The organism is Plantibacter flavus (genome assembly GCF_002024505.1).
Taxonomy (GTDB): Bacteria; Actinomycetota; Actinomycetes; order Actinomycetales; family Microbacteriaceae; genus Plantibacter; species Plantibacter flavus_A.
On the sequence record NZ_CP019402.1, the window covers coordinates 3,582,488 to 3,638,168 of the forward strand.

The following is a 55,681-nucleotide window of genomic DNA, read 5'->3' on the forward strand; positions in this document are numbered from 1 at the left end:
ACCCCGTCCGGGAGTTGCGTCGTGACTAGTGCGCCGTGCGGGTCGCCGTCGTCTCGAGCAGCTCGTCCGCCTTCGCCCCACGGAAGAACCGGGTGCAGTAGAGCATCGCGGCCGCGAGGAAGGCGAACACGCCGAGCGAGACCACACCCCACACGCCGCTGTCGGTCGGCACGCTCTCGTTGATCCCGGTGCGCATGATCGGGGCGACGAAGCCGCCGAGGTTACCGAGCGAGTTGATGAGGCCGATGCCCGCCGCCGCAGCCGTTCCGGTGAGGAACGCCGTCGGGTAGGCCCACGTGATCGGCCCGACCGAGAGGAAGCTCGCCACCGCGATGGTGATGAACAGGATGCCGAGGATCGGCTGGTTGTTCGCGCCCGCCCAGGCCGAGGCCAGGATGAACACGCCGGTGGAGATGTAGAACCACGTGCCCCAGGTGCGGCGCCGGACGACCGTGTTCGCGTTCCGTCCCACGTAGTAGCAGGCGAACAGACCCACGAGCCACGGGATGGCCGCCACGAGACCGACCTGCCAACCGACGTCCTGACCGATGAGGTTCGACACCTGCTGCGGGAGGTAGAACGTCGTGCCGTACACCGCGATCTGCAGGCAGAAGTAGATGATGGTGAAGTACCACACCTTCCAACTCGTCATCGCCTTCGCGATACCGGTCGGGCCGTCCGACTGCCGGACGGTGTCCTCGCGTTCCATCGCGGCCGTCAACGAGTCCTTCTCCTGTTGGTCCAGCCACTTCGCCTGTTGCGGCGAGTTGGTGAGGAAGTAGAGCGCGGCGAAACCGGCGAGGACCGCGAGCATGCCCTCGGCGAAGAACATCACCTGCCAGCCGTGCCACGGGGTCAGGGCGTCACCGAAGCTGATGAGGCCACCGCTCAGCGGCGCGCCGAGCATCTGCGAGAAGGGCTGTGCCAGGTAGAAGATCGAGAACATCTGGACGCGGACCTTGTTCGGGAACCACTCCGACAGGAACATGATGACGCCGGGGAAGAGCCCGGCCTCGGTCACGCCGAGCAGGAAGCGCAGGACGATGAACATCGTGTCGTTCGTCGTGAAGGCGAACAGGGCGGCGACGATGCCCCAGGTCACTGCGATGCGGGCGAGCCAGAACCGGGCGCCGAACTTCTTCAGCAGCAGGTTGCTCGGGATCTCGAAGATCGCGTAGCCGATGAAGAAGATGCCGGCACCGAGGGCGAAGGCACCGTTCGAGATGCCGCGGTCGACGCTGAGCGCCTCCTCGGCGAAGCCGACGTTCGTGCGATCCAGGAACGCGACGAAGTACAGGATGACGAGCATCGGCATGAGGTGCTTCGACGCCTTGCGGATCGCCGACTTCAGCGCCGGATCGTTGGTCGATCCGATCGCCGGCGGATTGGGTGTGGACAAGACACTCTCCTTTGAGATGACTGGTGCGGGTGGGTGCTACTGGCGCTACTGCTGCTGCTGGCGGTGGTCAGGAGACCATCGAGGGGATGATCATCCAGAGGCCGATGCCGACGAAGACGACGCCGAGACCGAGGAAGATCAACCGGGATTTGGTCCACTGACCGGTGAGGTGCTGCATGGTGCTGCTCCGTTCGCTCGTGGTGCGTGTGGTGGATCAGTGCATGTAGAGGCCGCCGTCGACGTTCAGCGTCTGACCGGTGACGAAGCCGGCGTCCTCACTGATGAGGTAGGCGATGGCGGCCGCGATGTCGCGCGGGGTGCCGATGCGCGGCAGGACGCCGTCGGCGGCCATGGCCGTCTTGCGCTCCTCGGTGAGGGTGCCGCCCATGATGTCGGTGTCGATGGGTCCGGGCGAGATGGCGTTGACCGTGATGCCGTCGTGGCCGAGCTCGCGGGCGACGCTGCGGGTGAAGCCGATCACGCCGGCCTTCGCCGCCGAGTAGGCCGTCTTGCTGAAGGTGCCGCCGCCGCGCTGGGCGGAGACGGACGACAGGCTGACGACACGACCGACGCCGTTCGACACCATCGACTCGACCGCACGGCGGGTCGTGTAGTGGACGCCGTTGAGGTTGATGTCGATGACGCGCTGCCACTCGTCGGCGCTCACCTCGAGGTAGGGCACCGGTGAGGCGACGCCCGCGAGGTTCACGAGGGCGACGAGCTGCGGGAGGGACGCTTCGAGTGCGTCGAACGCGGCACGAACCTGCGCCTCGTCGGCGACGTTCGCGCCGGCGCCGGCCGCCTGCACCCCGTGCTGCTCCGCGATCTCGGCGGCGACCGCCTGGGCCGCAGCCTCGTCGAGATCGATGATCCCGATGTTCCAGCCGAGTTCGGCGAGGTGATGGGCTGAGGCGCGACCGATGCCGCGCGGGGAGGCTGCGCCGGTGAGGACGACGGTCTTGGATTCGGGGAAGGTGGTGGCGGTCATGGCCGGCCTTTCTGCGTGGGAGTGGTGAAGTCGGTGTCCGATCGAGTCGGACGTTGCGTTCGGTCGGCGCCGCGCTCAGTTGATGGGTGCGGGGCCGAGCTCGTCCATGAGCCGCTTGATCGCGACGTACGCCTTGTTGCGGTAGGCGATCAGCTCGGGGGTGCGGTCGGCCGGGACGTCGAGGTAGCCGGCACCCGACTTGGTGCCGAACTTGCCGGCGTCGACGAGTTCCTTGAGGGAGTCCGGTGTGGCGAACCGCTCGGGCCACCGGGTCTGGAGCGAGGCGTAGCAGAACGAGTACACGTCGAGTCCGGCCATGTCGGCGATCGCGAAGGGACCGAAGACGGGGAGCCGGAAGCCGAAGGTGGTGCGGACGATCGTGTCGATGTCCTCGGGCGTCGCGACGCCCTCCTCGACGAGCTGCGTCGCCTCGTGGAACAGCGCGTACTGCAGGCGGTTCAGCACGAAGCCGGTGGCGTCCTTGACGCGGGCGGTCTCCTTGCCGGTCGCCGCGACGATCTCCTCGACGGTGGCGATCGCCGCATCGGCTGTGGTCTCGTGCGGGATGAGTTCGACGCCGGGGATGAACGGGGCAGGGTTCGAGAAGTGGACGCCGAGGAACCGCTCCGGGTTCGTGACGGCCTCGGCGAGTGAACCGATGAGGATGGTCGAGGTGTTCGAGCCGATGATGGCGTCGGGTGAGGCTGCGGCGCTGATGCGACGGAGGGTCTCGTGCTTGATCTCGATCTTCTCGGGGACGGCCTCCTCGATGAAGTCGGCTCCGGTGACCGCCTCCTCGATGGACGCGGCGGGCGAGACGTTGGCGAGGATCCGCTCCACGGCATCGGCCGGGAAGAGTCCGTCGGCGACGAACTGCTCGGCCTCGGCGATGAGGCGGTCGTAGTTCTTGCGCGCGATCTCCTCGGAGATGTCGGCGATGCGGACGGTGGCGCCGGACAGCGCGAGCACCTGGGCGATGCCGCCGCCCATGTACCCCGATCCGACGACGGCGATGGTGTGTGTGGTCATGATGAGGCTCTCCTGTGGTCGTCTGGATCAGGCCTGCGGCAGCAGGGTCCTGATGTACTTCTGGTTGGTGGAGCACATGCCGAGGCTGTCGCCGCCGTAGTGCTCGGCCAGGATGATGCCGTTGAAGCCGAGCTCGACGGCGTCGCGGAAGACCTGGCGGTAGTTGATGAGCCCGGCCTCCATGGTGGAGGGCACGGACGTCGCCCAGCTGCCGTCGGCCGCCTCGTCGCGGGTGTAGTTCTTCACGTGCATGTAGTTGGCGTAGGGCAGGGTCTTGGCGAACAGCTCGCGCCAGTCCTCCACCGGGCGGTGCAGGCGGATGAGGTTCGCGACGTCGGGGTTCAGGCCGACGTTGTCGAGCCCGACCTCCTCCACGAACCGGACCGCGCTGTCGGCGGTGCCGAGGTAGGTGTCCTCGTAGAGCTCGAGTGCGAGCGGCAGGCCGACTTCGGCCGCGTGCTTGCCGAGCTCACGGATGCGACTGACGGCGGCGTTCCAGACCTCGGGGTCGTCGGGGTCCTTCGGGCCCTGCGCGGTCCAGAACCACAGCGCCTTGCGCTGCGCGTCGTTGAACGGTTGGTGCAGGCCGGTGGAGAAGACCTGCATCCCCCACTCCGCCGCGGCGTCGATCGTGCGGTGCGCGTACTCGAGGTTGCGCTCCTCGTGGCCCGGCATGATCACGCTCTGCCGCTGCAGGTGGACGGACGGGACGCCGACGCCGTGCGACTTCGCGATGGCGAGGAACTCGTCGCGACGGGACGGTTCGAGGTCGGCGGGCCGGACATGGCTGTCGGGCAGTTCGGCGAGGGTGAACCCGACGCCGGCGACCTGCGCGAAGAGGTCGTCCCAGGCTTCGGGTTCCGCGTCGTGCAGGGAGACGCCGTTGCGGTCGACGGGCGGGATGCCGTGCAGACAGGTGGCGATGGGCCAGGTGTCGGCGGTCCATCGGGGGGTCGACGCGGTCGCGGTCGTATCCGTCATGATGCTCCATTGCGCTCAGGGACTGCTCGGGGCTGGTGCTCCCGGTCAAAAAGATCCTATAGGAAATAGTAAAGCGTTTCCACGAATGCGCAAGGGCACTTCGACAGGCTCAGTGACCGGCGGAAGGGAAGCTCAGTGACCGGCGGAAGGGAGGGTCGGTAAATGGTGGAGCGGGAGGCGAGCTTCCGGGGACCGAGTGCACCCGGTCACGAGCACTCCGGTCACCGAGTCTGTCGAGGCGCGGCGTCGGGGCTCAGTCGCCGAGGATGTCCCAGTCCTCGTCGTCCGCGTCGGCGATGCCACCCGCGATGAAGGCCTCGCCGGCCTCGGTGGCGCGATCGCGCACACCGACCAGCAGCTCTTCGAACGAACCGGCCGACAGGAACCGCATCTGGTCGATCTCGCTCACCGGCGCGATGCCCGCCAGCTGCCAGGACGACTCCAGCGGGTCGTCGGCGAGCTCCACGACCGAGGCCCACTGCTGCTCACTGAACTCGCTGGCCACCGCGAGCGAACGCCGCACCGCCGCCTCGGTCTCATCCCGCAGCGGCTCCCAGCGCGCGTCCCACTCCAGGTCGTCGAGCGTTCGGATCTCAGCGCGTGGATACGGGTCGTCCGGCAGCCAGTCGGTCACCTCGAAGCGCTGACCGCCCTCGGCGATCACCGCGACGAAGCCCTCGCCGCCGTCGACCTCGACGATCTCCGCCACGGTCCCGGTGCGGAAGCGGTGCTCACCGCCTCCCGTCTCACGGCCGCGCTCGATGAGCACGACGCCGAACGCCGGGTCCTCGGCCTCGAGCAGGTGCGCCAACATGGTGAGGTAGCGCTCCTCGAAGAGCCGCAGGGCGAGCGGCATGTGTGGGAACAGCACGGAGCCGAGTGGGAACATCGGCAGCTCGAGAACCGGGAGGCCGGATGCCCACGGCTCGGCACTGAAGGAGTCGGTCATGTCAGTCCCCCTCCGCCTCGCGGGCCCGAACGACGATCGCCCGGCCGTTCGTCCACCCGAATCGTGCTGCGATCATAGCCGCCGGACACCGGAGGCCACTCAGGCGGCGAGGACGGCACGCAGCGCCTGATCGAACCGGATCGCGCGATCGACCTCGACCGCCGTCTCGTAGTCGGTTCCGCGCAGGGCGACGTGCAGTGGCCAGTCCACGTCGATGAACCCGACGCGCCGGTCGCCCACGAAGACGCCGAAGCGGTCTGCCGTGAGCTGCTCCACCCATGCACGGCGGAGTTCAGACGTCTCGCTACCGGTGGAGCCCATGGAACGACCTCTCTCGGCGGGTGCGACGACCGGGTCCGGACTACCGTCGAAGTATCTCGACTGTCTAGCTATCTCCGCCGTGCTTCATCATGACAGCACGGCCGTGGGATGGACAACTCCCCTATCCGTCAGACGAAACGAGCACGAGGCGGTGGCATCGTTGCGAGATCGTGCCGTGATGGTCCGCGGATCCTCAGGAACCGTCCGTAGGATGCTGATCGTGGGGTGGAAGTGGCCGTGGGGACGCAAGCGCATCGTCGATGCGCCGGTCGATGCCGGGTCCGACCCCTACCTCCAGTACCTCGAGTGGGTCCGCCTCGGCAAACCGTCGCTCGCGTCACCCGACGATCCACCGCTGCAGTTCGACCCGCGATTCGCGCCACGACTGGCCTCGGACGCCGTCAACTCCTCGCGCGCCGACGGCGTCTGAGTCTGCCGGTCTGAGCCCGCCGGTCCACGCACAGCACAGCGCCCGGCACCGAGGTGACGGGCGCTGCGAAGGTACTTACGCGGTGGCCTGCTCCGCGACCTCGGCGCGGCGCGGGAGCTTCCAGCCCGGACGCACGAAGTGGCAGGTGTAGCCCCACGGGATGCGCTCCAGGTAGTCCTGGTGCTCCGGCTCGGCCTCCCAGAACTCGGAGACCGGCTCGACCTCGGTGACGACCTTGCCGGGCCAGAGCCCTGAGGCGTCGACGTCGGCGATCGTGTCGCGTGCGACGCGCTCCTGCTCGGGCGAGGTGAAGAAGATCGCCGAGCGGTAGCTCAGGCCGACGTCGTTGCCCTGGCGGTTCTTCGTCGACGGGTCGTGGATCTGGAAGAAGAACTCCAACAGCTCGCGGAAGGACAGCTTGCTCGGGTCGAAGACGACCTCGAGGGCCTCCGCGTGGGTGCCATGGTTGCGGTAGGTCGCGTTGGCGACATCGCCACCGCTGTAGCCCACGCGCGTCGACTTCACGCCCGGCATCTTCCGGACGAGGTCTTCCATGCCCCAGAAGCATCCGCCGGCCAGCACCGCGCGCTCGGTCGTCGTGCTCTGCTCGTCTGCTGCACTCATCGTGACTCCTCCTTCGTGCCGAGCACCGTGCGGGGTCCCCGCGTGCTCCGGTCTTCGGCTCCATGGTATGCAACAGCGTCCGCTTCCGGACTGTTCCGGGCGGGGCTTGCACTCAGCGGTCGCACAGGTGCGAGGACGCGACAGCGAAGCTCAGACGGGCCGCTTGCGACGGAGCTGCTTGATCGACTCATGGATCTCGGGGGCCAGCACCACGACGCCGGACCGCTCCGACTGCTCGAGGGTGACCGCCTGCGCCTCGTCCGCCGCGGCGAACCAGGAGGCGATGGTCACGCCGTGGCCGGGCTGACGGACGATCTCGATCGGGTCGCCCGCCTGCACCGTCCCGCTCTTGACCACCTTGAGGTAGGCGCCGGGCCGTGCGGCGTCGGCGAAGCGCTTCACCCACCGTGGCTCACCCAGGCGCCGCTGGAAGGTGCCGCACGGGGTGCGCGGACAGGTCACCTCGACGACGAGGGTGTCGCCGATCCGCCAGCGCTCACCGATCTCGGCACCGTTCACGTCGAGCCCCTGCGTACGGAGGTTCTCCCCGAACAGCCCCGGCGTGATCTCCCGACCGAGCTCGCCCTCCCAGAACCGCGCGTCCTCCTCGGCGTAGGCGTAGAGCGCCTTCGTCAGGCCGCCGTGGTGTTTGCGATCGGCCTGCACGTCGCCGTACAGCCCCATCGGCCGCACGTGCAGCGGCTCGTCGACCGGGCGCTTGTCGATCGCGGTGACACCGATCGAACCGTCGTCCACCCGGAGGGCTTCGACGCGACAGAGGGCGAGGAGTTCAGACATGTGACCAGTCTGCCGTGTCGTCCGCGACCGTCCGGACGACGGGGCCGGTGCGGCTCAGGCGGAGTGGCTCAGTGGATCAGCTCAGGCGGACTCGCGGACGACGAGCGAGACACCCACCGAGCGTCGGACGGACGGCCCCGAGAGCGGGAGCGTGCCGGACATCATGCCGTCGAGCAACTCCAGGCTGTGCCGTGCGATGTCACCCTTGTCGACGGCGACGCTCGTCAGCTCAGGGGTGACGAAGCGACCGAGGTCGAGTCCGTCGATGCCGATGACGGCGACGTCCTCCGGCACGCCGACCCCGGCACGGGCGAGGCCCTTGAGCACGCCGACCGCCATGACGTCGTTGAAGACGAGTACGGCGTCGACGTCGGGCATCGCGGCGCGGCACCGCAGGGCGGCCGAGACCCCGCCCTGGTGGGTGTCCTCCGCCCAGGTCTCCGACGCCTCCGACCACGGCAGGCCGTGTTCCTCGAGGAACGCGCGGTACGCGAGACGCCGTCCGGACGGTTCCGCCGAAGCGTCGATCATGGCGATCGACCGGCGCCCGGTCGCGACGAAGTGGGCGAGCGCCTGTCGGATGCCGTCCTCGAAGTCGATGTCGACGCCCGCCACCTGCAGCGCGGGCTGGGCGTCGGACGGGTCCGCACCGGCCTCAAACTCCTCTGGCCGATGGTCGCCGAGGGAGACGAACGGGATGGTGGCGAAGGCGCCCTGGAGTGCTCCGTGGTCGGCGCCGTTGCGCCCGACGACCGCATCGACCTGCCGCGCGAGTTCGGCGAGCTGCGCACGTTCCGCGTCGGGGAGGTCCGGACCGCGATCCGCTGCGGCGGGTCGGTCGCCCGATGCGTTCGCCGCTCCCCCGACCTCGGCGACCAACACGGTCCATCCGCGCTCTGCGGCCTGCTGCACGAGGGCGGCCGCGAGCTCCGGGTAGTAGGGGTTCCTCAGGTCGTCGACGACCAGTCCGAGCGTCGTCGTCCGGCCGCTCACCAGGTGCTGCGCAGCGCGGTTCGGCCGGTAGTTGAGCGAGGCTGCGACCTCGACGACCCGTTGCCTGGTGGCGTCGCTGACGTCGCGCATCCCGTTGAGCGCTCGGGTCACGGTCTGGCGGGAGACACCGGCGACCCGGGCGACGTCGATGATCGTCGCTCGCGCTGGAGCGTGATCGTCGCGGGGCCTGGTCATGGTCACATCGTACTGATACGCTCACACCGTGAACGTTCACGGTGACGTTCACCACAGACCATCGCACCGCCGATCAACGTTGAGGAGCACTACCATATGGAACACGTCGCCTGGGGCATCATCGGACCCGGAACGATCGCCGAACGGTTCGCGACCGAGCTCCACGCGAGTCGCACCGGTCGACTCGCCGCCGTCGCCAGTCGTGACGCGTCGCGTGCTGAGGAGTTCGGCGAGCGCTTCGGGGACGGCACGGCTCCCGTCCGCGCGTACGGCTCCGTCGCCGAGTTGCTGGCCGACCCCGGCGTCGACGCGGTCTACATCGCGACCCCGCACACGGAACACGTCCGGCTGGTGATCGAAGCGGCGGAAGCGGGCAAGCACATCGTCAGCGAGAAGCCGCTCTCGGTCAACCGCGCCGGTGCGATGCTCGCGATCGAGGCCGCCCGTCGTGCCGGCGTGTACCTCGCCGAGGCGTTCATGTACCGCTTCCACCCGCAGACCGCCAAGCTCGTCGAACTCGTGTCGTCCGGCGCCATCGGCGAGGTCGAGCACATCGAGGCGTCGTTCGCGTTCGCCGCGAACCTCCCGGCCGAGCACCGACTCATGAACCCGGAGCTGGCGGGCGGCGGGATCCTCGACGTCGGTGGCTACCCGGTCTCCATCGCGAGGCTCGTCGCCGGTGCCGCCGTGGGTGCACCGTTCGCCGACCCGACGGAGGTCACCGGGAACGGCACCATCGGCTCGACCGGCGTCGACGAGTGGGCCAGCGCGTCGCTCGTGTTCCCGTCAGGCATCACGGCGCACGTCACGAGCGGCGTGCGCATGCAGGACGACAACCGCGTCGTCGTCACGGGTTCGACGGGCCAGATCATCGTGTCCGACCCGTGGTTGCCGTCGGTCGAGGACGGGTCGACGATCGAGGTCCGCACCATCTCGGGCACGGAGTCGATCCACATCCCCGGGGCGCCGCAGTACGCGATCCAGGCCGACGCGGTCGCTGCGTTCGCCGACGCCGGTCAGGCACCGCAGATGCGCTGGGCGGACTCGCTCGGCAACGCGGCGACCCTCGACCGCTGGCGCGAGGCGGTCGGCCTCGAGTACCCGTTCGAGTCGATCGACACCGACATCCCGACCGGTTCCGGCCGGCCGCTCGCCGTGCGCGCCGAACTCCCGATGCCGACCGGCCGCATCGCGGGCATCGACCACGACATCTCCCGGCTCGTGATGGGTGTCGACAACCAGCAGACCCTGTCGCACGCGTCGGCGATGTTCGACGACTTCTTCGAGCGCGGCGGCAACGCCTTCGACACGGCCTGGCTGTACGGCGACGGCCTGCAGGAGCAGCTGCTCGGACGCTGGCTCGCCAACCGTGGCCTCCGGAACGACGTCGTGGTGATCGGCAAGGGTGCGCACACGCCGTTCTGCGACCCGGAGTCGATCTCGCGTCAGCTGTTCGAGAGCCTCGACCGGCTGGGCACCGACCACCTCGACCTGTACCTGATGCACCGCGACAACGTCGAGGTCCCGGTGGGCGAGTTCGTCGACGTGCTGAACGAGCACGCCGAGGCCGGTCGCATCCGTGCGTTCGGTGGCTCCAACTGGTCGATCGAGCGGTTCGAGGAGGCGAACGCCTATGCGGCGGCGAACGGGAAGCGGGGCTTCGCGGCGCTGAGCAACCACTTCGGTCTCGCCCGCGCACTCGACGTGCCGTGGGCCGGGTGCGTGGAGGTGACGGACCCGACGAGCCGCGCGTGGCTCGAGGAGACGAAGACGCCGCTGCTGCCGTGGTCGTCGCAGGCACGCGGCTTCTTCACCGGGCGTGCCGAACCCGAGGACCTGTCGGACCCGGATCTCGTGCGCTGCTACTACAGCGACGACAACTTCGAGCGGTTGGCCCGCGCCCGTCAGCTCGGCTCCGAGCTGGGTGTCGCGCCGACCGCGATCGCCCTGGCCTACGTGCTGGCGCAGGACTTCCCGACCTTCGCCCTCATCGGGCCGCGGTCCATCGAGGAGACGCGTTCGTCGACCGACGCCCTGTCCCTGAAGCTGACCCCGGAGCAGGTCGCCTGGCTCGACCTCCGAGTCTGATCCGTCCCTTCGGGTGATGCCAGCGCGGTGCGCTGACGTCACCGCGGGGCATGGACGTGAGCGCGGGTCTCCAGAGACCCGCGCTCACGCGTGTGGGGCGCGCCCACGCCGAGTCGTTCCTCCTCGCGTCAGCGCACCGCGCTGGTCCGAGCGCGGGGTGAGGCCCGCTCAGGGGGACCCGATGCCAGCGCGGTGCGCTGGGCCTCGCCGCGGGTCATGTGCGTGAGCGCGGGTCTCCAGAGACCCGCGCTCACGCCTATGGGGCGCGCTCGCGTCAGCGCACCGCGCTGGCGCAACCACACCGCCACAGCGAGGGTCGGGTGGGCGTCACGTGAGGGGTTTGCGGGACCGGTCGCGCGCCAGGAGGACGCCGAGGAGCAGGATCAGGATCAGGACGACACCACGGGCGAGGCCCTGCCAGTAGAAGGACAGCCCGATGAGGTTCATCCCGTTCGTCAGCAGCGCGAAGATGAGCACACCGACGAGCGTCCCGAAGAGGTTCGGCCGCCCGGTCCGACTCAGCGTCGTCCCGATGAACACCGCCCCGATGGAGTCGAGCACGTAGAGCTGGCCGCTGTTGGCGACGAAGCCCTGGCTCCGCGAGGCCAGGATCAGCCCGGCGATGGCCGCGATCCCGGCGGCGAAGATGAACGCCGTCGCCATCGACGTCCCAGCCAACCGCCCGGAGATCCGGGTCGCCGTCGGCTGCTCCCCCGCCGCGGTCAGCACCCGACCCCAGCGACTCCGTTCGAGCGCAGCCCAGACGATGATCAGCACGAGCACGGCGACGACGATCGGTGCGGCGACGCCGAGCACGGTGCCGGCACCCAACCACGCGAACTCGTCCGGCACGCTGCTCCGCGACAGATAGATGGGCGACCCGCCGTCGGTCGCGACCTGCTGCACGCCACCACCGATGAACCAGACGCTCAGCGTCGCGAGGAACGGTCGGATGCGGAGCACCACGATGAGGAACGCGTTCACGGCCCCGACGAGCAGACCGACGACCAGACCGCCGACGATCGCCACCCATGCCACGTAGTCGTCGGCCAGGAGCGCCGACGCGGTGAGCGCCGCGAGGTCGATGGCGACACCGATCGAGAGGTCGATTCCACCGGCGCGGACGACGACCGTCATCGCGACGGCCGCGAGGAGGAGCAGCGCGTTCTGGTTGAGCACCCCGAGCAGGTTGTCGGCGGTCAGGAACGACGGCGACAGCACCGCGAACACGATGAGCAACGCCGCCAGCACGGCGGGGGCGAGCGCCTGCGGGACCGCGGCACCGAGGCCACGGACCGTCAGCCTCGAGAGCGGGCCGCCGGGACGCTGGTCATCACCGCCTCCCGGTCCAGCCGATCCGGCGTTCGGGACGGAGACGCCGGTGGTGGCGGAGGATTGCGTGCGCGTGTCGACACTCATCGCTTGACGCTCCGTTCGCGGATCGCGGCGACCGCGAGGACCAGCAGGATCAGCACACCCTTGGTGATGCCGATCCACTGGCTCGGGACGCCGAGCTGACTGAAGCCGTTGGTGAGGATCGCGACGAACACGGCACTGAACAGGGTCCCCGTGATCGTGACGACGAGCCGACGGGAGAACGCGATGGACAGGAATGTCGCGAGGAGGATGTCGATGAGCGACTGCTCGCCGATCCCCGGCAGGGCAGCGGACAACCGACTGGTCATGAGGACGCCCGCGATCCCGGCGAGGACCGCCGCGAGGACGTAGCTGACGACGATGTGGCGGTTGACGTCGATCCCGGCCACCCGTGCGGCCGTCGGATTCTGCCCGACCGCGGCGTTCTTCACGCCCCAGCTGGTCCGCCCGGTGGCGAAGGCGGCGACCGCGAAGACGACGAGCAGCACGACGACCGCGGCAGGGACACCGACGACATGTCCGCTCCGCAGCCAGACCAGCCCGGCGTCGGAGACGGGCACCTTGACGTTGTTCGTGATGACGATCGTGAGACTCGTGACGATGCTCATCATCGCGAGGGTGACGAGCAGCGGGCGGATCTCGGCGACGACGACGAGACCGTTCACGAGCCCGATGACCGCCGTGGCTCCGAGCCCGATGAGCAGCGCGAGCGGCAGACCGAGCTCGGCCTGCAGGAGCACCGCGACGAGCGCGCCGGAGAAGCCGAGGACGGCGCCGATGGAGAGGTCGATGCCGCCGCGGACGACGTCCTCACCACCCGTGACGACGACGATGGACAGGCCGAAGGCCGCGATCGCGTAGACCGCGGACTGGGTGAGGATCGTCGCGAGGTTGGCCGGGTCGAGGAAGCCGGGCGAGGCGACCGCGAAGACGACGACCTCGATGACGACGATCGCGTAGCCGATGAGTCCCAACCGGGAGACCGGACGACGCTTCGTCGTGGACTCCGCCGCAGCCGAGGGCGCAGCGGGTGGAGCGGAGAGCGCGGTCATGCGGAGGCTCCTCGGGTGGGTGGCGTGGCGCCTCCGGGGCCTGCCGACGGGGCAGACCTCTGGGGATCAGCCTGCGTAGACGACGTGGGCCCTTCGACAAGCTCAGGGACCGGGGCGGTTGATTTGTCAGGATCCGCATCGGTTGACGAGGTGGACCCGTCGACAAGCGGTTCTTGCCCTTCGACAAGCTCAGGGACCGGCGGGACCGAGGGGGCCGACGGCGTGGAGGCGACCTCGGCGGCGCCCGTCGACCAGGCGAGGATCGTGTCGGCGGTCGCCTGCGATCGGGGCAGCTCCGCCCGGATCGTCCCGCGGTACAGCACGAGGACGCGGTCGGCGAGCCCGATGAGTTCCTCGAGGTCGACGCTCACGAGCAGGACGCCGGCGCCCTGCGCGACGAGCGCGTCGATCTCCGCGTAGATCTGCTGACGCGACCCGATGTCGACGCCGGAGGTCGGCTGGTCGAGCACGAACACCGTCGACCCGGCCGCGAGCCACCGACCGAGCACGACCTTCTGCTGGTTGCCGCCGGAGAGGCTCCCGGCCACGGCGGTGTCGTTCGCGGGCCGGACGTCGAGTCTCGTGACGAGGTCTGCGGCGATCTCCCGCTCGCGTCGACCCCGCAGGATCCCGCCGAGCCCGGTGATGCGGTCGAGCGCGGCGAGCGTGAGGTTCTCGCGGACGGACTGGCGGTTCAGGATGCCGTCGCGGTGGCGGTTCGCCGGGACGTACGCCCCGCCCGCCCGGACGAAGGCGCGCGGCGAGCGGATCGTCGCCCGGCCGAGCCGCACGGTTCCGCCGTGCGCACGCAAGCCGGTGACCGCGTCGGCCAGCTCCTCGAGGCCCGAGCCGACGAGGCCCGTGACGCCCACGATCTCGCCCGGACGGACGGCGATCGAGACGCCGTGCAGGCGTTCGGGGATCGTCAGTCCGTCGATCGCGAGCACCGGTTCGGCGCCGGCGTCGGCGACGATCCGTTCGCGGTCGCCGAACTCCTCGACGCTCCGCCCCACCATGAGCTGGACGATGGCGTCGAGGGTCGCCTCGGGATCGGCGAGGTCGAGGGCACCGACGCGCTCACCGTTGCGGAGCACGACGACGCGGGACGCGATGTCGCGCACCTCCTGCAGGTAGTGGGAGATGTAGATGACGGCGACGCCCTGGCCCTGCAGGGTCCGGACGGTGCGGAACAGTCGCTCGACGTCGCCGGCGGCGAGCGGCGCGGTGGGTTCGTCGAGCACGAGGACCCGTGGGCGCGTGATCGTCGCGATCGCGAGCTGCAGGAGTTGCTGCTCGGCGACGCTCAGCTCGTCGACGAGGGTCTTGCCCGGTACGTCGAGCCCGACGAGGTCGAGCAGCTCGCGTTCGGCGCGGCGGTCGAGCTGCCGGCCGGTGAGGAACGCGGTGCGCGAGCCGAGGAACAGCTGCTCCGCGACCGTGAGTCGACCGGCCAGGTGGCGATCCTGGTGGATGACGCGGACACCGAGGCGTTCGGCGTCACCCGGGTTGCGGATGACGACCGGTTCGCCGTCGATCTCGATGGTGCCCTCGCTCGCCGTATAGAGGCCGGTGAGGATCTTGATGAGCGTCGACTTGCCCGCGCCGTTCTCACCGACGAGTGCGACGACCTCGCCGGGGTGCACCTCGAGGTCGACGTCGTCCAGCACCCGGACGCCGCCGAAGTCCTTCGCGATGCCACGCATGCTCACGGCGGGAGCCGAGGCTTCGGTCGTGGCGGCACCGGACCGACCGCCCAGCGAGCGCTGGGCGGCCTGACCGTCGATCGAGGTGTCGTGCGTCATTCCAGGCCGAGTCGCTTGCGCTCGTCGGCGACGTTCGCCTTGTCGATGAACACGGCGTCGAGGTAGGTGCTCAGCGGCACCTCGTCCTGCTTGCCACCGAGGTACAGGGCCACGTTGTTCGCGCTCGTCGTCCCGAACAGGGTCGGCTGCTGCGCGACCGTGAACTGGTACACCGAGTCGGGGTCCTGGATCAGGTCGAGCGCTCCGGGCTCGGCGTCGACGCCGTAGACCTTGATCTCATCGCGGCCCGCCGCGTCGATGGCCTGCGAGGCTCCGATCGCGGGGAGGTCCCAGCACGACCACACGGCCGAGATCTCGCCCTTGGGGTAGCGGGTGAGCGCGTCGTTCGTCTTCTGCTTGGCGTCCTCGATGGTGCCCTCGTAGATGTCCTGCAGCTCGGGCTCGATGATCTCGATGTTCGGGTAGTTCTTCAGCACGAGCTTGAACTCGTCGTAACGGATCTGGCAGGGGGTGACGTCGTAGAAGCCGTTGAAGACGAGCACCTTGCCCTTCCCGCCGATGTCCTCGGCGAGCGTGCGGGCGAGGGTGGAGCCGATCTGCCAGTTGTCGGAACCGATGTTGTTCACCGAGTTCTCGCTGGCGTGGTCGATCGTGAAGACCGGGATGCCGGCGTCCTTCGCCTGCTGCAGCGCCGGGGCGAGGGTGGTCGCGTCGCCGAGGATGACGACGATCGCGTCGACCTTCTGCGAGACGAGGTTCTCGACGTTGGCCAGGTGCTTGTCGTCCTGCGCGTCGGCCTGGGTGGCGACGACCTTGGCGCCGAGCTCCTCCAGGCGGTCCTGCACACCCTGGTAGGTGAGGCGGCCGAAGTCGCGGACGACGTCCTTGGCGGCGACGCCGACGGTCTTGCCCTCGAGCGAGGGGACGTCGACGTCGGAGGCGGCGGAGCTGGCAGCGGCGCCGCTCGTCGACTCGCTGGACGAGGACTGCTTGAGGGAACAGCCGGTGGCGAGGCCGGCCACGACGGCCAGGGTGACAAGAGACAGCGCGAGGCGCGATCGACGACGCATGGGGACTCCAGATGACTGTGGGGTGCGGGACGGTGCAGGGGGTGGTGGAGCGTGCCGGCGTCCGCTGTCGGTGCGGTCGGGGCGCACCGGGACGTCGGGTTGCAGCAACAGTAGGGAGTGATCGGACGGGCCGCGAGAGGGCGCTCAACCTGACGTAACACAAGGTGCCAGGTGTCGGCGGTGCGTGGAGGCAGGTCGGGGCGCGGCCCGCGGAAACGTCGGATGTATCATGGCGCGAGGCGGTGTTCCACGTGACCGTCTCGCTCGAGCAGGGGGTCGCATGGCAGTCACGGACGAGGCGATCGCGCGGATCCAGGCGATGATCGTCGCCGGCGACCTCACCCCCGGTCAGCGCCTCCCTCCGGAGAAGGAGCTCAGCGAGACCCTGGGACTCTCCCGCAGCTCCCTCCGCGAGGCGGTGAAGGCGTTGGAGCTCATCCGCGTGCTCGACGTCCGTCGCGGCGACGGCACCTACGTCACGACGCTGGAGCCGAGTCTGTTGCACGAGGCGATGTCGTTCGTCATCGACATGCACGCCGACGCCTCCCTCATCGAGATGTTCGAGGTGCGCCGCATCCTCGAACCCTCCGCGTCGGTGATGGCGATCCAGCACCTCGACGACGAGCGGATCGCCGAGCTGCGCAGCATGGTCGACGAGGTCGACGAGTCCACGACGGTCGAGGACCTCGTCGCGCACGACCTGCAGTTCCACGCCCGCGTGATCGAGCTGAGTGGCAACGCCTACCTCGCGAGTCTGCTCGCCGCCCTCGGCAGCAAGACGGTCCGGGCCCGCATCTGGCGCGGCCTCACCGAGGAGAAGGCCGTCGCCCGCACCCTCCAGGAGCACCACGCGATCGTCGACGCCCTCGAGAAGCGCGACACCGAACTCACCCGTGCGCTGGTCACGGTCCATGTGTCCGGCGTCGAAAGCTGGCTCCGCCGCTCGATGTGATCCCTCCCCTGCCCGCGAATTGTCACGTGCTGCTCATCCGGGCCGCTCGGACGAGCCGTTGGTGACCGTTCGCGGGCAGGTAGCGTGAGGGGATGGACGGCACGATCGACACCCGCGCGCTCATCGACCCCATCGACCGTGACGCCATGGCGAAAGCGCCCTCGTTCCATCGCGCGCCGTCCGCCCGGCTGTTCATCGGCCTGCTCGCGGCGATCGTCGTGGTCACCGTCGCCGGGTTCGTCCTGTTGGGAACGCTGCCCTCGCCCTCTCGAGGCGGCTCCGGCCCGACGCCGCTGCTCGGGATCGGGCTCCTCGCGGCCGCCGCCGTCGCGGTGTTCGCAGTCCTCTCCTGGCGTACGAGGCGCATCAAGCGCTTCCGCCTCTCCCGATTCGCCGCGGCCAACGGGATGACCTACACCGCAGACCTCAGCTACCCTCCGTTCCCCGGCATGATCTTCGGGATCGGATCGTCGCGGCAGTCGACCGACGTGCTGCGGGGTGGTCGTCCCCGCGCCGTGGAGTTCGGCAACTACCGGTACACGGTCCGTCACGGGAAGAGTTCGACGACCCACCACTGGGGATACGTCGCGGTGAAGCTCGACGTCCCCCTGCCGAACATCGTGCTCGATGCGATCGGCAACAACGGGTTCGGCTCGAACCTCCCGGCGGCGTTCCAACGGGCCCAGCGACTCTCCCTGGAAGGCGACTTCGACCGGCACTTCACGCTCTACTGCCCCGAAGGCTACGAACGCGACGCGCTCTATCTGTTCACGCCGGACATCATGGCGAGGTTCATCGACCACGCCGCCGAGCTCGACGTGGAGATCATCGACGACTGGCTGTTCCTGTACACGAAACGGGAGGTGTCGACCCTCGATCCCGACACCTGGGCCTGGCTGTTCGGCATCGTCGACGCGCTGATGACGAAGTTGGACCAGTGGGCTCGGTGGCGGGACGACCGCTTGCAGACGCAGACGTCCGGAGCTCCGGAGCACCCGCTTGCACCCGGCGCTCAGGCCGGCCCACCCGCGATCGGGCTGCTCACCCCGCCGCCGGGTGTCGCTTCATCCGGCCGCAGGTTGCGACGATCCGGGAGGTGGATCCCCGTCGCCTTCGTCCTCGGAACGCTGATCGTCTGGATCGTCACACGCATGAACTGACCCCTCCCCTGCCCGCGAACTGTCACGTGCTGCCAGTCCGGGCCGCCCCGACGAGCCGTTGGTGACAGTTCGCGGGCAGGAGTGGGGTGTTGAAGACGTCTGGCGATCGGGAGACGAGGACGGAACAGGCCGGTTGATGGGATGGCCAGGTGACCGACACCGGTCGCCCGTCAGAAAGGACCACCCATGCGCCGACCCACAGCCATCGGCTTCGCCGTCCCCGTCCTCGCCCTCATGCTCGGGCTCACCGCCTGCTCCGGATCCGCGGAGGCCCCGTCGAGCGGTGCATCGCCCTCGACCGCCGATTCGTACGCCGAGGCGTTCGACGACTACACGATCTCCCTCGCGGGCTGCCTGCGCGACCAGGGGTTCGACGTCCCGGACCCGGAACCCGGTACCGCGATCACCCTCGACGGTGGCGAGGCGATGAACACGGCCTACGACGCCTGCGCCGACGAACTCGGCCCGCCGCCGGTGAACCCCGACCAGCCCAGCAAGGCCGAGATCTCCGACGAGCTCCGGCTCCGCGCCCAGTGCCTGCGTGACCAGGGGTTCGACGTCCCGGACCCCGATGCGAACGGAGCGTGGGACCTGCCGGAGGACCTGTTCGATGAGGCCAGGGCCTGCGCCGTGCAGTGACCGGCACACCAGCCTGAGCGGCCGACCGATCCCGTGATCGGTCGGCCGTTCCATCGTTCCAGGTTCCCTCGTTCCGCGGTCAGGCTCCGGCCTGGTCGGCGTCGTGAGCCGGCAACAGCACCGTCGCCTCGAGCCCGCCCGCCGGCAGCGGTGCGAGCCGCAGCGACCCACCGTGCAGCTCGACGATGCGGGCACCCAGGGTCAGCCCGAGACCGTTCCCCCGATCGCGACCGGCAGCCCGCGCCATCCGCGCGTCCCGCCGGTCGAAGGGCTCCACGAACCGCGCCACCTCGGCCTCGTCGAGCAGCGGCCCCGAGTTGCTGACCACGACGACGGCGCGTCCCGGCGCCTGCGGGTCGGGTCCGACCCACACCGAGACCCAGCCGCCCGGACCGCTGTTGTAGCGCACGGCGTTCGACAGCAGGTTCGTCAACAGCTGTTGGAGGAGCACGCGGTTACCGCGCACGGATGCGCTCCGGACGGTCGACGAGATCGTGACCCCGGCGTCCGCGGCTTCCGGCGAGATGAGCTGCGACGCGTCGCGGGCCACCGCCGCCAGGTCGACGGGCGAGGTGACGAGTGGGCGGCGATCGAGCTGGTTCAGCTGCAGGAGGGCCTCGACGATCGCGATCCCCCGCTCGTTCGTCTCGTGCAGCCGCCGCAACGCGCGGTCGACGTCGCGGCCCTCCGGGTCGGCCTGGGCGACTTCGATGAGCATCTTCATCGTCGCGAGCGGCGTCCGCAGTTCGTGCGAGGCGTTGGCCGCGAACCGCTTCTGCGTCAGGAACGACTGCTCGAGGCGTGCGAGCATGTCGTCGAAGCGGTCGGCGAGCTCGCGGAACTCGTCGCGGCGACCCGTCATCGCGATGCGGTGGTCGAGCGAGCCCTCCGCCGCCGCGCGAACGGCCGCGTTGAGGTCCCGCAGCGGCCGCAGCACCCGTCCGGCCACGATCCAGCCGACGCCGGTGCCGATCACGGCCATCGCGAGGAGCGCGAGCATCGAGTAGTTGATGAGCGAATCGCGGATCTCACCGCGCGTGATGCCGGACAACTGCCTCGGATCGCTCGCCAGTGCGAGCGGGTAGTCGGGGAACCGCCAGATGATCACGTTGATGACGATGAGCGCGATGAGTCCCGTCACGACGGTGAAGGCCGCATAGGTCGCGGTGAGTTTGACGCGAGCGGTCATCCACGTCGGCCGGGCGTCGTCACCGCCGGCCGGAGCGGCGGTCATGCGCCCACCTCGTCGCCGTCGACCTCGTCGTCGGCGTCCGCGCCGCTCGTCTCAGCGGGGCCCTCACCCGGCGGGAGCACCCGGTAGCCGACGGCCGGCACGGTGTGGATGATCCACGGCTCGCCGAGCACCTTCCGGAGCGTGGACATCGTCACCCGCACGGCGTTCGTGAACGGGTCGGCGTGCTCGTCCCAGGCGCGCTCGAGGAGCTCTTCGGCACTCACGACGCCGCCCTTCGCCGCAAGCAGGATCTCCAGCACCGCGAACTGCTTCTTCGCCAGGCGCACGTACCGGCCGTTGCGGTACACCTCGCGGCGGAACGGGTCGAGCCGCACACCGGCGTATTCGAGGACGGGCGGGAGCGACGCCTTGGGTCGACGCGCCAGCGACCGGAGCCGGAGGACGAGCTCACGCAGCTCGAACGGCTTGGTCAGGTAGTCGTCGGCGCCGATCTCGAAGCCGCTCTCCTTGTCGTCGAGGTCGGCGGCCGCGGTGAGCATGAGCACCCGGCAGGGCAGTTCCTGGGCGATGATCCAGCGGCAGACGTCGTCGCCGTGCGTGCCCGGGAGATCGCGGTCGAGGACGACGACGTCGTAGGCGTTGACGGCGAGCCGCTCGAGCGCGGTGTCACCGTCGAACACGAGGTCCGCGGCAAGCCCCTCGTGCTGCAGGCCCTCGAGGATGCTCTCGGCGAGGTACTGCTCGTCCTCGGCGATCAGGACACGCATGGGACCTCCGGCGTTCGGGACGGATGACGCGTCGATGGCGTCACTCCGGCGCCCGCGATGGGCGTCGTGTCGATCGTAGGCGGCACCGTGTTTCGGAACCGTCTGGTGATCGTCCGACGCCCGCGCAACCGCCGTCGAGCTGGACTGGGGGCCCGGTCGTCGCGTGCCGAACACCGACGACCGCCGAGGAGGAACCATGCAGCACGACATCCAGCACCAGCAGCAGCCGCACCGCCGCGCGGGCCGACGGAGCACCGTCGCCCGCAGAGGCTCCGACCGAGCCGTCGTCATCCTCGCCGCCACGGCCGCCGCCCTCACCGCCGCGATCGCCCTGGTCGCGTGCACGGGCGTCGCGCCGACCATCACCCGCGGGATCACCGCGCTGGCCGAGCGGCCGTCCGGAGACGCGCATGCCGGAACCGCGACCACGACGGATGGCGCGTTCGGGGCCGACGACGGTGTGCTGGAGGAGAACCGGTACTCGGCCTACGACACCGACCTCCCGGCCATCGCAAACCTCGATGCGGACCTCCTGGAGGCCGTCCAGCAGGCGACCGACGCGGCGGCGCAGGACGACATCGCGCTGTACGTGAGCTCCGGCTGGCGGAGCACGGCGTACCAGCAGCACCTGCTCGACGAGGCGATCCTCCAGTACGGCAGTGAGGCGGCCGCCCGGCAGTACGTCGCCACGCCCGAGGGCTCCTCGCACACGCGCGGGGCGGCCGTCGACATCGGTGCGACGGACGCGGACTACTGGCTCATCGAGCACGGCGCCGACTACGGCCTCTGCCAGACCTACGCGAACGAGATCTGGCACTTCGAGTTGGCGACCGTGCCCGGCAACGAGTGCCCGGAACTCCTGCCCGACGCCGGGTGAGGTCGGTGCCGCGACCAGCTGCCATCGCAGGGCGTCCCGCTCCTACCCGACGGCCGGCGCCAGCCGACTGACGAACTCGTCGACGCGGAGACGGATGTCCCGGAACGCTTCGTCGAACGCCTCGTCCGTCGCAGGCGCGGCAGGGTCGGGGATCGACCAGTGCAGGTCGTCCCTCCCCTCGAGTTCCTCGTGCGCCCGGTTGCACACGGTGATGACGAAGTCGCCGTGCCGGAGGACCTCCGAGGTCGCGCGTGGGACCCTCGGACGGATCCGGACGCCATGGCGCGCCGCGGCCCGAACCGCGCCCGGGTTGACCTCGCTCGCCGGCCGACTACCCGCCGATGCGACGGGGACGGAGCTGCGGTCCTGCCAGAGCGCCTCCGCCATCTGCGACCGCGCCGAGTTCGCCGTGCAGACGAAGACGACCCGCGCCGGGGCGCTGATCGGTTCGGGCGCGAGGCGGTCGAACGCCCCCGGGACGAGCCGCACGTAGTTGCGGCGTCCATCGGACTCCGATCGCGAGCGCGAGAGGATCCCCGCTCGCTGGAGGACGCTGAGGTGGTGGGAGACGAGGTTCGACCCGATCCCGAGAGCGAGCTGGATCTCGGTCGGTGAGAGGTCACCGAGCGCCAGGAGGTCCACGATGCGCAGCCGCGCCGGCTCCGAGAGCGCGGCGAACTTGGACGCCCTTACCGCCAGCGACTCCACCGACACAACCCCCGTTGACTCAACCGTGATTGACTCAATAATAGGCTGAGACGTCCGTGAACACCCCTTGAGCGATCCGCTCGAACTCACGGTCGTCGAGAAGAGGAGCTACTCATGGGTCTCGGAACCGGAATCGCCCTGATCGTCATCGGCGCCATCCTCGCCTTCGCCGTGAACGTCGACGTCCCCGCTGTGGACCTCACGCTCATCGGGTACATCCTCATGGCCGCCGGCGCAGTGGTGTTCCTCATCTCGCTCGTGCTCGTGCTCCGCCGTCGACAGGTCTCCTCGACCACGCGCTCCGCCGTCGACCCCGGTAGCGGCGAGCGCGTCACCCGCCGCAGCACGACCGACAACGACGGCCCCGTCCTCTGACGACCGGACCGACCGCGCCACCCATGACCGACCCGGCTACCGCGCCGCCTCGCACCGGCGAGCTCCTCGACGGTCGGTACCGACTCGAGCGACCGATCGGTGCCGGCGGGATGGCGACCGTCCATCTGGCGACCGACGAGGTGCTCGGGCGCAAGGTGGCGGTCAAGCTGTTCCGCCCGGGCACGACCGATGCGACCGACGGCGCCAGGACCGCTTCGGAGACGCGCCTGCTGGCGTCGCTGAACCACCCCGCCCTCGTCACCCTGTTCGATGCCAGGGTCGTCGCCGGCGACGGTTCGTACCTCGTCATGGAGCACGTCGACGGTCCGACGCTGTCCCAACGCATCGCCCGGTCGCCGCTTCCGTCGTCCGAGGTCGCCGCGATGGCCGTCGACCTCGCAGAGGCGCTCCACACCGTGCACGCGGCGCGGGTCGTCCACCGCGACATCAAGCCGTCGAACGTGTTGCTGCGACCGACGATCCTGCCCCACCAGGAGTATCGCGCGAAGCTTGCTGACTTCGGCATCGCGTACCTCATCGACAGCACCCGGATGACCGCGCCTGGCTCGTTGATGGGCACGGTCGCCTATCTCAGCCCAGAGCTGGTCCGTGGTGCGGACCCGGCGACGCCAGCCGACGTGTACGCGTTGGGACTCGTGCTCCTCGAAGCGCTGACCGGTCGCCGCGCCTACCCGCAGACCACCACGCACGATTCCCTCATGGCGCGACTGAACGCGCCGCCGACGATCCCCGGCGAGCTCGGGTACCAGTGGAAGTCGCTCCTCACCGCGATGACGGCGTCCGAACCGGCCCAGCGCCCCACCGCCCTCGAGGTGGCGGTGGCCGTCCGTGGCATGGATCCCGCGCTGGACCCGGCGGATGCGACCGTCGCGACCTCGGCACCGCTGGTGACTGCAGACCCGGAACCCACGGCTGCGACCGAACGGCTCGACTCGACGACACCGCCCGCCACCGCACCGGAGGGATCGACGGGGCTCCTGACGGCGACGACACCGCTCGCGCCGACGGCGGACACGCCCGCCGAGACCGGGCCGACCGCGGTGCTCGACGGCGCCCGCCGCTCGGAGCGACGTCTCGACGGCGGTGCACGGCGCCAGGCCGCGATGCGCCAGCCGCGGCGCCTTCGACGCTGGCTGATCCTCGCGGCCGTGCTGCTGGTGATCACCGTCGCGGTCGTCTGGATCCTCGTGTCCCAGGCGCAGCCGCCCGCCCCGACGCTGCCCACCCTGCCCGAGCCGTTGTCGACGCATCTGGATGAACTCATGCGGGAGGTGACGCCATGACGCTCCGACGGAGGTCTGGACTCGGGTTGATCGCCACACCCCTCATCGTCGTCGCGCTGCTGAGCGGTTGCGCCGGGGCGCCAGCCGACCTCGAGCCCGCGACCGGTCAGCAGTTGCAGAGCAGCGTGCTCGGGGTGGCGAACGCGGCCGCCGCCGGCGACACGACAGGTGCGCTGAGCGCACTCGACGCACTCGAAGCGAAGCTGGCTGAGGCGGAGGCGTCCGGGGCTGTCTCGGCGGCCCGCGCGACGACCATCCGAGCCGCCATCTCGGCGGTGCGAGCCGATCTCACACCGGCCACCCCCACCCCGACCCCGACCCCGACCGCCGAGCCCAGCTCGGTCGATCCCGCCACCCCCGTCGAACCGGTGACGCCGACGGATGACGGGAACGGGGACGACTCCGGGAAGAATGGGGACAAGGGTAAGAACGGCGACAACGGCAACGGCAACGGCAACGGCAACGGCAACGGCAACGGCAACGGCAAGAAGGATAAATGAAGCGACGAGGAAGCACCGCAGCCGGGCCCGACGACGGATCGAACGAGCCCCAGACCGACGAGACGACGAAGCGGACCCGGGCGGCGGAGGACGGCGTCTCGACCGTGCAGCACAGCATCGTCGTCGACCTGCCGATCGCGGCCGTCTACAAGCAGTGGGTCGACTTCGAGTCGTACCCGGAGTTCTTGCCGGCTGTGCGCGAGGTGAAGCTGACCGGTGAGGTCTACAGTCGCTGGACCGTCGCGATCGGCAAGCTCTCGCGTCAGTTCCTGGCCGAGATCCTGGAGCAACTCCCGGAGGAGCGCCTGGTCTGGCGCACCATCGAGGGCGACGTCTGGTTCAGCGGCGACGCCGCGTTCGAGGCGATCGACAAGCAGCAGACCCGCGTGGACGTCACGGTGCACTGGAAGCCGGTCAACGCGATGGAACGCACCGCGGCCGCGCTCGGCCTCGCCGGACGGGTCGTGCGTGGGACCCTCCAGGCGTTCAAGACCTACATCGAGTCCACCGGAGGGCCCTCGGGCCACTCCCGCGTCAAGGTCGTCTCTCCGAGCGGGTAGATGACGGCCGCGAGCGTGACCGATCAGCTCATGAACGGCCGCAGGTCCGGATAGCCGGTGGTCTGCCAGGCCCCGTCCACGACGAGGTTGTCGCCCGAGATGTACGAGGCGTCGTCGCTCGCGAGGAACAGTGCGGCAGCGGCGATCTCCTCGGGGGCGGCGGCACGACGGAGCGGGATGCGCTCGTCGTACGCGGCCTGCACACCGGGGATGTCGGTCAGCGACTTCGTCAACGGCGTCGCGACGAGGCCCGGTGACACCGCGTTCACGCGGATCCCGTGCTCGCCGAGTTCGAGTGCCGCCTGCTTCGTGAGCATGACCGCGCCGGCCTTCGCCGCCGTGTATCCGACGCCGAAGTGCATCGGAACGAGCGAGTTGAGGGAGGCGATGTTGACGATCGCGCCGGCCTTGCCCTCGGCGAGGAACTGGCGTGCGGCGAGACGCGTGCCGTTGAAGGCGCTGTAGAGGTTCAGCCGGACCGTGAAGTCCCAGTCCTCGAAGGAGATGTCGGTGATCGTCCCGGCACGTGATCCACCGGCGACGTTGAAGAGCGCGTCGAGCGTGCCGAAACGTTCGACGGTCTCGGCGACCAGCGCGGAGAAGTCCGCCTCGTCGGTGACGTCGGTGCGCCGACCCCACACACGATCGCCGAAGGTCTCGGCGGCGCTCGCGATCAGCTCGGCGTTGATGTCCGCGACGACCACCGAGGCGCCCTCCACGATCAGCCGCTGGGTGATCGTCGCCCCGATGCCGGACACGCCCCCGGTGACGATCGCGACCTTGCCGGCGAACCGGCCCTGGATTGATGCATTCGACATGATGCCACTCCGTTCTGCTCACCGGCTCTGGCGAGCATCTCCAGCATACGCATCTATAAGTCACATGTCAGATAGTTCCAGATGGCCCTCAGCATGACGACGCCGGCCCCGGGACGAAGCGTCCCGGGGCCGGCGTCAGGTGGCGCTGAGGCCTACCGCGGCGACTGCTCGCGATCGGCGTCCGGCCCGACGCCGTCGCCACCCGAAGTCCTGTCGAGCGAGGGCGCCCCGCTGGTCGAGGCAGGCACCTTGCCGCGCGCCGCAGCCTCGAGCGACTCGGCCTCGTCTCCACCGACGGCCTCACCACGGGCGACCAGCCCGGCGACGTCGGACAGCGGGATCTGCTTGAGGAACAACGACAGCAGGAAGGCCGCGCCGATGAACGGCAACAGGTACCAGAACACCGGAGCCAGAGCGTCGGCGTAGGCGGTGACCACACCGTCGCGGATGCCTGGCGGGAGCTGGCTGAGCGTCTGCGGGTCGATCGTCGCCGCCGCGTTGGAGGCGTCCCCAGCGCTGGCTCCCGAACTCGCGAAGACGTCCTTGAGGTTCGCGGTGAGCCGCGTGGTGAAGATCGTGCCGAACACGGCGACACCGAGCGACGCACCGACCTCGCGGAAGTAGTTGTTCGTGCTGGTCGCGGTTCCGACCATCGACGCGTCCACTGAGTTCTGGGCGACGAGCACGACGACCTGCATGATCAGGCCGAGACCGGCGCCGAAGAAGAACAGGAAGACGCAGATCAGCCAGATCGGGGTGTCCGCCGTGAGCGTCGTGAACGCGACCATGGAGGCGGCGGTGATGAGCGTGCCGATGACCGGGAACATCCGGTAGCGACCGGTCCTGGTGATCAGGTTCCCCGAGACGATCGAGGTACCGATGAGGCCGACCATCATCGGGATCATGAGGAGGCCCGATGCGGCTGCCGAGGTGCCGGACGACATCTGGAGGAAGGTCGGCACGAAGCCGATCGCCGAGAACATGCCGAGCCCGAGGGTGAGGCCGATCGCGGTCGCGTTGATGAACGTCGGGTTCTTGAACAGCGACAGCGGGATGATCGGGTCCTTGGCGCGAGCCTCGGTGATGACGAAGAGCAGCGCGGCGAGCAGCATGCCGATGCCGAACATCCAGGTCTCGATGGCACCCCAACCGTGCGCGGCGTCGCCACCGAAGTCGGTGAAGAAGATGAGGCAGGTGGTGAACGCCGAGAGGAAGATCACGCCGAGGAGGTCGATCGGCGCGGTCGCCTTCTTGTTCGGCAGCTTCAGCGTGAAGAACGCGATCGCGAAGGCCGCGATGCCCACCGGGATGTTGATGTAGAACGCCCACTGCCAGGTCAGGTGGTCGACGAAGAAGCCACCGAGAAGCGGTCCACCGACAGCGGAGAGACCGAACACCGCGCCGAGCGGGCCGAGGTACTTGCCGCGCTCGGAGGCGGGCACGATGTCGGCGATGATCGCCTGCGACAGGATCATGAGGCCACCGCCACCGAGGCCCTGGACGGCACGCCAGACGATGAGCTGCGTGAAGTCGCCCGCGAACGCACAGCCGACGGAGGCGATCGTGAACAGGGCGATCGCGACGAGGAAGAGCCGACGACGGCCGAGGACGTCACCGAACTTGCCGTACACGGGCATGACGATGGTGGTCGCCAGGAGGTAGGCGGTGGTGAGCCAGACCTGGTGGTCGACGCCGCCCAGCTGTCCGACGATCGTCGGCATGGCGGTGGAGACGATCGTCTGGTCGAGGCTGGAGAGCAGCATGCCCGCGATGAGGGCGGCGAAGATGATCCAGATGCGGCGCTTGGTGAGCAGCATCGGGCCCTCGGTGGGTGCGGCGGTGGCGGCGGTCACTGGAGGTCCTTTCGGGGAGTGGGGTTCGTGTGGGGGTTCTGGGGCGCGGCGGCGGGAGGTCCAGCGTCGGGGTCGTCGGGCTCGAGGATGGTGCGATAGGTCGCCAGGCAGTCGCGGATGGAGCCGACGATGTCGAACTCGCCGCTCTGGCCGAGCTCGGCGACGCCGCTGCCGAAGACGCGCGCCATCGTGGTCTTGATCGCCATCCCGAAGAGGTCGGCGCAGGCGCGGGCACGCGGGTCGTCTGCCGGGACGCCTTCCCGCGTGGCGATGAGCTCGACGAGCAGTTGCTCCCGCTCACGGTTGAGGCCCATGAAGCGGACCAGCAGCTTGGGTTCGCGCTCGAGGGCGGCGTGGAAGTCGACGTGCTCGGCCAGACCGAACCCGGATCGCTCCGCATGACCGGCCGCGATGAGCATGAAGTCGTCGAGCACGGCGCGCCACCCCCGCGAGCCGAGGGCGAGGAACTCGGTGGCGAACCGCTCGGTCTCCTCGGTCTCGTCGACGCCGAGGACGGCGTCCTCCTTGCTCGGGAAGTAGTTGAAGAAGGTGCGACGCGAGACGCCGACCTCCTCGCAGAGTTCCTCGATCGTGAAGCCGCTGAGCCCCTGGGTGGCCGTGAGCCGACGCGACACGGTCGTCAGCCGCGCAGCGGTGGCGGCCATCCGGTCGGACAGCCGATTCGTCGAAGTTGCACTCTGCATCACGAAGTGCAGTATTGCACTCTCCGAGCCGGGGTGCAACTTGCGGCACGAGCCGCCCAGGCGGGCCTCACTAGAGTGAACGCATGGACCCTCGTCAGGCACGAACCCGCAGTGCCCTCCGCGACGCGATCCACACCCTTGCGGCGGCGAAGCGCATCGATCAGGTGACCGTGGCGGAGGTGTCCCGGGTGGCGGGGATCACCCGCGACACCTTCTACCGTCACGCCGCGACGCCCGTCCACCTGCTCGCCGACGTGCTCGGCGAGGAACTGGATGAGACGCTCCGCGCGCACGCCGATCTTCCGGCGCACAGCGACTCGACGCTGAGCGTCTTCGACGAGTCCGAGCGCGACCTCCTGCGTCACGTCGCCGAGCACGCGACGATCTACCGCAACGCCATGCACCCCCGGCTCATCGGACCCCTGCGCGATGCTCTCACCGAACGGATCGAGCAGGCGCTCGCGCACCACCTCGACCGACACCCGCACATCGCGCCACCCCGCGAGGACGGCATCACGCCCGAGCGACACGTTCGGATGCTGGTGGCCTACGCCGGTGCCGGCACGGTCGCAGCGATCGAGGAGTGGCTGCGATCCGGAGACCTCGACGACATCGACGCGGCGGCCCGCACGGTCATCGCCGCCTCCCCCGCCTGGTGGCTCGGCCGCTCCTGACCGCGGCGCCTCGGCCTGGGCCCCACGCCAGCGCGGTGCGCTGACGCGAGCGCGGGTCACCGACGTGGGCGCGCCCCTCCGGAGACCCGCGCTCACGTCCCCCGGGGTGCGCTCACGTCAGCGCACCGCGCTGACGCGAAGGCCTCATTCGCGACATATGTCGGTTTAGGCATATCTGCTCTGTGGATAGCCCGAGGGGCCTCCTCGACCGGCCGTAGCGTCGAGGAATGTCAACGACCTCCCTGCCTCGAACCACCTCCGCTCTCGCTCTCACGATGGGACTCCTCGCCCTCACCGCGTGCACTGAAGCCGAGCCGGCTCCCCCTCCGAGGAGCACTCCACCGGTCTTCGAGAACGAGGAACAGGCCCTGGCCGCGGTGACGGAGACGTATCAGGAGTTCATGCGGATCTCGAACACGATCCTCATCGAAGGGGGCGTCGAGGTTGAGCGAATCGACGTCATCGTCGGAGACGAGTTGGCTGAGTTCGAGCACGGCAGCCTCATCGAACTCGCTACTGCGGGAAAGACTCTTGTGGGTGCACCGACACTCGTCTCGACCCGCATCTCGGAGTGGTACTCCTCCCCAGACTCCCTCGGTGTCGTTGCGAAGGCGAAGTCTTGCATTGATCTCAGCTCAGTCGATGTCCTTGACGCTGCGGGCAACTCGACGGTGAGACCAGACCGCCCGCGGACCCGCACATGGGCTTACGACGTAGGTGTCGGTGGCGCGGGGCAGGCGGGCTTCGTCCTTCTCGACCACGACGTAGACGCCGAAGGAGAGTCATGCGAAATCTGAGATGCGCGTTGGCGACCGCGACGGCCCTACTCGTCGCGATCACGCTCGCACCCGCAAGCGCCGCGTTCGCCACCTCATGCGGTTCGGAGGGCCAGTTGGAAGGCGCTTGTGTCGGCAATGGGTCTATCGACATCGGTGGCAGCGTCGAACGCCCTGGCACCGGCGGTGGCTCCGGCGGCGGGACGGGCGGAGGGGGCGGCGGCGGTTCGGCCGAGTTGCCACCCGGGGTGACCGACGGGCCCAACGGTGAGCGGACGGTCTGCAGCCTCATGCGGCCGGACGAGTGCTACACCTTCACGCCCGGCGACCTCGGCACCGACCTCGGAGCAGCACCCGCCGCGCAGCCCGTCACGATCCGCGACGTCGCCAGCTTCGCCCCCGCCGCACCGACCGTCGCCACCGAACCCGCCACCTGGGGTGTCCGTGGGCTCCACACGAACGTCATCGCAGGTGCTTCCGGACACACCCGCACCGGCACGCTCCTCGGTCAGGTCGCGGAGGTGCACTTCATCCCCGTCGGTTTCACCTTCGACTACGGCGACGGCGACACGACCACCACCCGGACCGGTGGATCCTCGTGGGCTGCTCTCGGGCTCGCGGAGTTCTCCAAGACCCCCACCAGTCACCGCTACACGACGGTCGGAACCAAGACCATCACCGTCGAGGTCGAGTACGCCGCCGAGTACCGCATCGGCGACAGCGGCTGGCTCCCCGTCATCGGGACCCTGCCGATCCCGACCGAAGAACCCCACACGGTCCAGATCGTCCGCAACTCCACCATCGGCGTCGACAAACCCTGCCGACCCGGCACACCCGCCATCGGCTGCTGACCTCACACCCGCACCGGAGGAGATCGTCAGGAGCTCGTGAAGACCGCAAGCCGCGCAAGCTGCGGCTGGGCTCGCGATGCGGTGATCGTCACACGCAGCTCGGTCGTCTCGACGGTTTCGAACCGGAGGATCCGCTGAGCACCCACCGTCGCTGCCGAAGCGAGCACCCGCGGCACACCGGCGGCGTCCACCACCGAGACCTCGACCCCCTCGATCACTTGACCGTGCGCGATCGCCTCGCGCACGCTCACTCCGGACACCAGCTGGGGTCGATCCCAGCGGAGCCGCAGGGTCGGCAGCGGATCGTCGTCGGCCGGACGCCACGTCACCGGGTCCGACTGTGACCCGGTCCCCGTGATCGACGCGGCCGGCACGGGCGCGCTCGACATCGTGAGCAGGGCTGAGCCGGCGACATCGAGCCGTTCCAGGTCGTCGATGAGTCGGCCGAGACCGGCAAGGCTCTCGAGGTCGGGATCCGCGATCAAGCCCTCCCTGGTGGGCGGCAGGTTGAGCAGGAACGTCGCGTTCCCCCCGACACTGCGCTCGTAGATGTCGAAGAGTTCCTCGGCCGAGCGGACCACCCCGTCCTCGGAGGGGTGATGGAACCACCCCGGACGGATCGAGGTGTTGACCTCCGCCGGGTACCAGACGAGCGGCTCCCTGGTCGCGAGGATCGCAGCGCGGCTACCGAGGTCGTCCTCGTCGGACTGGACGGCCCGGGAGAACAGCCCGTCGTCGACCTGCTGCGAGCGGTCCGCGGTGCGCTCGGCATCTCGCAGCGACGCAGGGACCACACTCCACTCGTCAGCCCGCGTGGACCCGGCCTCGTTCCCGCACCAGCGCACGTCCGGCCCGCACACGCTGATCGCCGCGTTCGGCTGCAGCTCGCGCACGACCGCGTAGTAGCGGTCCCAGTCGTACAGCTGCTTCCTGCCGTTCGGCCCTTCACCGTTCGCGCCGTCGAACCAGACCGAGAACAGCTCGCCGTATCCGGTGAGGAGCTCGGTCAGCTGCGCGACGAAGAAGTCGTCGTACGCGTCACCCGAGCCGTAGCTCGGCTCGGCGCGGTCCCACGGCGACAGATAGACGCCGAACGCCAGCCCCGCCGCGCGACACGCTTCCGCGACCTCTGCGACGAGGTCGCCTCCACCGTCCCGCCACGGACTCGACGCCACCGAGTGGTCGCTGACGGCCGTCGGCCACAGCGCGAAGCCGTCGTGATGCTTGCAGGTGAGGATGAGCCCGCGCATGCCGGCGCTCTTCGCCGCCGCGACCCACTGCGCCGCATCGACGCCAGCCGGGTCGAACACGGCGGGCGACTCGGTGCCGTCGCCCCACTCCCGATCGGTCATGGTGTTGACCCCGAAGTGGATGAAGCCGTAGAACTCCATCCGCTGCCACGCGAGCTGCCGGGGCGACGGCACGACGGCGACCGCTTCCGCCAACCGCGCAGCGACCGTCTCCGCCGAGCCGCCGCTCATCGGAACTTCCGGTTGTAGAGGGCGAGCAGCGTGATCAACCCGGCGAGTCCGAGGAGCATCACCCCGAGGTTCAGCCACCCGACGGACTGGTTGGCGATGATCACCGCTGCGACGCAGATCACGAAGACGACCGCCGCGACGACGGCTCCCACACGTTCCTTGGTCATTCCTTCAGCCCTCCGGCTCCGACGTTCTGCAACAAGCGTTTCTGGATGATGATGTAGAGGATCACGACCGGGATGATGACGATCACCATGCCCGCGTACAACCGCCCGTAGTCGGCTGCCGCACGCTGTGCCTGGAACAGGTTGAGCAGTCCCACCTGCAGCGTCTTGTTCTCGCCCGGGATGAGCGACAGGGAGATGATGTAGTCGTTCCAGTAGCTCAGGAAGTTGAACAGGATCGCCGTGCTGATCGCCGGCATCGCCATGGGCAGCATGACCGTCCGCATCGTGCGGAACCGGGACGCACCGTCGAGCGTGGCGGCCTCCTCATAGGACACCGGGATGGTGCGGAAGTAGGCGAGCAGCAGGTAGATCGTGAACGGCAGCGACGTCGCCGCGTAGACGAGCCCCAGCACGAACAGGTTGTCGATGAAGAAGCCGCTCGGCATGAAGGTCCGCAGGGCCTTGTCCCACCCGAGCAGCATGAGGAAGATCGGGATGACGATGTAGTTCACGTTGATGAACAGACCGGCGAGCAGCAGTGTCTCGAGGATCGACTTGCCGCGGAACTCGAACCGCGCCAGCGCATAGGCGGCCGGCACGGCGATGATCAGCACGAAGCAGAGGCCGACGACCGTGACGAGCAGGGAGTTGAGCAGATACGGGCCCATGTTGGCGGCGACGAACGCGTCGACGAAGTTCTGCCAGTGCAGGCCCTCCGGGAGCGCCCAGGGGTTGCCGTAGAACTCGCCCTTGGTCTTGACCGATGCCATGACGACCCAGAGCACGGGCACCAGGATCATGAGCGAGATGAGGATCAGGACGAGGTTCGAGATCCACGACACCGGCCGACGACGACGGACGCGCTGACGGGAGGTCGGACCAGGCGGGACCGACGAGGACGGCGGCGTGACGATCGGGGGGACTGGGGCTGAGGTGGTCGTGGTCATCAGAATTGGAGGACCTCTCGCTTGGTCGCGCGGCTGATGATGAGCGCCGCGAGGAATGAGAACAGGAAGATCGCTGTCCCGATGGCCATGCCGTAGCCGTAACTCGAGTTCGTGTACGCCTGCTTGTACATGTAGTCGAGGAGGACCTCGGAGGCGCCGTCCGGACCGCCGCCGGTGAGTGCCCGGACGAGCACGAACGCGAGGTTGATCGAGCTGATGATGAAGAAGATGAGGGACGTGCGGAGCGTCTCCCAGACGAGCGGCAGCGTGATGTCGAAGAACTGCCGGAACGGGCCGGCACCGTCGAGCGCGGAGGCCTCGTAGATCTCGGCCGGGATGTTCGACATGCCCGACATGTAGAGCACGAGGTAGTAGCCGAGGGACTGCCAGACCATCGCGAAGGCGATGCTGTACATGATGATCTTCTGGTCGCCGAGCCAGACCTGCGACAACGAACCGAGGCCGAGGAAGTTCAACGAACCGTTGATGAGACCGTTCTGCTGGTCGTACACCGCGGAGAAGATCGCTGCGACGACGACGATGGACAGCACGCTCGGCAGGTAGAGGACGAACCGGTACAGGTTGCTCGCCCGCACCTTGCCCTGGGTCATGACCCCGGCGAGGACGAGCCCGCCGGCCATCGTCACGATGGAGACGACGACGAGCAGGAAGACGGTGTTCTGGAACGCCCGGACGAACTGCATGTCACCGGCGAGGGCGATGAAGTTGTCGAAGCCGGCGAACGTGGGGGTGCCGCCGACGCCGGTCCAGTTGTAGAGCGACATCCGGAAGACGTCGAAGGTCGGGACGACCATGAAGAGCACGTAGAGGATGATCGCGGGCGCGACGCACAGCAGCACGAAGCGGTTCTTCCCACGGGTGTTGAGGGAGACGGGGCGTCTGGCCACAGCGCGTCCTTTCTGCGAGGAGGGTGGTGCGCCCGTCCGACCAGGGGATCGGACGGGCGCACCGGTTCGGATCAGCCCGCGAGCTGGTCGGTGAGCTTGTTGCTCGCCTCGTTGACCTGGTTCTGCCAGTCCTCGAGGGTCATGGTGCCGGAGAGGACGCTGTTGGCCGCGTCGAAGAGCGTGGCCTTCAGGTCGACGCCGGGGACCGGCTTGGTCGCGGCGAAGGCACCGACGACGGCCTCGACGCCGGGCTCACTGTAGACGGCGTAGAAGTCCTTCGCCTCACCGGTCAGGCGCTCAGGGAGCCCCTGGATCGGCTGGATGGCGTTCGCCTTCGCGAAGATGTCTGCGGCCTCGTCCGAGTACAGGTACGCGATGAAGTCCTTCGCCGCGTCCTTGTGCGCCGCCTCCTTCGGGACCCACGCCGACTCGACGAACGTCGTCAGGTAGCGCGTGCCGTCGGCCTCGGGAGCGGGGACCGGGGTGAGCCCCCACTGGAACCCGTCGGTGCGCGGGGCCTCCTTCATCTCGTTCGCGATCCAGGAGCCGTTCGGCATGAAGAGCGTCGTGCCGTCGAGGATGGTCTGCTGGTTCTTCGTGAAGTCCTGCCCGTTCGCGTAGCCGACCGTGGTCGGGGCCGCGTAGCTGAGGAGCTTCGTCGTGAGCTCGAGCGCCTCGGTGGCCTCATCCGTCTTCCACACGTCCTGCTTGTAGGTGAGGACGTCGTTCAGGAACTCCGGTCCGCCCACTGCCGACAGCAGCGAGAAGAAGTAGGAGTCGAGGTAGCCCGCCGTCGGGTAGGTGAACAGCGAGATGCCCTCGGCCTTCGCGGTGTCGCCGAGCTCGAACATCTCGTCCCAGGTGGTGGGGACGGTCCATCCGTTGTCGGCGAACAGTTTCTGGTTGTACACGAGGCCGGTCGGCGACGCGTACATCGGCATCAGGTAGACCTTGTCGTCGCCGTAGGGATTGGTGTTGAGGTTGCCGACGATGCCGGGGGTCAGCTTGTCGCCGACCGTGACGTCCTCGCCGGGGATCTTCTCGTCGAGGACACCGGTGAGGTCTTCCAGGTTGTTGTCGCGGACGAAGGACTCGGTGAAGCCCTCCTTCGCACCGAGGCCGAGGAAGACGAGGTCCGGGTAGTCACCGGCCGCGACCTGCGGGGTGAGTTCGTCGGCGAGGGTCTTGCTCGTGGTGAGCTCGATCTTCACGTCGGGGTTGAGCTTCTCGTAGGCCGCGACCACCTCCTTGTACATCTCGGCGCCGTAGCCGCCTTCGAATGCGGCGATCTTCAGGGTGTCGGCGTCGTCGCCGCCCGTCCCGGAGTTGCCCGCACAGCCGGCGAGCATGCCGACCGTCGCGACGGCGGCGATGACGCCGAGGGTTCTGGTGCGCTTCATGACAAGGGTCCTTCCCAGTGCTGGTGGGTGGTGCAGGGGGTGGTGGGGGTGTGTTGTGGTGCGGGGATGGGCGAGGGTGCTGCGGTCCGTCATCGGTTCATGGCCGATGCGCGACGGGCCCGCAGGGTGAGTGCTGCTGCTCCGGCCAGCAGGAGGAGGATCCCCGCACCTGCCGGCACGAGGCCGTCGACTCCGGTGCTCGCAAGCGAACCGCCGTTGGAACCGGTACCGGTGGCGCCAGATCCACCGGTACCGGGGCTTCCTGCGCTGGGCGTGCCGGGCGTACCCGGTCCACCCGGCGTGACCGGGGTGCCGCCACCGGGCTCGAAGGCCTCGATCGCGGCGTTCAGCGCGACGACCGCAGCTTGCACGTCGGCGTTCGTCACGGCGGTGTTGCCGGTCGCGACGGTGTCGCGGTTGACGAGGGCCAGGACCGCCTCGGCCGAGGCGACCGCCGCGGTCAACGTCTCGGCACCGTCCGCCGCCGGAGCAGCGGCGCGCGCCGACTGAGCCGCGGCCGGCGTCGGGGCGAGGAGGGCCTTCGCCGTGCCGATCGACGCCGCGAGTTCGGTCGTGTCGACGATCTCGACCGTGACCCGCTTGGTCGCGTTCGAGCCGAACTCGAAGACGACCCCGGAGGTACCGAGCTCCTTGTCGGCGGCGAACGCGTTCGTGAGGGTGATCGTCGCGCCCTCCGCGGTGTCGGTGCGGATGTAGTCGGCACTGTCGAGGCTGCCGACGATGGCGCCGGAGGGCTGGACGTACCGGAGACCGGTGAGCGTGTCACCGTCGAGGTCGACCGTGAACGTGGGCAGGTTGTCGGGGTCCTCGGCCATCGCGGCGTTCTTGTCCATGACCGCTGCCGTCGGGGTCACCGTGGGGTCGGTTGCGGCTACCGCACTGTTGAAGACGCTGATGGTGGTCAGGGTCGGCGCGTAGATCTGGCCTGGCAGGAGACTCTCGAGCGACACCCGGAGCTTGGAGCTGGTGACGGATTCGAAGTCCTTCACGACCTTGCTCGCGCCGATCCCGGTCTGGGAGGAGAACGTCACCCAGGCCCCGGCCGCCGCGTCCCATCGCTGCAGGGAGAAGGCGTTGACGCGAGGATCGGTGCCCGAGTCGGTGAACTCCGAGAGGTCGACCTCGTCGAAGGTCGTGTCGGCACCGAAGTCGATGTCGATCGTCAGCGGATAGGTGGCGTCGTCGGCACCGGCCCAGCGCGTCGCCGGGTCGCCGTCGACGAGCTTGCCCGCGTTGAACTCGAAGTCGTTGTGCGGGTGCGTGCTGCTGGCGACGATCGGCTTGCCCTTGGCGAGGTCGACGCGCGTGTCCACGCCCTCGTTCTCGATCGGGTCAGTGTCGACCGGGTTCTCGACCTTCGTCCCGACCGCGGCCTCGTACAGCCCGATGTCGACGCCGTCACCGTAGTAGAGCTCGGTGCCGAAGAAGTCGTCCGAGCCGATGCGCTCGTTGTACCGGCCGGCATCGATCAGCGGCGAGGTCTCCTGCAGCTTGAACAGGGACGCGGAGTCGCGGATGGCGTCGACGCCGGCGTCCTTGGCGTAGTCGGCGGGGTTCCCGACGAACTGCGGGTCGCCGACGACGGCACGCTTGTCCACCGGCTGGTTGGCCGACTGCGCCCCGCTCGCCTCGAAGTAGGCGTTGTTCGAGAACACGCCCTTGTCGAGGCCGCCGGCCTTCCGTGCCCAGTTCGTGGAGGTGGTCGTCGAGGTGTTGTAGAAGATGTTGTTCGCGAAGTAGACGCGGTCCTTCAGCACCTCGTCGTGGAAGCTCTCGAGCTCCGCGCCGTCGTAGACGAAGACGTTGTTGAGGATGTACGTGGGCGAGTAGTTCGACGACAGCATGTTCTTGAAGATCACACCGTTGTCGTTGACGCTGAGGTTGTAGCGGGCTATCGAGTTGGAGCTGTTGCCCATGTAGGACATCCAGCCGCCCTGGTTGTCGTGCGAGTAGTTGTGCTCGTAGGCGACGTTGAAGTTGGTGAACTCGAGGTCCCACGGGGTCGCGTCGTACTCGTTGGCGGGGCCGCCGTAGATCTCGTTGAAGCGCATCACGCTGTCGGCGCCGGCCCACAGGTAGAGGCCTGCGGAGACCTGGTTGTAGCGCTCGAGCCAGCCGTTGGCCTCGTTGTACTCGGCGGTCAGGCGCTGGGTGTTCGCGAACTGGAACGGACCCTGGCCGGTGCTCTCGGCGTAGTTGTGACTGATCGTCACGTCGCGGCTGTAGAGGTCGCGGTCGCGGACCCAGAGCTGTTCCCAACCCTCGTGGTACTTGCCGGAGGCGTCCGTCTGGCCCTGCTGGTCGCCGAACCAGTTGAACGCGAACTGCACCGCGTGCAGCTCGACCTTCTCGAAGGTGTTGTCCTGGATGCTGATGTCCTCGAAGTGGTGGCCACCCGTCGGGTACGCCGTGTACTGCTGCGAACCGAACACCTGGAAGTTGACCCCGGCGTAGTGGATCTTCTGCCAGGAGCTCGGGCCGTCGATGTCGTGGGCGAAGACGTTCGATATCGAGATCCCGCGCATGATCGAGTCGGCGCCGGCCTCGAGCTTGTCGGCGTTGATCGAGACGGAGATGCCGTCGCGGACGTAGCTGCCCGTGGTGATGTCGGTGGCGAAGTCGTCGTCGTTCGACACCTCGAGGTTCGCGATGTGGACGTACTGCTGGTTGCGGAGGATCACCGCGCCGGTCAGTCCGACGGTCTCGGGGTTCTTGACACCGGGACTCGTGAAGGGGCTGGGGACCTGTCCGTTCGTCGCGATGTAGGGACGGCGCGCACCGGCGTCACCGTACGCGTCGATGACGATGGGCGCGGTCTCGGTGCCCGAACCCTTCGGCCACAGGGAGGTGTTCGACCAGGTCTCGCCGGCCTTCAGCAGCACGCGGTCGCCCGGCGCGAAGGTCTTCGCGTTGACCGGGGTGAAGCTCTTCCAGGCGGTGGCCGCCGACGTGCCGGTGGCCGTGTCGTCCCCGGCGGTGGCGTCGACGAAGTAGTCCGTGCCACCCGTCGTGTTCGGGGTGTCACCGGCCCAGCCTGTCGGCGCGGCCGCCGCCTGGACGGCGGTCCCCGCGGTGGTCGGTGCCGCGGACGCCGCCGGAGCGAAGGCCGTGGCGAAGAGGGCGGAGAGCCCGAGGACGGCGAGTCCTCGGAGGGCGGGGTGCTGGGCTGACCGGTTCCGACGTCTGCGTCGGGGTCCCGGGATCGCCGCGGGGGTGGCGGTGTTCATCAGTGCGTGTCCTCCATCGTGAGTTGGTGCAGGGCGTTGCTGTTCATCTGGCGTACTTGGGCCGCGACGCGTTCGGCGATGAGCGCGTCGAGGGCGGTGCTCTCGAGCTGGGCTCGGATCCGGTCGGCATAGGCGGTGAAGGCGGCGTCCTGGTCGACGGTGACGGCGTCCACGCGGTAGACGACGTGCTCACCCAGCTCCACCACGGGCGAGCTGAGCGCACCGGCAGGCAGGGTCGCGACCTCGGCGACGAGGCGCGGGTCGGGTGTGCGGGAGCCGCCGTCGAGGAGACCGGTCGCGCCGTCGAGGGTGGACGCGGAGACGGTGGTGTCCGGGTCGGTGCCTGAGACGGCGTCGACGCCCTCCGCGGCGAGTCGTGCCGCGAACTGCTCGGCGGTGGTCGAGGCGAGCGGCACCGCGATCCGGGTGAGCTGGTAGGTGGAGGCGTTGAGGGTCCAGTCCTCGGCGTGCGCGTCGAAGGCGTCCCGGACCTCCTCGTCGGAGACGTCGATGACCGGATCCGAGCCCGAGCTCAGTGCAGAGACGAGCCTGGTGCGGAGATCGGCGATCGTCCGGCCGTAGAACTCCTGTGCGCGGAAGGAGGTGAGTCCGTAGACGACCTCGCCTTCGTCGAGCTGCGCCGCGCGGGCGGTGTTGGTGTCGGCGAGGGCCTGTTCGAATCCGGCGAAGTCCGAGAACGGGACGAGTCCGCGCTCGTGCCCGAGGTCGAGCACCACGCGGTCGGCCGCGAGCTCGTCGAGGGCCGCCGTCCGGAGTCGATCGATGGCGGTCGCGTCGCCGAGCGGTGCTTCCCAGTCGACGGAAGCGGATCCGGTCTCGACGAGGACCTCGTTCTCGATGGCGGGTCGGACGCGCTCCATGTGGAAGAGCAGCTCGTCGCGGGTGACCGAGGCTCCGTCGATGGTCCCCAGCTCGGCGGGTGCCGCACCCGCGCCGCTGACGGCGACACCGACGACGACGGTTCCCGTGAGCACCAGGGCTCCGGCGGCGAGCAGCAGCCGCGAGCGGTGCCGACCACGTGAGATCGCACCACGGAGGCCGTGGGCGGGAGCGTCGGTGCTGGTCATCGGTGCGGCCTTTCCGTGGGAGTGGAGCGGGGTCGGCGGTGCTTGGCAGTCATGCTGGCAGAAAATGCTACGGATAACAATCGATGACTCGAAAGCGTTACAAATCGGCTGAATTGAGCCAAGTAAAGGCTTGGCATCCATAACATGCATGGCCCATAGTGGAAGTCCGTACGCCGATCCGAGGAGACGACCGCACCATGACGAAGTTCGCCGACACCGTCGGTCCAGCCGTTCCACTCGTGATCGACGACACCGTGCGGCGGGCTCCGGCCGCACTGCACTGGCGGGACGGCCGGCTCCTCCGCGATGGGGCGCCGCACTCCGTGCGGTCCGGATCGCTGCACTACTTCCGCGTCGTGCCGGAGCAGTGGCGCGATCGGATGCTGCGCTTCGTCGACCTCGGGCTCAACTCGATCGACACCTACATCCCGTGGAACTTCCACCAGCCACGCGCGGACGCGGCACCGAGCTTCTCCGGTTGGCGTGACGTCGGCCGGTTCATGGAGACGGCGGCCGATCTGGGGCTCGACGTCCTGCTGCGACCGGGCCCGTACATCTGTGCGGAGTGGTCGAACGGCGGCCTGCCCGCTTGGCTCACCGCCCGCGACATCGCGCTCCGCAGCTCGGACCCCGGATACCAGCGGCCGGTCGAGACGTGGTTCGAGGAGCTCATCCCCCGGCTCACGCCGTACCAGGCGGTCCACGGCGGCCCGGTCGTCGCCGTGCAGGTCGAGAACGAGTACGGCAGCTACGGCGACGACGCAGAGCACCCCGGGTGGCTCGCCGCGCTGCTGCGTCGCCTCGGCGTGCAGGAACTGCTGTACACCGCGGACGGGCCCACCGACGTGATGATCGACGGCGGTTCCATCCCCGGGATCATGATGGCGGCGACCCTCGGCTCGAAGCCGGACGAGGCGCGCGCCCTCCTGCGGAGTCGGCGCCCGGACGAGCCGTTCTTCGTCGCCGAGTTCTGGAACGGGTGGTTCGACCACTGGGGGCAGCCGCACCACGTGCGGGACGCGCGGAACGCCGCAACGGTGGCCCGCGACATCCTGGCCGACGGCGGGAGCATCAGCATCTACATGGCGCACGGCGGCACGAACTTCGGGCTCTGGTCCGGAGCCAACATCGTCGAGGGCGAACTGCGTCCGACCATCACGAGCTACGACTCCGACGCGCCGATCGCCGAGGACGGCCGGTTCACGGACAAGTTCTTCGCCCTGCGGGAGGTCCTCGGCGTCGCAGACGAACCGCTGCGATCCCCCGAGGTGCGGTTCTTGCCGGAGGGCAGCGTGCCCCTCCAGCGCGGCGTCGGGCTCCTGGACGCACTCGCTGAGCTCGGCGACCCCGTGAGCCCGCGGTCGTCCGCGCCGCCGTCGTTCGAGGACCTCGGCGTCGACGGCGGTCTCGTCTTCTACGAGGCGGATGCTCTGCTTCCCGATCGCCCGGTCGACCTCGTGTTCGACGGCGTCGCAGACCGCGCCCTCGTCTTCCTCGACGGGGCGTTCCAGGCCACGATCACCGGCTCGGGCACGGTCACCGTGACCGGTTCCGGCCTGGTGTCGAAGCTGACCGTGGTCGTCGAGAACCTCGGCCGCGTGAACTACGGTCCGCAGCTGGGCGCCGAAAAGGGCCTGCTGGGGCCCGTCCTCGTCGAACGCCGGCTCGTGCACGGCTGGCGGGCGCGACCGGTGGCCCTCGACCAGCTGGACCCGCTCCATCTCCGAGCGGTCGTCGACCGGACCGTCGACCCGACGACCGCCGCGAGCGGTGGGGGCGGCCTGTCGAGCGCGACCTTCGTCGTCGACGAGCCGCTCGACACGCACCTCCGACTGCCCGGCTCCACGAAGGGCTTCGTCTGGGTCAACGGGGCGCTCCTCGGCCGCTACTGGAACATCGGCCCGCAGCAGACGCTCTACGTGCCGGGGCCCCTCCTGCGGTCGGGCACGAACCGTATCGTCGTCCTCGAGCTCCACGAGGCCGGATCGACCGTCGAGTTCGTCGACCGTCCGGAACTCGGACCGACCGAGGAGTACGTCGAGGAGTTCTGAGCTGCGCCGTGCGGGCTACGCGCGTGTCGTCGGTGCCGCGGTGCTCTCGCGCACGATCAGCTCGGGCAGCATGACCACCGTCTCCCGCTCCGCGGCCGGCTCCTCGATGAGCGTGAGCAGATGCTCGACCGCCACACGACCCATCTCGCTGAATGGTTGCCGGATGGTCGTCAGCGGCGGTGAGGCGTATCGCGCCAGCGCGATGTCGTCCATGCCGATCACCGAGACGTCGCCGGGTACACTCCGACCGAGTTCGTCCAGGGCACGCAGGACGCCGAACGCCATCTCGTCACTCGAGACGAAGATCGCCGTCACGTCGGGCATTCGCCCGAGCAGCAGACCGTTGCGATAGCCGGACTCCGGGCTCCAGTCCCCGTAGAGCACAGGCGGTTCGTCGATGCCACGGTCGCGCAACGCCGCCTGCCAGCCGGTCGTCCGGCCTCCCGCGTCCTTCCAGGCCGTCGGCCCGCTCAGGTGCCAGACGGTCTCGTGTCCGAGGTCGAGCAGGTGCTCCGTCGCCATGCGGCCAGCGGCCTCCTGGTCCACCCGCACGATCTCGTCGGCGAAGGACTCGAGGCCGTCGATCACCACGGTCGGCAGGTCGGCCGTGACCCGGAGCAGGGAGACCTCGTCCCAGATCGGGACGGCGATGACGAGGCCGTCGACACCCTGGTTGCGGAGCCGGTCGATGGCGTCGGTGATGGACGCGGCGGACAGCGACGTCGTGCCGGCGGCGCTCACGAAGTAGTCGTGCTGGTGCGTCGCCCGCTGGATGCCGAGCATCATGGAGGAGCGGGCGTAGTAGTCGGTCTCGTGGGTGAGGACCCCGATGGTGCGGCTGCGGCCGGTGACGAGCGCGCGAGCGAGCCCGGTGCGCCGGTAGCCCGTCTGCTGGACGGCCGCCTCGACCTGGAGGCGGGTGACCTCGGTCACGTTGTCGAGGCCGCGGAGCACGCGGGAGACGGTCTGCGGGGAGACGCCGGCTATCGCGGCGACATCGGCCATCGTGGGCATCCGCGTCCGCTTCTCGCGACGCGATCGGCCCCCGCCGTTCGCCGTCGGTGTGGGCGCGTCGAGCGCGGTCGGTCCCCCGGGTGACGTCATTCCCACATGTTAGTCAATGGCACGGATAACACCTGAACCTCCACGCCGGTGCGCGCCGCGGCCGGCGCGGTGCGCTGACGCGAGCGCGCTCGAATCGGCGTGGCCGCGCCCCACAGCCGTGAGCGCGCCCCTCCGGAGACCCGCGCTGGCGTCATAGACCCGCGCTCACGTCAGCGCACCGCGCTGACGCAGCGGAGCCGGTCCATACGACGGCGTCAGATGAGCCCCTCGCGGCCGCCCGACACCCAGTTCGGGTCGGCGGCCCGTGGACCGCTCACCTGGTCGGCGTAGGTGTCGATCTCGGACCGGATCTCGTCCGTCAGCTCCACCCGGAACGCCTCGAGGTTCGCGTGCAGGTGCGCGACACTCCTGGTGCCGGGGATCGAGACGACCCGTGCGCCGAGCTGCTGCCCGCGGTCGTGCACCCAGGCGAGCGCGAGCGCCTCCGCGGTCGTCCCGATGCGGCGGGCGAGGCTCCGGAAGCGTGCCGCGAGTTCGAGGTTCGCCGCGAGGTGCTCGGGCTGGAAGCGCGGGAAGCTCGCTCGCGTCCCACCGAGCGGCACCGTCTCGGCTGTGAAGTCCTCGGTGAAGAGTCCGCGCGACAGCGGCGAGAACGCGACGACCGTCACGCCGAGCTCCGCCGCCGTCGGGACCACGTAGGTCTCGATGTCACGGCTGACGATGCTCCATTCCGACTGGATCGCGGCGATCGGGTGCACGGCGTGCGCGCGGCGGAGTTCGTCGCCCGTCGCTTCGGACAGACCGATGCGGAGGACCTTACCGGCGGTCACGAGCTCGGCGAGCGCCCCCACCGTCTCCTCGATCGGTACGTTCGGGTCGACGCGGTGCTGGTAGTAGAGGTCGAGGTGGTCCGTGCCGAGGCGGGTGAGCGTCCCGTCGATCTGCTCGTGGAGGTGAGCACGGTCGCCGCGGATCCCTCGCTTGCCGATGCCGCCACCGGTGACGATGCCGACCTTGGACGCGAGGAAGACGTCGTCACGGCGCCCGGTCAGGTACTGGCCGAGGAGCTCCTCGCTCCGGCCCTCGCCGTAGACGTTCGCGGTGTCGATGAGGTTCACGCCGCTCGCCAGGGTGGCGTCGAGGATGGTGGTGACCTCGGCGTCGGCGATCGCCCCGTAGGTACCGGCGATGGACATCGCACCGTACCCGATGGCGCCGACCTCCGCGGCGGTGTCGCCCGCGCCGATCGTGGTCGAGGGCAGTGCGGTCGTGGTCGGCTCCGTGGCCGGGGGTGCTTCGCTCATGGATTCACCGTACGGCTTCACGACAGGTTCGACGTCCGGTCCGTCACGCGGTGCAACGTCAGGCGCGCGATCCGGCTCGGGCGACGAGCGTCTGCAGGAGTGCGGCGGGTTCCTCAGGGTCGTCGATCGTGATCGCGAACTGCTTGCCGGAGGTGCTCGTGACGACGAGTCCGGGCCCGGAGCGCAGCACGACGGCCGAGCGACCGGGCATGATCCGGTAGCCCCAGCCGCCCCAGTCCATCGGGCGGATGTCGGTGGCCTCGACGACGTCGACCTGGTCGAGGGGGATGCGCTTCATGGGGATGCCGAAGAGCGAGACGACGCGGAGGCCGCGCCAGTCGACGCTGATCCGGAGGCGGATGAACGAAGCACACAGGAGGGTCGCGACGGCGAGGATCGACAGACCGAACATCGCGACACCCGACTCGCCGCGCAGCAGGATCGGCGTGTAGGCGACGGCGCCGATCGCGACGAGTGCGAGGGTGAGCCAGAGGAACAGCAGGGCCGTGACGCTCCGACTCCAGGCACCGACCTCGGTCTCGCCGAGGTCCATCGGCGCGGGCCGAGCGGCTGCCCCGGCGAGCAGCGGCTGAGCCGGCAGGATCATGGCGGGGATCACGCCCCAGAGCGAGCACGCGGCGAGGGGGACGACCCACCACCCGAGGACGGCACCGTCGACCGAGCCGGCCTGCAACGTGAGCCACGTCGGGATGACCCAGACGGAGGCGGCCGACCCGGCGGCGATACCGATGAAGAGGATGATCATGCGCTTGGTCCGCATGCCGGGCCGCGGGAGGGCGAGCAGGATGACGGCTGCGACAGCGGCGACGGATGCGATGATCAGCGTCACGAGGAAGACGCGCGCGGCGGGCATGGAGTCGTCCGGCGCCCCGACGCCCGACCAGTGCGAGGCGACGTCGGCCGGGATCGCATCGCCCCAGACGAGCTGCGTGAGTGCGATCGCGATCGCCGGGACGGCCATGGCGAGGCCGGCCAGGACGATTCGTCCGCGCGCTGGTGCCGCCGGTGGCGATGTGGTGGTGTCGTGCATGTGCTCCCCCTGAGCTGCTGAGGTGGTCTGATCGTCGGTGTCGCCGATCGACGTGGTCGTGCGGTGACGTCGGGGATCGTCAGGTGCGTTCGATCATCCGGCTGAGGTCGTTCGGGGTGATCCCGAACTTGCGCGCCTCGGTGACGAGTTGGGCGACGAGTTCGTTGACCCGGACGAGGCCCGGTGCTGCATCCTCGTTCACCCACGCGCCGCGGCCCTGTCGCATCCCGATGAGTCCGTCGTCGCGGAGCTCTCCGTAGGCGCGGAGGACCGTGTGCATGTTGATCTGCAGTGCGCGGGCGAGGTCGCGGGCGGGCGGGAGGCGCTCCCCCGGTGCCAGCGCGCCCGTCGCGATGCCGGAGCGCACCTGCACCGCGATCTGCTCGGCGAGCGAGACCGTGGAGGTGGGATCCACGCGGAACAACATGTTTGCAATAGTACTAGAACAATGCTGCCTGCGCCCGCGACATCTGTGGGGTTGAGGTCGGCGCGGTGCGCTGACGCGAGTGTGCGCCACTCGGCGCGGGCGCACCCCGCAACCGTGAGCGCGCCCCTCCGGAGACCCGCGCTCACGCGGCAGACCCGCGCTCACGTCAGCGCACCGCGCTGGCACAAGCCACAGCGGAGGGAGGGACCGGTCAGAGGGCGACGACGTGGACCGCGATGTCCGCGGCCGCGAGGCGCTCGAGCTCGTCTGGGTCGGCGGAGGAGTCGGTCACGAGGTCGTGGATCTGCCCCAACTCGGCCATGCGCGCGAGTGTGACCCGCCCGACCTTCGAGCCGTCGGCGACCACGATGACCCGCTGCGCGTGCCGCACCATCGCCAGGTTCGTCCGAGCCTCACGCTCGTCGTGCGTCGTCGCACCACCCTGCGCACTGATGCCGTCGGTCCCGAGGATCGCGGTACCCACGTTGATCGCACTGAAGGTGTTCTCGGCGAGCGCCCCCACCGCCTCGAACGACGTCGACCGCACCAGCCCGCCGGTCATGATCACCTGCAGGTTCGGCCGGGAGGCGATCTCGGTCGCCGTCGTGAGCGAGTTCGTCACGATCGTCAGCTCCGACCGGTTCGACAGCTCCTTCGCGACCGCCGCGGTCGTCGTGCCACCGCTCAGAGCGATGGCGTACGGCCCCGCGGGGATCATCTCCGCCACCCGCATCGCGATCCGCCGCTTCGCCTCACGGAACTGCGTGTCACGGAACCGGACCGGCACCTCGTCGCGTGCCTCGATCGCGCGAGCGCCACCGTGGGTGCGGAGGACGAGTCCGAGGTCGTCGAGGTCGGCCAGGTCGCGCCGGATCGTCGGCGCCGAGACCTGGAGCCGCTCGGTGAGCTCGTCGATCGAGACCACGACGTCGTCGACGGCGAGCAGTGCGAGGATGTCGCGCATCCGCTGGCTGCGCTTGCCCGACGGCGCGTGTCGAGACAGTTCGGCCGCCGTGGGTGCTCGCATCACTGCCTCCGTCCTCGGGTGCTTCATCGACCGACTCTCCAGAGCTCGACCGCCACACCCGCCGCACCCCGCACCAGATGCTCAGCGAAAGTGAGCATTTGAGTCGATTTCCGATCAAGTTCTTGCTCGGTTCGATCACTGTAGTCGATGATCACTCCATGACACGAGTGACTTTCATCGGGGCGGGCAGCGTCGTCTTCACCCGCCAACTCATCGCCGACCTCCTCCGCTACCGCGACCTCGCCGGCCTCGAGATCGTCCTGCACGACATCGACCCCGACCGCCTCGCCGTGGCCGAGGGCACCGCCCGCCACGTCGACGAACGCCTCGACGGCCGAGCGACGATCACGGCGGAGTCCGACCGTCGTCGCGCCCTCGCCGGCGCGGACTTCGTGATCAACATGGTCCAGGTCGGCGGCATCCGCGCGACCGTCTCCGACCTCGAGATCCCGGCAGCGCGCGGTCTCCTGCAGACCATCGGCGACACCACCGGCGTCGGCGGCGTCTTCCGCGCCCTCCGCACCTTCCCGCTGCTCTCGGCCCTCACCGCCGACATGCGGGAGATCTGCCCCGACGCCCACCTGCTGAACTACACCAACCCGATGGCGATGAACATCTGGTGGGCGTCGGTCGTCGCGCCCGACATCAGCGCGATCGGCCTCTGTCACAGCGTCTTCTGGACGGTCAACGACCTCTGCGAGCTCGTCGGCGTGCCGATCGAGGGCACGAGCTACCGCGCCGCCGGCGTCAACCACCAGTCGTGGCTGCTCGAGTGGACCCACGAGGGACGCGACCTCTACCCGGCCCTGCGCGACCGCATCCGTGAGGACCCGGAGCTCAGCCGCCGCGTGCGCGTCGAGATGTTCCGCCGCATCGGTTACTACCCCACCGAGACGAGCGAGCACTCGTCCGAGTACCTGTCGTGGTTCCTCCGCTCCCCCGAGCAGGTCGAGCGCTTCCGCCTGCGGCCGCTCGAGTACCTCGGCATCAGCGAGGAGAACGTCGCGGAGTTCGAGGCGACGAAGGCCGCTCTCGCGGCCGGGACCCCGTTGACGCTCGAGGACGAGGCGAGCGAGTACGCCCCGCAGCTCATCCACTCGCTCGTGACCGACACCCCGCGACTCATCCACGGCAACGTCGTCAACCGCGGCCTCATCGACAACCTGCCACAGGGCGCCGTCGTCGAGGTCCCCGTCCAGGTCGACGGGAACGGCATCGCCCCGCAGCCCATGGGCGCCCTGCCCGTGCAGTGCGCCGCGCTCAACCGCCCCTACGTCTCGGTCGCCGAACTGACGATCGAGGCCGCTCGCACCGGCGACCCGACCCTCATCCGGCAGGCGGTCCTCATGGACCCGAACGCCTCGTCCACCCTCACGCCCGAGCAGATCTGGGAGCTGTGCAACGACCTCGTCGCCGCGCACGGCGAGCTGCTGCCGGAGCCGCTGCGGGAGATCATCCCCGCCGACCGCATCTGACCGACCCGAAGCCCCGCAGCCCCGCACCGTTCCCGAACGATCGACACAGGAGACGACCACCGATGTTCCCACCCCGTTCCACGATCCACGCTTCCACCTCACCGCACGCCCGCCGCGCACGTCGCCTCATCACCGCGACCGCCGTCCTCGCCGTCGGAGCGCTCGCGCTCTCCGGATGCGCTGGCGGATCGTCCGGTGCCACGACGCTCGACAAGGACGCGAAGGTGAAGCTCACCTTCTGGACCGGGCAGGCCGACGCGGCCCAGCAGATCCTCACCGGTCTCGTCGACGACTTCGAGAAGCTGCACCCCAACGTGACCATCGACGTGTCCTCGGGCGCGCCGTCCACGGAGGACCTCCTGCAAAAGCTCTCCGCGAGCTTCGCGGGCGGCAACTACCCCGACGTCTCGTACGCCTTCGGTTCCTGGGCGAGCCGACTCGAGGCGTCCGGCCGCACCCTCGACATCACCGACCAGGTGGCGGAGCCAGACGTGAAGTGGGACGAGTTCTCCGAGGCGGCCCGGAAGACGGTGCAGCCGACCGGCGAGAAGACGATCGGCTTCCCCGCCGTGGTCGACAACATCTCGCTCCTGTACAACACGACCGTGTTCGACGCGGCCGGCGTCGACTACCCCACGGCCGACTGGACCTGGGACGACTTCCGCGAGGCGTCGAAGCAGCTCACCGACCCGTCGACGAACACCTACGGCTACGCGTACTCGGTGTCGGGCAGCGAGGAGACGACCTGGCAGTTCTGGCCGCACCTGTGGCAGAACGGCGGGTCGATCATCTCCGGCGACGCCAAGACGGCCGAGTTCGCCTCGGACGCGGGCGTCGACGCGCTGACCTTCCTCCGCGACATGGCGGTCGACGACAAGAGCGTCTACCTCGACCAGACCGACACGAAGTTCGGCGACCTGTTCGCCAGCGACCGCATCGGCATGATCACCTCCGGTCCGTGGCAGCTGTCGACCCTGCAGACGAAGGGCACCAAGTACGGCGTCACCGTCCTCCCCGGCACCGACGGCGACCACCAGACCGTCTCCGGGCCGGACGTCTGGGCGCTGTTCGACCACAAGGACAAGAACCGCGAGTACTGGGCGTACGAGTTCACGAAGTGGCTGACCGACTCGGAGCAGGACCTCAAGTGGAACGTCGCCTACGGCAACCTCCCGCTGCGGTCGAGCGAGATCGACACCCCCGAGTTCCAGGCGCAGGTGGCTCAGCTGCCCGGCCTCGACGTGATGGCCGAGAACGGCGTGAACGCGAAGCAGGCCCGCCCGACCGTGCCCGGCTACGTCGGCCTGTCGGAGGCCATCGGCAAGGCGATCTCCTCGGTGCTGCAGGGCCAGGGCGACCCGAAGCAAGCACTCGAGGATGCCGCGAAGGCCGCCGACGACGCCCTGGCGGAGGACTGATGTCCACGGTCACAGGACGCGACACGACCCCCAGGACGGAGCCGGAGCGACCCGAACGTCTCCCGGCTCCGTCTCGGCGCGGCAAGAACCGACTTCGCGACAACCTCACCGGGTGGGGCTTCGTCGCCCCGGCGATGCTCATCGTGCTGGGCCTGTCGATCTTCCCCGCGATCTGGGCGTTCTTCCTGTCACTCCAGAAGTGGGACGGGTTCAGCGAGCCGGAGCAGGTCGGACTGGAGAACTACGCCAGCATGATCGGCAACGACGAGCTGCAGGCGGCCGTCGTCCACACGGTCGTCTACACGCTCCTGTTCGTCCCGGCGTCGCTCGGACTCGGACTCTTCCTCGCCGTGGCCCTCAACCGCCGGATCCGCTTCATCGGCGTCTACCGCACGGCGATCTTCGTCCCCTTCGTCGCCTCCGCGGCCGCGACCGGCATCCTCACGACCTACCTCTTCAACCCGCAGTTCGGGCTCCTCAACACCGTGTTCCGGTTCCTCGGACTCCCGGCGCAGGGCTGGCTCGAGGACCAGGGGCAGGCGATGGTCGTCATCACGATCATGTCGCTCTGGGGGCAGGCGGCGTTCACGACCGTCATCTACCTGGCGGCCCTGCAGGACATCCCCTCCGAGCTGCTCGAGGCGGCGCGGATCGACGGCGCGAACGCCTGGCAGTCGTTCTGGCGCATCACCTTCCCGCAGCTCGGGCCGGTCACCGTGTTCGTCGCCATCTGGCAGTTCATCCAGGCGATCCAGCTGTTCGACCTCGTGTACACCACCACCAGGGGCGGCCCGCTCGGCGCCACCCAGACGATCGTGTTCTACCTCTGGGACGCGGCGTTCAAGCAGTTGCAGTTCGGGTACGGTTCCGCGGTCGCCTACGGGCTCTTCGTGGTGACGCTCATCGCCACGATCGGTGTCGTCCTGTACTCCCGCCGCTCCAACGTGGAGGCATTCTGATGACCGTCCTGACCACCCCACCACGCGGTGACGCCGCCACCGGCAAGCCGTCCGTGACCGCCCCGCCCGCTGAACGACGCACCCGTCGCCGCTTCAGCCCCTGGCACCTCGTGCTCGCGCCGATCGCGATCATCTTCGCGATCCCGTTCGTGCAGATGTTCATCACCTCGGTGACGCCGGAGTCGGAGATCAACACCTATCCGCCCCGCATCCTCCCCTCGCACATCACCTTCGACGGGTTCGCGAAGCTCTTCTCCGAGTCGAACATCCTGCTCTGGCTGGGCAACACGGTCATCGTGTCGACGGTCGCGGTCCTGTCCCACCTCGTGCTCTGCTCGCTCGCCGGCTACGGGTTCGCGCGCCTGAAGTTCCGCGGCAAGACGATGGGCTTCCTCATGATCGTCGCGACGATCATGATCCCGACGCAGCTGCTCATGATCCCGACCTACATCCTGTTCTCCCGGATCGGGCTCATCGACAGCCTTGGGGCGGCGATCGTGCCGTGGCTGGCGTCGGCGTTCGGCATCTTCCTCATGCGGCAGTTCTTCCTGTCGCTGCCGGCGGAGCTCGAGGAGGCCGCGCTCATCGACGGCTGCACCCGCCTGCAGGTGTTCTTCCGGGTGATCCTGCCGCTCGCGAAGCCCGCGCTGGCGACGCTCGCGATCTTCACCCTGCTGGGTTCGTGGAACGACCTCGTCTGGCCGCTCATCGCGATCAACAACGACCAGGCCTTCACGCTGCAGCTCGGCATCACGAACTTCCAGGGCGCGCGCCGCACCGACTGGGCGCTCCTCATGGCCGGCAACGTCGTCGCCACGCTCCCGCTGATCGTGTTCTTCCTCTTCGCCCAGAAGCAGTTCGTGGCGACCATGACCTTCTCAGGCCTCAAGGGGTAGGCACCGATCCCGGCGTGGCAGGATCGCCTCCATCGCCGCGAGAGCGCGTCACACGCTGAACCAACTCCGATACCTCGCAACTTCCCCTCATCACCTCGACCCACCCCAGGAGCAACCGTGTCCATCACCACCATCGTCGGTTCGGAAGCCACCGTCCGCGAGATCACCCAGCAGCCCGACGTCTGGCTCGAGGCGTCGACGGGGATCGCCGCCCGACGCGAGGAGATCGACGCGTTCCTCGCACCGCTCCTCGCCCGACCCGAGCTGCGGATCGTCCTGACCGGTGCGGGGACCTCTGCCTTCATCGGCGAGATCGCGGCACCCGCCCTGACCCGGACGCTCCGTCGCCGGATCGACGCCGTCGCGACCACCGACATCGTCTCCAACCCGCAGGAGTCGTTCGCCGAGGACGTCCCGCTGCTCCTCGTGTCGTTCGCCCGCTCCGGCAACAGCCCCGAGAGCGTGGCCGCGACGGAACTCGCCGACCAGTCACTCGCCGAGGTGCACCACCTGGTGATCACGTGCGACGAGACCGGCGAGCTGTACCGACGCCACCACGACCGCGCCTCGTCGCTCACCGTCCTCATGCCCCGGCGCTCCAACGACGAGGGCTTCGCGATGACGTCGAGCTTCAGCTCGATGCTGCTCTCGGTGCTCCTCATCCTCGGCGGCGCGGACGACGCCGCGGTGCAGGCGCTCGCGGCCGGCGCGACGACGATCCTCGACCACCGCGAGGTGGACATCCGCGCGCTCGCCAACGAGGGCTGCGAACGCGTCGTCTACATCGGCAGCGGCCCGCTCACCGGTCTGGCCCGGGAGTCGGCGCTCAAGCTGCTCGAGCTGACCGCCGGACGGATCGTCACCTACTACGACTCGGCGCTCGGGTTCCGTCACGGACCGAAGGCGGTCGTCGACGACAGCACACTCGTCGTCGTCTACCTGTCGTCCGATCCGTACACGCGGCGCTACGACCTCGACATCGTCGCCGAACTGCGCCAGACGCTCTCGCCGGAGCGCGTGATCGCGATCTCCTCCGAGCCCGTCGCCGACGCGACGGTGTACGACTGGGTGCTGCCCGAGCTCGCCGGCCTCGACGACGCGCAGCTCGCGATCGGCTACGTGCTCGTCGCGCAGCTGCTCGGCCTGTCCTACTCGCTGCAGCTCGGTGCGACCCCGGACAACCCGTTCCCGAGCGGCACGGTGAACCGCGTCGTGCAAGGGGTCCGGATCCACGAGTTCGACGGCGTCGACGACGCTCGGAGTGTCGCCGCTCGGCTGCAGGAGCAGTAGTCGTGGCGCGGTACCTCGGCGTCGACGGTGGCGGGTCGAAGACGGCCTTCGTGCTGCTCGACGACGCCGGACGGGTGCTCGCGGAAGCGAGGACGGCCAGCTGCTACTACTTCGACGAGGGGATCGAGCTGGTCGGTCGCATCCTCACCGAGGGTGTCTCGGAGGTGTGCCGGCAGGCGGATGTCACGACCGCCGACATCGATCAGGCCTTCTTCGGCCTTCCCGGGTACGGCGAGGTGAATTCCGACATCGCCCATCTCGATGCGCTGCCGCGCGACGTGCTCGGTCACGACCGGTTCTCCTGCGACAACGACATGGTGTGCGGCTGGGCCGGATCGCTCGGCGCCGTCGACGGCATCAACGTCATCAGCGGCACGGGCTCGATGACGTACGGCGAGCGCCGTGGCCGGGGCACCGGGTCGGCGGCTGGAGCGAGCTGTTCGGTGACGAGGGGTCGGCGTACTGGATCGCCGCCCGCGGCTTGAACGCCTTTACGCGGATGAGCGACGGCCGCCTGCCACGCGGTCCGCTCGCCGAGCTGGTGCGGGCGCGGGTCGGGATCACGAGCGACCTCGACGTGATCGACGTCGTCATGAACCGGTGGAAGGGTCAGCGGGGCCGCATCGCGGACCTCGCGAAGACGGTCGTCGCGGCCGCGGACCAGGGTGACGAGGTCGCCGAGCGCATCCTGGCCGACGCGAGCGGTGAGCTGGCGGAGATCGTCGAGGCGACGCGCGTGGAGCTCGGTTTCAGCGGCGACGAGGTCGTTCCGGTGTCGTACTCGGGCGGGGTGTTCTCGGCCGAGCCGGTGCGGTCGGGTTTCGAGCAGGCCATCGCGGCGCTGCCCTCACGGTACGAACTCCGGACCCCGCTCTTCGGTCCGGCGATCGGCGCCGCGCTGTACGCCGCGAAGCGCGCCGGGTCACCGCTCTCGCCCCAGGCGCTCGAGGTGTTGCGCTCCCGGCAGCCCGCTCCTCCACCCGCCGTCGCCTTAGGCCAGCGCGGTGCGCTGACGCGACCGCGGGCCTGACGCGCGAGCGCGGGTCTCCGGAGGGGCGCGCTCACGCGCGCGGGGCGCGGGCACGCCGGTTGCGCAGCGGCCACGCCGGGCACGCCACACTCGCGTCAGCGCACCGCGCTGGCGCGAGGACGGGCTACTTGGAAGCTTGACCCTCACGCGGCGTGAGGCTTTAGCGTCGTCACCATGACGATCACGATCCTCGACACCGCCACCGGCATGCGTTCCGTTCTCGACGCACCGGAAGCCGATCAACCCGCGCGACTCCGCGCCATGCTCGAGCCCGTCGCCGACATGTACCGGTACTTCCCGGGCGAGGTCGACCTGCTCGCCATGCACACGATGGGCTCGGGATTCCCGATCGATCGGAGCCGGGATCGGGTCGTCGACGCCCTCGACCGGCTCGTCGCGGCGGACGCCTGGGGACGGACCTCACGGGCGCTCGACGCGGCGGTCGCCACCCAGCTCGCGGCGGTGCCGACCCTCGTGGTCCCCGACATCACCGTCCTGCTCGTCCTCGGCGACCCGGACGACACCTACTTCATGGAGTCGATCCGCGGGTTCATCGGTAACGGCAGCGCGACCGGGTTCATCTCCCTCATCCTCTGGCCGACCGAAGAGAACCTCGCCCGCCTCGAGGCGGCCGCCGTCCACGAGCTCAACCACAACCTGCGGTACGCGCCGGGTGGGGTGGTGTGGGATCCGGCGACCGTCGTGGTCGGAGAGCAAGTGGTGTCGGAGGGGCTCGCGGACACGTTCGCCCGGCAGCTGCACGGGCCGTCCGGCTACACGCCGATCGGTGTCGCGCACCTCGACGACGACGCGGTGTTCGACCGGGTCGTCGAGGGTCTGGACGTCGGAGGGATGCAGCACTTCGTCTCGTGGGTGCACGGTGACGAAGCCGCGCTGCGATACGGGGGTGAGCCGGTCGGTCTACCGATGGGTGCCGGGTATGCAGCGGGCAACCGTCTCGTCGACGCCTACCTGTCGGCGACGGGGACGACCGCCGCGGAGGCGCTGCACGTTCCGAGCGCGACTATCATCGAGGTGGCACTCCGCGAGCTGGGCTGAGGCGGATCGCCCTCACTCCCAGACGGCGTTCTCGGGGTCCACGCCGTGGCTGTGTGCGTTCGCATCGATGACCCGTGAGAGCCACGCGGCGAGGCCGGTCTCGATCCGGTCGTAGGTGTCGGCCATGCCAGGCTCGGTGAGCGCGAGACGACCGATGATCACGTGCATGGACGGCGTGCAGTGGAAGTACTCGCCGAGGGCGACGCGATGCCGTTCGGCGAGGGTGTTCGCCGTCTCGCTCCCAGCGACGACACCGGCGCGCTTGGCCTCGGCGAGTTCGTCGACCAGGTCGCGCATGGGTCCGACCAGTGCGCGCCAGTCGTCCGACGTGCGGGTCGCGGACCGCTCGGCGTACTCGGCCCACTGTGCGGAGTCGCCCCAGCGGGCGCGGGCGGTCTCAGTCATCGTGGGGTTCCAGTCGTCGCCGAACACCGCCTGGCGCTCATCCTCGGGGACGAGCACGCCGACCTCGTCGGCTTCGAGCAGGCGGTCGACGGACCGGGCGACGGCTTCGAGTCGGTTGATGGTGTCGCCGAGTTCGCGCCGACGCCGTGTGAGCTCCGCCCGTCGTTCGGCGGCCGGAGCGCTGAGGAGGGTGGGGATGGGAGCGAGCGGGACAC

The 55,681-nt window shown here is 69.2% G+C and carries 52 protein-coding genes and 1 pseudogene (1 of these 53 only partly in view); 21 read left to right on the top strand and 32 right to left on the bottom strand.

Going from position 1 to position 55,681, the window contains the following annotated elements:
- Positions 1–25 precede the first annotated feature (25 nt).
- The 6 genes from BWO91_RS16465 to BWO91_RS16490 all read right to left on the bottom strand — a co-directional run bounded on the left by BWO91_RS16465 (position 26) and on the right by BWO91_RS16490 (position 5,667).
- Entirely contained in the window at positions 26–1,399 is a 1,374-nt protein-coding gene (locus tag BWO91_RS16465; protein WP_064295683.1) for an MFS transporter, read from the bottom strand.
- A 214-nt stretch (positions 1,400–1,613) separates the two neighbouring features.
- Positions 1,614–2,387 (bottom strand): SDR family NAD(P)-dependent oxidoreductase, encoded by a 774-nt coding sequence (locus tag BWO91_RS16470; RefSeq protein ID WP_079003324.1) that lies wholly within the window; start codon positions 2,385–2,387, stop codon positions 1,614–1,616.
- Between the two features lie 75 nt (positions 2,388–2,462).
- Positions 2,463–3,416 carry a 3-hydroxyacyl-CoA dehydrogenase family protein gene (locus BWO91_RS16475; protein ID WP_079003325.1) on the bottom strand — a complete coding sequence of 318 codons (954 nt, stop codon included), beginning with the start codon at positions 3,414–3,416 and terminating at the stop codon, positions 2,463–2,465.
- A gap of 27 nt (positions 3,417–3,443) precedes the next feature.
- On the bottom strand, positions 3,444–4,397 hold the full coding sequence (locus tag BWO91_RS16480; protein ID WP_079003326.1) for a sugar phosphate isomerase/epimerase family protein: 954 nt from the start codon (positions 4,395–4,397) through the stop codon (positions 3,444–3,446).
- Positions 4,398–4,650: 253 nt separating this feature from the next.
- Complete coding sequence (locus tag BWO91_RS16485; RefSeq protein WP_153303520.1) at positions 4,651–5,346, bottom strand: LON peptidase substrate-binding domain-containing protein; 696 nt, start codon at positions 5,344–5,346, stop codon at positions 4,651–4,653.
- 99 nt (positions 5,347–5,445) lie between these two features.
- Positions 5,446–5,667 carry a hypothetical protein gene (locus BWO91_RS16490; protein WP_064295679.1) on the bottom strand — a complete coding sequence of 74 codons (222 nt, stop codon included), beginning with the start codon at positions 5,665–5,667 and terminating at the stop codon, positions 5,446–5,448.
- 220 nt (positions 5,668–5,887) lie between these two features.
- On the opposite strand from BWO91_RS16490, the gene BWO91_RS16495 reads away from it, so the two are divergent.
- Positions 5,888–6,097 carry a hypothetical protein gene (locus BWO91_RS16495; RefSeq protein WP_124767435.1) on the top strand — a complete coding sequence of 70 codons (210 nt, stop codon included), beginning with the start codon at positions 5,888–5,890 and terminating at the stop codon, positions 6,095–6,097.
- Positions 6,098–6,172: 75 nt separating this feature from the next.
- Here BWO91_RS16495 and msrA read toward each other — a convergent pair whose 3' ends face one another.
- The 3 genes from msrA to BWO91_RS16510 all read right to left on the bottom strand — a co-directional run bounded on the left by msrA (position 6,173) and on the right by BWO91_RS16510 (position 8,707).
- The gene (msrA, locus tag BWO91_RS16500) at positions 6,173–6,721 is read right to left on the bottom strand and encodes a peptide-methionine (S)-S-oxide reductase MsrA (protein WP_064295677.1); all 549 of its coding nucleotides are present in this window, start codon (positions 6,719–6,721) and stop codon (positions 6,173–6,175) included.
- Positions 6,722–6,871: 150 nt separating this feature from the next.
- Positions 6,872–7,519, bottom strand: a complete 648-nt coding sequence (locus BWO91_RS16505; RefSeq protein ID WP_079003327.1) for an MOSC domain-containing protein — start codon at positions 7,517–7,519, stop codon at positions 6,872–6,874.
- Positions 7,520–7,600: 81 nt separating this feature from the next.
- Entirely contained in the window at positions 7,601–8,707 is a 1,107-nt protein-coding gene (locus tag BWO91_RS16510) for a LacI family DNA-binding transcriptional regulator (protein WP_079003328.1), read from the bottom strand.
- Between the two features lie 96 nt (positions 8,708–8,803).
- Here BWO91_RS16510 and BWO91_RS16515 point away from each other — a divergent pair, with 96 nt between their 5' ends.
- On the top strand, positions 8,804–10,795 hold the full coding sequence (locus tag BWO91_RS16515; RefSeq protein WP_079003329.1) for an aldo/keto reductase: 1,992 nt from the start codon (positions 8,804–8,806) through the stop codon (positions 10,793–10,795).
- 327 nt (positions 10,796–11,122) lie between these two features.
- Here the strand turns inward: BWO91_RS16515 and BWO91_RS16520 are convergent, their stop codons facing one another.
- From BWO91_RS16520 to BWO91_RS16535, 4 genes are read right to left on the bottom strand one after another with little or no spacing between them, the layout of a single operon-like run.
- Positions 11,123–12,214 carry an ABC transporter permease gene (locus BWO91_RS16520; protein WP_079003330.1) on the bottom strand — a complete coding sequence of 364 codons (1,092 nt, stop codon included), beginning with the start codon at positions 12,212–12,214 and terminating at the stop codon, positions 11,123–11,125.
- Positions 12,211–13,224 (bottom strand): ABC transporter permease, encoded by a 1,014-nt coding sequence (locus BWO91_RS16525; RefSeq protein WP_079003331.1) that lies wholly within the window; start codon positions 13,222–13,224, stop codon positions 12,211–12,213. Before BWO91_RS16525 ends, BWO91_RS16520 begins: the two co-directional genes overlap by 4 nt.
- The gene (locus tag BWO91_RS16530; RefSeq protein ID WP_079003332.1) at positions 13,221–15,026 is read right to left on the bottom strand and encodes a sugar ABC transporter ATP-binding protein; all 1,806 of its coding nucleotides are present in this window, start codon (positions 15,024–15,026) and stop codon (positions 13,221–13,223) included. Before BWO91_RS16530 ends, BWO91_RS16525 begins: the two co-directional genes overlap by 4 nt.
- Entirely contained in the window at positions 15,023–16,057 is a 1,035-nt protein-coding gene (locus tag BWO91_RS16535; RefSeq protein ID WP_064295673.1) for a sugar ABC transporter substrate-binding protein, read from the bottom strand. The genes BWO91_RS16530 and BWO91_RS16535 overlap by 4 nt, the downstream gene beginning before the upstream one ends.
- Before the next feature lie 280 nt (positions 16,058–16,337).
- Here BWO91_RS16535 and BWO91_RS16540 point away from each other — a divergent pair, with 280 nt between their 5' ends.
- The 3 genes from BWO91_RS16540 (at position 16,338) to BWO91_RS19790 (ending at position 18,808) form a co-directional block, all read left to right on the top strand.
- Positions 16,338–17,009 carry a FadR/GntR family transcriptional regulator gene (locus BWO91_RS16540; protein WP_064295672.1) on the top strand — a complete coding sequence of 224 codons (672 nt, stop codon included), beginning with the start codon at positions 16,338–16,340 and terminating at the stop codon, positions 17,007–17,009.
- 92 nt (positions 17,010–17,101) lie between these two features.
- Positions 17,102–18,169, top strand: coding sequence for a hypothetical protein (locus BWO91_RS16545; RefSeq protein ID WP_079003333.1), 1,068 nt, complete (start codon positions 17,102–17,104; stop codon positions 18,167–18,169).
- A 186-nt stretch (positions 18,170–18,355) separates the two neighbouring features.
- On the top strand, positions 18,356–18,808 hold the full coding sequence (locus tag BWO91_RS19790) for a hypothetical protein (RefSeq protein WP_064295670.1): 453 nt from the start codon (positions 18,356–18,358) through the stop codon (positions 18,806–18,808).
- 79 nt (positions 18,809–18,887) lie between these two features.
- On the opposite strand, the gene BWO91_RS16560 is transcribed toward BWO91_RS19790, so the two are convergent.
- Together BWO91_RS16560 and BWO91_RS16565 are read right to left on the bottom strand one after the other, a co-directional pair.
- Complete coding sequence (locus BWO91_RS16560) at positions 18,888–20,042, bottom strand: sensor histidine kinase (protein WP_079003336.1); 1,155 nt, start codon at positions 20,040–20,042, stop codon at positions 18,888–18,890.
- Positions 20,039–20,770 carry a response regulator transcription factor gene (locus tag BWO91_RS16565; protein WP_079004031.1) on the bottom strand — a complete coding sequence of 244 codons (732 nt, stop codon included), beginning with the start codon at positions 20,768–20,770 and terminating at the stop codon, positions 20,039–20,041. Before BWO91_RS16565 ends, BWO91_RS16560 begins: the two co-directional genes overlap by 4 nt.
- A 196-nt stretch (positions 20,771–20,966) precedes the next feature.
- Between BWO91_RS16565 and BWO91_RS16570 the strand changes: the two genes are divergently transcribed.
- Positions 20,967–21,647, top strand: coding sequence for a M15 family metallopeptidase (locus BWO91_RS16570; RefSeq protein ID WP_079004032.1), 681 nt, complete (start codon positions 20,967–20,969; stop codon positions 21,645–21,647).
- Between the two features lie 42 nt (positions 21,648–21,689).
- Here BWO91_RS16570 and BWO91_RS16575 read toward each other — a convergent pair whose 3' ends face one another.
- Positions 21,690–22,355 (bottom strand): metalloregulator ArsR/SmtB family transcription factor, encoded by a 666-nt coding sequence (locus BWO91_RS16575; protein ID WP_346425806.1) that lies wholly within the window; start codon positions 22,353–22,355, stop codon positions 21,690–21,692.
- Positions 22,356–22,469: 114 nt separating this feature from the next.
- On the opposite strand from BWO91_RS16575, the gene BWO91_RS16580 reads away from it, so the two are divergent.
- From BWO91_RS16580 to BWO91_RS16595, 4 genes are read left to right on the top strand one after another with little or no spacing between them, the layout of a single operon-like run.
- Positions 22,470–22,730, top strand: coding sequence for a DUF6458 family protein (locus BWO91_RS16580; protein WP_064295666.1), 261 nt, complete (start codon positions 22,470–22,472; stop codon positions 22,728–22,730).
- A 23-nt stretch (positions 22,731–22,753) separates the two neighbouring features.
- Positions 22,754–24,034 carry a serine/threonine-protein kinase gene (locus BWO91_RS16585; protein WP_079003338.1) on the top strand — a complete coding sequence of 427 codons (1,281 nt, stop codon included), beginning with the start codon at positions 22,754–22,756 and terminating at the stop codon, positions 24,032–24,034.
- Positions 24,031–24,534 (top strand): hypothetical protein, encoded by a 504-nt coding sequence (locus BWO91_RS16590; protein ID WP_079003339.1) that lies wholly within the window; start codon positions 24,031–24,033, stop codon positions 24,532–24,534. Before BWO91_RS16585 ends, BWO91_RS16590 begins: the two co-directional genes overlap by 4 nt.
- The gene (locus tag BWO91_RS16595) at positions 24,531–25,094 is read left to right on the top strand and encodes an SRPBCC family protein (RefSeq protein WP_079003340.1); all 564 of its coding nucleotides are present in this window, start codon (positions 24,531–24,533) and stop codon (positions 25,092–25,094) included. Before BWO91_RS16590 ends, BWO91_RS16595 begins: the two co-directional genes overlap by 4 nt.
- A 23-nt stretch (positions 25,095–25,117) precedes the next feature.
- Here the strand turns inward: BWO91_RS16595 and BWO91_RS16600 are convergent, their stop codons facing one another.
- The 3 genes from BWO91_RS16600 to BWO91_RS16610 all read right to left on the bottom strand — a co-directional run bounded on the left by BWO91_RS16600 (position 25,118) and on the right by BWO91_RS16610 (position 28,469).
- Complete coding sequence (locus BWO91_RS16600; protein ID WP_079003341.1) at positions 25,118–25,912, bottom strand: SDR family NAD(P)-dependent oxidoreductase; 795 nt, start codon at positions 25,910–25,912, stop codon at positions 25,118–25,120.
- 152 nt (positions 25,913–26,064) lie between these two features.
- Positions 26,065–27,729: an MDR family MFS transporter gene (locus BWO91_RS16605; protein ID WP_079004033.1), complete on the bottom strand. Its 1,665-nt coding sequence runs from the start codon at positions 27,727–27,729 to the stop codon at positions 26,065–26,067.
- Between the two features lie 32 nt (positions 27,730–27,761).
- Entirely contained in the window at positions 27,762–28,469 is a 708-nt protein-coding gene (locus BWO91_RS16610) for a TetR/AcrR family transcriptional regulator (protein ID WP_079003342.1), read from the bottom strand.
- Positions 28,470–28,552: 83 nt separating this feature from the next.
- On the opposite strand from BWO91_RS16610, the gene BWO91_RS16615 reads away from it, so the two are divergent.
- The 3 genes from BWO91_RS16615 (at position 28,553) to BWO91_RS16630 (ending at position 30,770) form a co-directional block, all read left to right on the top strand.
- Positions 28,553–29,143, top strand: coding sequence for a TetR/AcrR family transcriptional regulator (locus BWO91_RS16615; protein WP_079003343.1), 591 nt, complete (start codon positions 28,553–28,555; stop codon positions 29,141–29,143).
- A 227-nt stretch (positions 29,144–29,370) separates the two neighbouring features.
- The gene (locus tag BWO91_RS19795) at positions 29,371–29,940 is read left to right on the top strand and encodes a hypothetical protein (protein WP_153303522.1); all 570 of its coding nucleotides are present in this window, start codon (positions 29,371–29,373) and stop codon (positions 29,938–29,940) included.
- Positions 29,928–30,770 (top strand): hypothetical protein, encoded by an 843-nt coding sequence (locus BWO91_RS16630; RefSeq protein ID WP_153303523.1) that lies wholly within the window; start codon positions 29,928–29,930, stop codon positions 30,768–30,770. The genes BWO91_RS19795 and BWO91_RS16630 overlap by 13 nt, the downstream gene beginning before the upstream one ends.
- A 26-nt stretch (positions 30,771–30,796) precedes the next feature.
- Here BWO91_RS16630 and BWO91_RS16635 read toward each other — a convergent pair whose 3' ends face one another.
- The 7 genes from BWO91_RS16635 to BWO91_RS16660 form a co-directional block, all read right to left on the bottom strand.
- On the bottom strand, positions 30,797–32,251 hold the full coding sequence (locus BWO91_RS16635) for an alpha-L-fucosidase (protein ID WP_079003347.1): 1,455 nt from the start codon (positions 32,249–32,251) through the stop codon (positions 30,797–30,799).
- A complete protein-coding gene (locus BWO91_RS19965; protein WP_167620520.1) occupies positions 32,248–32,418 on the bottom strand; it encodes a DUF6903 family protein in 171 nt (56 codons plus the stop codon). Before BWO91_RS19965 ends, BWO91_RS16635 begins: the two co-directional genes overlap by 4 nt.
- Entirely contained in the window at positions 32,415–33,365 is a 951-nt protein-coding gene (locus BWO91_RS16640; RefSeq protein ID WP_079003348.1) for a carbohydrate ABC transporter permease, read from the bottom strand. The genes BWO91_RS19965 and BWO91_RS16640 overlap by 4 nt, the downstream gene beginning before the upstream one ends.
- Positions 33,365–34,273, bottom strand: a complete 909-nt coding sequence (locus tag BWO91_RS16645) for a carbohydrate ABC transporter permease (protein ID WP_231884403.1) — start codon at positions 34,271–34,273, stop codon at positions 33,365–33,367. The genes BWO91_RS16640 and BWO91_RS16645 overlap by 1 nt, the downstream gene beginning before the upstream one ends.
- Positions 34,274–34,344: 71 nt before the next feature.
- Positions 34,345–35,673 carry a carbohydrate ABC transporter substrate-binding protein gene (locus tag BWO91_RS16650; RefSeq protein WP_079003349.1) on the bottom strand — a complete coding sequence of 443 codons (1,329 nt, stop codon included), beginning with the start codon at positions 35,671–35,673 and terminating at the stop codon, positions 34,345–34,347.
- A gap of 89 nt (positions 35,674–35,762) precedes the next feature.
- Positions 35,763–38,921 (bottom strand): discoidin domain-containing protein, encoded by a 3,159-nt coding sequence (locus tag BWO91_RS16655; protein ID WP_079003350.1) that lies wholly within the window; start codon positions 38,919–38,921, stop codon positions 35,763–35,765.
- The gene (locus tag BWO91_RS16660) at positions 38,921–40,009 is read right to left on the bottom strand and encodes a peptidyl-prolyl cis-trans isomerase (RefSeq protein ID WP_079003351.1); all 1,089 of its coding nucleotides are present in this window, start codon (positions 40,007–40,009) and stop codon (positions 38,921–38,923) included. The genes BWO91_RS16655 and BWO91_RS16660 overlap by 1 nt, the downstream gene beginning before the upstream one ends.
- A 197-nt stretch (positions 40,010–40,206) precedes the next feature.
- Between BWO91_RS16660 and BWO91_RS16665 the strand changes: the two genes are divergently transcribed.
- Positions 40,207–42,060, top strand: a complete 1,854-nt coding sequence (locus tag BWO91_RS16665) for a glycoside hydrolase family 35 protein (protein WP_079003352.1) — start codon at positions 40,207–40,209, stop codon at positions 42,058–42,060.
- A gap of 15 nt (positions 42,061–42,075) precedes the next feature.
- On the opposite strand, the gene BWO91_RS16670 is transcribed toward BWO91_RS16665, so the two are convergent.
- The 5 genes from BWO91_RS16670 to BWO91_RS16690 all read right to left on the bottom strand — a co-directional run bounded on the left by BWO91_RS16670 (position 42,076) and on the right by BWO91_RS16690 (position 46,934).
- Positions 42,076–43,164 (bottom strand): LacI family DNA-binding transcriptional regulator, encoded by a 1,089-nt coding sequence (locus BWO91_RS16670; RefSeq protein ID WP_231884424.1) that lies wholly within the window; start codon positions 43,162–43,164, stop codon positions 42,076–42,078.
- A gap of 215 nt (positions 43,165–43,379) precedes the next feature.
- Positions 43,380–44,429, bottom strand: coding sequence for an aldo/keto reductase (locus tag BWO91_RS16675; RefSeq protein WP_079004036.1), 1,050 nt, complete (start codon positions 44,427–44,429; stop codon positions 43,380–43,382).
- A gap of 58 nt (positions 44,430–44,487) precedes the next feature.
- Positions 44,488–45,480 carry a hypothetical protein gene (locus BWO91_RS16680; RefSeq protein WP_079003353.1) on the bottom strand — a complete coding sequence of 331 codons (993 nt, stop codon included), beginning with the start codon at positions 45,478–45,480 and terminating at the stop codon, positions 44,488–44,490.
- A gap of 79 nt (positions 45,481–45,559) precedes the next feature.
- Positions 45,560–45,907 carry a GntR family transcriptional regulator gene (locus BWO91_RS16685; protein WP_079003354.1) on the bottom strand — a complete coding sequence of 116 codons (348 nt, stop codon included), beginning with the start codon at positions 45,905–45,907 and terminating at the stop codon, positions 45,560–45,562.
- Positions 45,908–46,118: 211 nt separating this feature from the next.
- Positions 46,119–46,934 carry a DeoR/GlpR family DNA-binding transcription regulator gene (locus BWO91_RS16690; protein WP_079003355.1) on the bottom strand — a complete coding sequence of 272 codons (816 nt, stop codon included), beginning with the start codon at positions 46,932–46,934 and terminating at the stop codon, positions 46,119–46,121.
- Positions 46,935–47,092: 158 nt separating this feature from the next.
- Here BWO91_RS16690 and BWO91_RS16695 point away from each other — a divergent pair, with 158 nt between their 5' ends.
- The 7 genes and pseudogenes from BWO91_RS16695 (at position 47,093) to BWO91_RS16725 (ending at position 55,061) form a co-directional block, all read left to right on the top strand.
- Positions 47,093–48,409, top strand: a complete 1,317-nt coding sequence (locus tag BWO91_RS16695) for an alpha-glucosidase/alpha-galactosidase (RefSeq protein ID WP_079003356.1) — start codon at positions 47,093–47,095, stop codon at positions 48,407–48,409.
- Positions 48,410–48,471: 62 nt separating this feature from the next.
- Positions 48,472–49,827, top strand: coding sequence for an ABC transporter substrate-binding protein (locus tag BWO91_RS16700; RefSeq protein ID WP_079003357.1), 1,356 nt, complete (start codon positions 48,472–48,474; stop codon positions 49,825–49,827).
- On the top strand, positions 49,827–50,786 hold the full coding sequence (locus BWO91_RS16705) for a carbohydrate ABC transporter permease (RefSeq protein WP_064296759.1): 960 nt from the start codon (positions 49,827–49,829) through the stop codon (positions 50,784–50,786). The genes BWO91_RS16700 and BWO91_RS16705 overlap by 1 nt, the downstream gene beginning before the upstream one ends.
- Positions 50,786–51,682 (top strand): carbohydrate ABC transporter permease, encoded by an 897-nt coding sequence (locus BWO91_RS16710; RefSeq protein WP_079003358.1) that lies wholly within the window; start codon positions 50,786–50,788, stop codon positions 51,680–51,682. The genes BWO91_RS16705 and BWO91_RS16710 overlap by 1 nt, the downstream gene beginning before the upstream one ends.
- 117 nt (positions 51,683–51,799) lie before the next feature.
- A complete protein-coding gene (locus BWO91_RS16715; RefSeq protein WP_079003359.1) occupies positions 51,800–52,972 on the top strand; it encodes an SIS domain-containing protein in 1,173 nt (390 codons plus the stop codon).
- Between the two features lie 74 nt (positions 52,973–53,046).
- Positions 53,047–54,002 (top strand): annotated as a pseudogene (locus BWO91_RS20275) (N-acetylglucosamine kinase).
- A 174-nt stretch (positions 54,003–54,176) separates the two neighbouring features.
- Positions 54,177–55,061, top strand: a complete 885-nt coding sequence (locus BWO91_RS16725) for a DUF2268 domain-containing protein (protein WP_079003360.1) — start codon at positions 54,177–54,179, stop codon at positions 55,059–55,061.
- Between the two features lie 12 nt (positions 55,062–55,073).
- Here the strand turns inward: BWO91_RS16725 and BWO91_RS16730 are convergent, their stop codons facing one another.
- On the bottom strand, positions 55,074–55,681 hold the 3' portion of the coding sequence (locus tag BWO91_RS16730) for a MerR family transcriptional regulator (RefSeq protein ID WP_079003361.1). 199 nt of this gene lie beyond the right edge of the window; the window shows 608 of its 807 coding nt (coding positions 200–807); the start codon falls outside the window, past its right edge; its stop codon occupies positions 55,074–55,076.

Excerpts from the sequence above, each read along its gene's own strand:
- BWO91_RS19795 (WP_153303522.1), top strand. The coding sequence starts at position 29,371 with ATGTCAACGACCTCCCTGCCTCGAACCACCTCCGCTCTCGCTCTCACG.
- BWO91_RS16580 (WP_064295666.1), top strand. The coding sequence starts at position 22,470 with ATGGGTCTCGGAACCGGAATCGCCCTGATCGTCATCGGCGCCATCCTC.
- BWO91_RS16530 (WP_079003332.1), bottom strand. The coding sequence starts at position 15,026 with ATGACGCACGACACCTCGATCGACGGTCAGGCCGCCCAGCGCTCGCTG.
- BWO91_RS16665 (WP_079003352.1), top strand. The coding sequence starts at position 40,207 with ATGACGAAGTTCGCCGACACCGTCGGTCCAGCCGTTCCACTCGTGATC.
- BWO91_RS19790 (WP_064295670.1), top strand. The coding sequence starts at position 18,356 with ATGCGCCGACCCACAGCCATCGGCTTCGCCGTCCCCGTCCTCGCCCTC.
- BWO91_RS16600 (WP_079003341.1), bottom strand. The coding sequence starts at position 25,912 with ATGTCGAATGCATCAATCCAGGGCCGGTTCGCCGGCAAGGTCGCGATC.
- BWO91_RS16595 (WP_079003340.1), top strand. The coding sequence starts at position 24,531 with ATGAAGCGACGAGGAAGCACCGCAGCCGGGCCCGACGACGGATCGAAC.
- BWO91_RS16725 (WP_079003360.1), top strand. The coding sequence starts at position 54,177 with ATGACGATCACGATCCTCGACACCGCCACCGGCATGCGTTCCGTTCTC.
- BWO91_RS16545 (WP_079003333.1), top strand. The coding sequence starts at position 17,102 with ATGGACGGCACGATCGACACCCGCGCGCTCATCGACCCCATCGACCGT.
- BWO91_RS16470 (WP_079003324.1), bottom strand. The coding sequence starts at position 2,387 with ATGACCGCCACCACCTTCCCCGAATCCAAGACCGTCGTCCTCACCGGC.
- BWO91_RS16525 (WP_079003331.1), bottom strand. The coding sequence starts at position 13,224 with ATGACCGCGCTCTCCGCTCCACCCGCTGCGCCCTCGGCTGCGGCGGAG.
- BWO91_RS16670 (WP_231884424.1), bottom strand. The coding sequence starts at position 43,164 with ATGACGTCACCCGGGGGACCGACCGCGCTCGACGCGCCCACACCGACG.
- BWO91_RS16515 (WP_079003329.1), top strand. The coding sequence starts at position 8,804 with ATGGAACACGTCGCCTGGGGCATCATCGGACCCGGAACGATCGCCGAA.
- BWO91_RS16570 (WP_079004032.1), top strand. The coding sequence starts at position 20,967 with ATGCAGCACGACATCCAGCACCAGCAGCAGCCGCACCGCCGCGCGGGC.
- msrA (WP_064295677.1), bottom strand. The coding sequence starts at position 6,721 with ATGAGTGCAGCAGACGAGCAGAGCACGACGACCGAGCGCGCGGTGCTG.
- BWO91_RS16630 (WP_153303523.1), top strand. The coding sequence starts at position 29,928 with ATGCGAAATCTGAGATGCGCGTTGGCGACCGCGACGGCCCTACTCGTC.
- BWO91_RS16480 (WP_079003326.1), bottom strand. The coding sequence starts at position 4,397 with ATGACGGATACGACCGCGACCGCGTCGACCCCCCGATGGACCGCCGAC.
- BWO91_RS16585 (WP_079003338.1), top strand. The coding sequence starts at position 22,754 with ATGACCGACCCGGCTACCGCGCCGCCTCGCACCGGCGAGCTCCTCGAC.
- BWO91_RS16540 (WP_064295672.1), top strand. The coding sequence starts at position 16,338 with ATGGCAGTCACGGACGAGGCGATCGCGCGGATCCAGGCGATGATCGTC.
- BWO91_RS16710 (WP_079003358.1), top strand. The coding sequence starts at position 50,786 with ATGACCGTCCTGACCACCCCACCACGCGGTGACGCCGCCACCGGCAAG.
- BWO91_RS16640 (WP_079003348.1), bottom strand. The coding sequence starts at position 33,365 with ATGACCACGACCACCTCAGCCCCAGTCCCCCCGATCGTCACGCCGCCG.
- BWO91_RS16685 (WP_079003354.1), bottom strand. The coding sequence starts at position 45,907 with ATGTTGTTCCGCGTGGATCCCACCTCCACGGTCTCGCTCGCCGAGCAG.
- BWO91_RS16520 (WP_079003330.1), bottom strand. The coding sequence starts at position 12,214 with ATGAGTGTCGACACGCGCACGCAATCCTCCGCCACCACCGGCGTCTCC.
- BWO91_RS16615 (WP_079003343.1), top strand. The coding sequence starts at position 28,553 with ATGGACCCTCGTCAGGCACGAACCCGCAGTGCCCTCCGCGACGCGATC.
- BWO91_RS16605 (WP_079004033.1), bottom strand. The coding sequence starts at position 27,729 with ATGCTGCTCACCAAGCGCCGCATCTGGATCATCTTCGCCGCCCTCATC.
- BWO91_RS16610 (WP_079003342.1), bottom strand. The coding sequence starts at position 28,469 with ATGCAGAGTGCAACTTCGACGAATCGGCTGTCCGACCGGATGGCCGCC.
- BWO91_RS16675 (WP_079004036.1), bottom strand. The coding sequence starts at position 44,429 with ATGAGCGAAGCACCCCCGGCCACGGAGCCGACCACGACCGCACTGCCC.
- BWO91_RS16705 (WP_064296759.1), top strand. The coding sequence starts at position 49,827 with ATGTCCACGGTCACAGGACGCGACACGACCCCCAGGACGGAGCCGGAG.
- BWO91_RS19965 (WP_167620520.1), bottom strand. The coding sequence starts at position 32,418 with ATGACCAAGGAACGTGTGGGAGCCGTCGTCGCGGCGGTCGTCTTCGTG.
- BWO91_RS16680 (WP_079003353.1), bottom strand. The coding sequence starts at position 45,480 with ATGCACGACACCACCACATCGCCACCGGCGGCACCAGCGCGCGGACGA.
- BWO91_RS16535 (WP_064295673.1), bottom strand. The coding sequence starts at position 16,057 with ATGCGTCGTCGATCGCGCCTCGCGCTGTCTCTTGTCACCCTGGCCGTC.
- BWO91_RS16490 (WP_064295679.1), bottom strand. The coding sequence starts at position 5,667 with ATGGGCTCCACCGGTAGCGAGACGTCTGAACTCCGCCGTGCATGGGTG.
- BWO91_RS16475 (WP_079003325.1), bottom strand. The coding sequence starts at position 3,416 with ATGACCACACACACCATCGCCGTCGTCGGATCGGGGTACATGGGCGGC.
- BWO91_RS16590 (WP_079003339.1), top strand. The coding sequence starts at position 24,031 with ATGACGCTCCGACGGAGGTCTGGACTCGGGTTGATCGCCACACCCCTC.
- BWO91_RS16565 (WP_079004031.1), bottom strand. The coding sequence starts at position 20,770 with ATGCGTGTCCTGATCGCCGAGGACGAGCAGTACCTCGCCGAGAGCATC.
- BWO91_RS16660 (WP_079003351.1), bottom strand. The coding sequence starts at position 40,009 with ATGACCAGCACCGACGCTCCCGCCCACGGCCTCCGTGGTGCGATCTCA.
- BWO91_RS16690 (WP_079003355.1), bottom strand. The coding sequence starts at position 46,934 with ATGCGAGCACCCACGGCGGCCGAACTGTCTCGACACGCGCCGTCGGGC.
- BWO91_RS16560 (WP_079003336.1), bottom strand. The coding sequence starts at position 20,042 with ATGACCGCCGCTCCGGCCGGCGGTGACGACGCCCGGCCGACGTGGATG.
- BWO91_RS16635 (WP_079003347.1), bottom strand. The coding sequence starts at position 32,251 with ATGAGCGGCGGCTCGGCGGAGACGGTCGCTGCGCGGTTGGCGGAAGCG.
- BWO91_RS16695 (WP_079003356.1), top strand. The coding sequence starts at position 47,093 with ATGACACGAGTGACTTTCATCGGGGCGGGCAGCGTCGTCTTCACCCGC.
- BWO91_RS16485 (WP_153303520.1), bottom strand. The coding sequence starts at position 5,346 with ATGACCGACTCCTTCAGTGCCGAGCCGTGGGCATCCGGCCTCCCGGTT.
- BWO91_RS16700 (WP_079003357.1), top strand. The coding sequence starts at position 48,472 with ATGTTCCCACCCCGTTCCACGATCCACGCTTCCACCTCACCGCACGCC.
- BWO91_RS16655 (WP_079003350.1), bottom strand. The coding sequence starts at position 38,921 with ATGAACACCGCCACCCCCGCGGCGATCCCGGGACCCCGACGCAGACGT.
- BWO91_RS16650 (WP_079003349.1), bottom strand. The coding sequence starts at position 35,673 with ATGAAGCGCACCAGAACCCTCGGCGTCATCGCCGCCGTCGCGACGGTC.
- BWO91_RS16505 (WP_079003327.1), bottom strand. The coding sequence starts at position 7,519 with ATGTCTGAACTCCTCGCCCTCTGTCGCGTCGAAGCCCTCCGGGTGGAC.
- BWO91_RS16510 (WP_079003328.1), bottom strand. The coding sequence starts at position 8,707 with ATGACCAGGCCCCGCGACGATCACGCTCCAGCGCGAGCGACGATCATC.